Origin of the sequence: Haloquadratum walsbyi J07HQW2, assembly GCF_000415985.1 — an archaeon.
GTDB classification, from domain to species: Archaea; Halobacteriota; Halobacteria; order Halobacteriales; family Haloferacaceae; genus Haloquadratum; species Haloquadratum walsbyi_B.
Genome location: NZ_KE356561.1, coordinates 2,266,417 through 2,311,824, shown reverse-complemented (window position 1 = coordinate 2,311,824; position 45,408 = coordinate 2,266,417). Strand labels below are relative to the sequence as shown.

Sequence of the window (45,408 nt, the reverse complement as noted above, 5' to 3'; positions counted from 1 at the left end):
GTTGGAGGAGCGAGCAGCGCTTGATAAGTACGGAGACCGGGACGATCTCTGGCTCACGAAGCAAGGAAGCACGTACAGTTCGAAGTCATGTAACTACCTGCTGAGTCGTCTCGTTGACGAGGGAAATCTCCCCATTCCGGAACATAAAAACATCACGTGGTATTCGATTCGCCACGGGGTAGCAACCTACTGGGCGAATCACATTGGTCCACATCACGCCAAGGAACAGCTTCGTCACAAGAGCGTTACCACGACGATGAAATATCTTCACTCCGACGCTGAAACTCGTAACGACGCCGCTGAGCAGATTTGGTGACGACTACCGACGACCAGCATCTGTTTCGTACAGCACAAGATTGGCTTCGATGTCGCCCTCCACATACTGGTGAATCAATCTTTCGAGTTCGTCGACAGTGGTTGTACGATCCTCTGTAATCGCTTGGAGATACTTGGGAGCCAGTTCTTCACCGAACCGTTTGTTTGTGAGCTGCTCGCCACGCCAGTGCGTCGGCTGGATTGCGAGTCCATGACCCTCCAATACCTCCTCCAGTGACGGCCATTTGATACCCTGCTCATCCGCCTTCTGCTTCCGCGGAACAAACAGGTCGATGTGGTTGTCCTCGCAATGAAGCTCAATCTGTTGATTGGAATCAAGTATAGCGAGACGTCCGGAGAGGTAATCGAGATCGAACTCCCGACCATTGAACGTCACGAGCGCGGTCGGATCAAATTCATTGATTCGTTCAAAGGCGCGTCGGATCAGCGTTTCCTCATCGCACATTGCCCCGCCGAGCGTGAGAATGTCAACAGACTGTTCACCAGCAACAGTGTCTTTCAGGCCGATTCCGATCGCTACTGTCTGACCGTTTGTCGGATCGATGGAATTGCACTCAATGTCGATGCTGGCGTATCGAGTGGCAATCTCATCCGGATTGAGTGAGTGGTGAAAAACGAAATCATCCATATATCTAAATCACTGAATTGGATGTTTAATTTGTTGGCTTTCTTACGATACGTACTGGGGCTGGTATGTAACCTCCCACTCGCAGTTACCAAACTATCAATCGTATCTAAAATCTTGTGCTATATCTGCGTTAGAGGCTCAATAGACGCCCGTGGTGGCACTCCATCTTTCTGTGTAAGGCTACGATTCATGGAAATAAGTCCCCCTCACCAAGCCGCTATCAGCGGTTACAACATCGCTTAATGACTACTATCCTATAAGAAATAATCCGCAGTCGACGAGCGGCGGCACCGTCCTACGAACAGCGGAAACACACAATCAATGCAACCAACCAACCACAGTGAAATCTCTCTCGCGTACACGATGGGCCTCATCGCAGGCGAGGGGTCATTCTTCGTCATCTTCAACCGCGATGATCGGTATCGATATGACGTCTACTACGGACCAAAAATGGCGATATCGATGGGCAAGAATGAGCAAGAACTACTTGAGAATCAGTGTCAACTCTACGGATTAGGAACGGTCAATACGACGATGAAAGGCTATCAGTGGGTAATCTCAAGCCGAGCCGAGTGTCATGAGCTGATCGAACTGATCGACCAGTATCTTGAGCAAAACCCCTCCACTGAGTTTCTCAATTCGGCGAAGCAAAATGCGTATGAGAACTGGCGATCCGCGCTGGAACTGCTCCAACCCGGTCGACAACTCACCGCAGATGAGGTGATCGAACTGGCTGAGCTCCGAGACGATATCAACTACATCAGCGCGACCAACTCAATCGCGACCGATGAAATTGAAGAGATAGTCCAGTCGGCTAGTAAACTATAGAATGTCAGATGATAAGGAGGAATATCCCTGTTACACGCCTATATTCACGTGAGGCTCACTTAGAGCCTCGCTAACGTGGGGAGGTTAGGCATCCACTTGGGTAGCGACAGCATCCCTTCTGGAGAAACGGCATCCAGAGGCCGGGTTATCAGCCCTGGTCGGAACCGTTTCTGCGATTAGTCACTCAACAGTACTGAGAGCATAGTACACTTGATTTCTCATAGAGACTGATCGGAGTGCCACGCACAAGCGTCAGTAGAGCAAGAAGGTCGTGTTCCGGATTCGCGCCGGGTCTGTTATAATTTCTCGCCTATCCACTGCGAATAAAAGTAATTACCTATAATAATACGGCGTGGACACAGCTCTGTAATCCGGCAACCCGAGTTCAGACCCTCCCGTACGCGGGTACGCAGTGCCAAGCGAGTACGTACGGATGTCATATCGGCCCCCCCCCTTCCAGTCGACCGCCCCAAAATGGGTATTATTCCGAGTGGTAATTGTCCTTGACCTACTGTTGCGGGCTCACCTCTGAAAGAAAGGGAGGAGGCTAAACACCTCGGAGTGGAATTGGATCGTGAGTTAATCTCTCGATCGTTTGAACCGATAGACGCTATCTCAGTGTTCTTAGCCGACAAGCCGTCGGTCGATGCTTACAGTACCTATTACCACTCTCAATCCCGTCTCCCACCGCAGCTCTGGTACTTCCCAGCTTAGTGATATAACTGTGTGACTTTTTCATTCGTCAATTTGACCGGTGCGAATCAATGATTCAACATCCTGTCAGCCGTGGATCTCTCTCTGCGAATCAGCAAACGCTTCATGACCTAATCTCACCAACATCGCGAAAGTGTCCGCAATCTCGTCGCGCATGGTTTCATCAAGACCGTCGGCACTCTCGATCTCCCACTTGCGGGTGACGACACGGTATGTTTGATTCCCAGTGACCTCAAGCCCCTGCTCGGAAAAATCCGCATGCATCTCTTGAACTTCTGAGACCGCGTCTACAGTATCGTCTTGAGCGTCAATTGCAATCACTATGGTTCCGTCATCTGGTTTTGGAGCGAGTCGATATCTGATTGATGTCGGATGATGCGTGTTCTGACTGACGAGTCGAGGCTCGCGCATATCAATCCCCTCTGGGAACAGGTCACTGATTGACGCCGCTTTCGTTACAGATTGGAATTTTGGGTGTGACCTCTCGAGAATGTTGTTGACCAGCCTTGGATACGTAGGGTTTGGTCGATTCCTCGGGCGGACCCTGCTTGTTGGATAATCAACGACAGTGGAACTCGTCAGCATCGTTTTGGAGTCATCATCACCTGATAGATGGAATGTCTGTATCTCCCTACACTGGAAATTGAGTCCTTGCTCAAGAAGATACCTCACGTTTCGCTCTGTTCGTCGAGTGATTTCCTCTGCGACGACGACCATCCGCTGTGTACTGTTAAACTGGTGTTTTTCAATTGAATCCCCAAACACCGTCTCAAAGTCCGTCTGGAGAGTGCCATCATGAGCGGAGTCCTTGCTAATGTCATATTTTCCACGCTCTATCCGGTCACAATACTCCTGATAGACCTCATTGAGATTGTCATACCCGAACGATTCAAATGACCGAGCATAATTCTGCGGCTGTGAGAGAATTGTCTCTTCGCTCGCCGACCCGGACCCAGAACTCCCGACTTTTAGCTCAATAACGATGATATTCCCCCATCGATCAAGCCCAACGAGATCGGCGTATTGTCCATCCAATTGGACTTGTCGACCAATGAGAAATACCCGCTCGTTCATCAGGAGTTCTGGATGGGTTTGTAGTTGGTCTTCAAATGTTTCCTCAGATTTGAACCCGGTCTGCTCATATGGAACAATTTTTGTGCCAGTTTCTGTTTCAGCAGCCGTGTAGAGTTGCATAGGTCCCTCGTCGAGTACCTCATATACTTAGATATCGGTGTGGTATTTTGACCGATTAGAATATCTTTTATATACTACACGGTAAATCGGTTAAATTTTGCTATTGAATGTCTCTATTGGGGACAACGAAAGAATCGATTCTGCGAGAACTCGATAACGGTGATGTTCCTGATATCCATTTTCGCAGACATGATTTGAAGAAGATAGAGGAATAAACTGACGTGGTTTAGTTAAACAAGTTCCGTGCTCTTCCGTAGATTGGTGCGCCGAGCCAGTCCCGTTGTTCCGCGAGTTCGTCAAGTTTATTCACTGCTTGTTGTTGTTCAAGCACGTTTCTTTTGACGAGTGCTTTCAGGATGATTGGTGAGATAGCTGCTTTTGCGTCTGCTAAGTTCTGGAGCTCGGGTAGTGCCCGGAGATCGTCGGTGATCAGGAACTCTGCTTCTGTTTCTTTGGTCAGAAGTGCGCAGCCGCCTTCTCCTTGATCTATACGGGAAGAAGTGAACTCTTTCTGGACATGATGGGCCTTGATCTGATCGATGTTGTCGAGCACTGTTTGGGCGGCTTCTCCGTGCCGGTCGTCGTATTCGCTGGTTTCCTCCAGTTCTTCGACTACTGTATCCGTGGTGTGGACGTCAAACTCTGTTAGGAAGGTGTCGAGGAGATCGGTTGAGGCTATAGAAATAAGGGCGCTTGTATCCGCTACGATCATTCTCTCAAGCCTTTATAATCCTGCGAGGTCGTCGGCTAGATCTTCACCTTGGTCCAGAATGGTTTTGGAGGCACGTACTGATTCAGCGTCCTGCCGTCCGATGAACTCTTTGAGTACTTCGAATCTGATTTGATCGTTGAGGTAGAGTTCTACGACTGCTTCCTTGAATTTCTCGTCGCCCTCGATGTCGTCTAAGTATTCTTGGAGTGCCTCTTTGACGATCTCAGTCCGGTTTTTTTTGCTGACCTCGGCTGCTACGTCCGCTTTCTGGATCAACTCTTCCGGGAGACGGAAGTTGACTCTGGTACTGCCCATTCACAAGTCACCTCTTGTATGTACATTGTGACCACAGATTGATAAATTTAGGGTAGATCAGCCATACAGTCTCAGGTATACGAAATGGCACGTAGAGACTGTTGCACTAACCCGTCAGATTTCTCTTCTGAGTGAATATCTACGGAGATTTCTCCTACTGTATCTAAACCAGGCTTGTGCTGGTTTTCCAAACCTTTTGCTAATATAGGTTTGTCATCATATATACAGGTCAATTTTCATATCTGTCTTATCATAGTATCACTATGATGACTTTTTATAGCTTCGTTGACAATTAAACTGCCAGATGATCAGAAAAGCGAGGTTGAGGCTGTAGTTGAGAGAAAGAACTACAACAGCGTCTCCGAGTACGTCCGTGAAGCATTGCGGGACAAGGTAGGAGAGGACTTGGTACTACGACCTGAAGTCGCAGAGAAGCTTCAGAAACGTGTCAAAGAGTACGAAGAAGCAAAGGAAGACCGATACACGCTTCAGGAGTTAGACAAGGAACTCGGGTTGTCGGATGAAGCTTGAGATCCGAGAAGGAGCCTGTTGAAGATCTGAAAAGCTGGAAGAACAGTCCAGAAACAGGTTAGATGTAGGATCGCAGAACTCAGAAACGGTCCCCTCGGACAAAACACGTCATTCATTAACAAGCAAGGCTTGGAAATCTTCCGACTGAAACTGAAAACCGGCGAATTAGACCACAGAGTGTTCTTCGACCCTGACGGCGACAAAGTCGTACTCCTTGGCGTAGAGCACCGAGATCAAGCATACACACCTGAATCAATCAAGAAGATCAAGTCCCGGAGATGATGCCACAAGTCAGTCTCCTACAGTTTAGAGAGTTCCTCGGCTAACCGCTTAGCCTGATTCATGTAGTTCTCACCTTTGAATTGTCAGAGACATCGTTTTTAAATATATGAGCAGCACTATCCAAGAAAACAACGAACAAGAACTCCAAAACTTCTGCCTCTACCGCGACAACGACGGACACTGCACCGAACTCAGGCAACCCTGCGTATTATTGCCGGAGGAGTCCTCTTAGCCAGTATATTTCCTCTCAAACCAACTCTTCTGCTGGGGAATAACAAAGAACTGAACGCACACATCAAGACGGCGATGACCATAGACATCGAAACAGAGACCGACTGAGCCGAACTCACTCTATTTGGAAATGCTCTCAGGAAGAACTCCAACGCAATGACTTGCACTTCTGAGACGACATCTACTCAGCTATATCTCTGGCTCTTGTTGAAACCATCTTCACCGTCTCGGGAGACAACTCTCTTTAGTTGTTCAAATCCCTTGGAACACGGAATATCAAAGTCAGGCTCAGTATGCACTTGCCTCATGTTGTCGAAAATCTCGTGGAACAGTCGCTCATTATACGGACTGGAGCTGAGCACAAGCACATTCGTATGATCATTCTCAATTCACTCCATGTCGAGATCCTCGGCTTCAGCCCTTAGATAGGCACATTCCGATGGGTAATCCGGCTGATCCTGTACAGTTTCAATGCCATCTGTCCCGAGTCGCTTATTTCTCTCATCAAACGAGGCTAAGCAATCCAGCGTAGTTCCGGATCAGTCAAGACCTGACAAGAAGTCCACATAGCCTTCGACCTCGAACTCGTCTGAGGCTTCCCATGTCACAGAGCAAGAATTGGCGGAGGTGTCAACCCAGAACGCTGTCTCCCCGTCCTCTGGCAGCACATACCGATTGATTGTTTCACCTTCCAGATGCTCGACCGTATCGGGCTCTATTTTTGTTGACATGGAATTCTCTCAGCCTACTTGCCTACCGATCGCGGTACGCAACTCTCCGTTTTTGCCAGGCACAAGCTCTTAAGCTTGATTCTCCCGGTGTGGGTACCTTTCGTCCGTTCGCAAAGATCGAGAAACAGCGTTCCTCAACGCTCAATATCATACAGACACACGATACCAAATCGTCATGTCATTAGATTAAATATCTTATGCGCCCTCCCGGCACACCGGGACAGGGGTCATTCTATCTGAGATGTAAATGGCGGAGTGTCCAGACCTGGTAGAACGCAGCGGACACCCCTCAGACAGCGAGGTTCTGAACAGGTTCAACCTCCTAAATTTCTGTCAGCCTCGCAGCTCTTCGAGCCCATCCAGAGTCCCTTGATCTTCGAGCTCTGAGAGCCGCTCCAGAGCTATTCTGTTCTGGATCAATACCTATGTCTCGAAGTTCCGAATTGCTCGGAGACTCGCTTTCTCCGTAGTATCCTTTGAGTGCTTTATCGAGGTTTTCCTTGACTCGTGACATCTGTCTCTTCATCGCTTGCCACCCGCCACTCGTCGTCGTAATTGAGCGTGATGGTTATCCCAACTGGGGGATCTTGATTGGTGTCAGACTCTGTGCTCATATGCTCTGATGACATGACTGGGAGAATAAGAATTTGGTTGTCAAACTTCTCTGTGGAGTTGGGAAACCAACTCAGCTGAAAGCTCTCAATCTGGCTTGAATGGGTTTATTGCGGTCGTGAGTCGGGTCACATCATCAGACACGTCGAAGTCGTCGTCAAACGAATAGATGTATCCGATGTCTTCACTATGCATGTACGCAGTGAGGATCGAATCGACCCATTCCGACCCTGATAACGCCTCATAGGTTCTGAACAACTGTTCGCCGTATAGGTGAACGGTTTTCGAGACGTAGACAAGTTCGAACCCGCGACTCGATTGCAGACGATCAAGAGTTTCGAATGCAGCCGCTTTGCTAATGCGTTTCTGGAGTGGATGGAGAATTTCGGGGACAACGTAGTTTATCAGTCGCGCACGGGGCAGCTCCCCGGTATCGATCGCGTTGAATATCGCCGTAGCGTCGTCGTGACGTTTCGCATTCGCATTTCGCGCGGCGAGAACAATATTTGAATCAATACAGACTACCTGCATCACTCGCTCCAAGCACTCTCAGCTGCAGTGTCGCTCTCCCACGCCGGCCCGTCGAACGGTTCGACGTCCTCAAACGCACCGTATTCTTCGTGGACGATCTCAAGCGAAAGTTCTCCATCTGAGATAATCCACCGAACGGTATCTCCCGGCTCAAGCGTGTCATCAAGTGCGTGTCGAATCGGTGCTGGGATCGTCGTTCCATAACTGTCGTTGATCGTGGATTCCGCCTCCACGCGTGGGTCTGAGTCACTTGACATACGTAGTTGTTTCACTCCGAGTGGAATAAATTGGGCGGCTAATTGGCGATTCGAACTGCCACTCTTAGTTGTGGAAGACTTGTTTGATCATATTTGAGGTGACGATATAAGATATCTAGCTATTTCTCCTTGATCCCGGCACGAATCGCCAGCCCAACTAAGTAGTTATGTGGGCGCAGTGAGCCCGATGAACAACGATGGACCACAGGGGTATGAGCGAGAGTTCACTACAGTCATCAACTGCCGTTCTCAAATTCGAATCGGCTTATCGACCGAGAAGGGCGAATTGACGAGTTCACGAGTGACTGTCAGCGTTGAAATACCGCCTCGATATGTCCGGCTGGTCGGTGAGATGGCGAGAGAGCGGAACCAGTCGTTCGAAGAATACGATGACTGGGATAATAAGTCGAGCACCTGGGGTGTGAACCCCGAGGATCGACATGTGATTGGACTTATGGGTTGAGATGGCGTTTGCCATCTGTGCTGATCCGAAACTAAATACCGAGATCGTTGGATGGACAGATGATGGTGTTGATTTTGACGTCTCGATCGAGGGAGCTGAACGGACGGTTGAAATAAAGACAAGTCAGAAGAAGCCGAATTTTTACCGGTGAAAGAAGGACGCGTTAATTCTGATTACTACGTTCCCGCGCAATTAGAGGGTGCTAAGCTGACGCTCTTTGGCGCGGCAACGAAAGAGACGATTCTCGATAGGGATCGAATGAAGTCGAAGTACGGTCACTACAACTATCTGGTGCCTGTTTCTATACTGGAGCCGTTCCCCGCCAGCGACTCGATTGTGAGCATGTAACAAAGGTAGCCGGTTTGAATCTGTGCGATGTTTTCTGGACCGTACTCCTGTGACTCCCGATGTTGTACCCGCTGGTTATTTGTATACCTATGTAGTCATCCCGGGATGAGAAGGAATGCGTCAAGTCGATAACCAGCAGTGGTGGGCGTGAAGCGGTCAATTTAAAAAAGACCTTGGTAAGGACGAGAGCGCGGGTTCAGATCCCGCCTCAGGCTCTTTTCGCTCTCTCTGTCCTATGGCCACTGAGCTCTCTGTGCCTACAAAAAACCCATTCAAACGACGAGTACCTGAGATCCTGAGAGGCACTTAGGGGTTGATCGAGACGTGATCGGTTTCGTCAGGTGGATTCAAATAAAAGTCGGGTTCGGCGTGGATCCCTATCCGTGAAAACTGGGTGTGGATGTGTGTCTTTGCCGCGGAGATAGCTTCATCGCGCTGTTCGAAGCCTTGGACCGTTGGTCTATCAAATGCGACGCGAATCTCCCCATCGTCTGTGTCTAGTTGCTGACCGCCAGAGTCTACTTGGTAGAACGTATCACAAATCCATGTGTACGGGGCTTCGGATCTGGGCGCCCCCATATACGATGGCGCAGTCTCACCCGGTTCATAAAGCGTCCCCGTCGTTCCCGTCCCGCCTGCCAGCCCAGTGATAAGAAGCATACAATCGGTTGCCACCCTAGCAGAATAAACTCGTCTTATTCATTCGAGATATAAAAGATACATATAGCCTACTTTGGTTGGACTCTGTCTGTGTATTACCCCTGGATTCAACCTGCTTCTGAAAGAACGAACATCTTTGATCATCTCAAGACTATCGACTCAGAAATTGTTACGTCCGAGTCTGTCGAGTCCGACTTTAGATCTATCAGTTAGCGCCTAGAGACTCATCTCGAAGTGTACGATCTGAATATAGTTGATGACTATCGTGATCATAAAGCCAATTACTTACTTAATACCCAATCTGAGGGTCACAAAAGCCGCCATAGAAGACACTGAGTCTGTGAATAGATCGTTCCCAGTGATTTCAGGTATACTATGGTTTGCTGTACACACGGAATTATAATACCACTATTTGATAGGTCAGTATGGCGCACCAGTCTCAAACCCAAGCGAATCGGAGAAAGTTCCTTTCGGCGTGTGGAATTGTTGGAATAGGGTTAGCGGGGTGTACACAGAGTCATGAAGAGTCACGTAATCGCAAAGAATTCACTAAAGAGTACCACAGTTGACTCATAGCGAACGTGAGGCTTTCTCTTCGGAAAGTGTAGCTGAGTGGGGACCCGTAGATTCGAAATAAGCAAGATAAGTGTCGTGTCTCAAACTGAGTAAACAGCAGTTGTCAACATAATTTCTATATTCGAAATAGGTACGGCATCAAGAGCTGTCACGGGTGAACTCCAGTTAAGGAAAGAAGATGGAAGTTGGCGGGCATGTTCAGGGAAGAGACTCTCAAGAGATGAGGAGATCGTGGAAGAAATTGAGGAATTACGATACGGGATAGACCGCCGGCAAGATGAGATTGAAGATAGGGAGGCTGAAATTGAGCAATTGCGGACTAGGATAAGCGGTTATCGTAGGCAAATTGACTCATTCAAAAGTCGACTCAGCAGAACTCAAACAGAGTGTCAGTCACAAATCCAGGAACTTGAAGATGAAAAGTATAGAGTCGAAGATAGTGATACTAAGACGGGTATAGAAAAGAGGATATCTGAAATAGAGACTGAGCTACAACAAGAGGAGAGCAGGACTTCTCTACAGGTAGCCGATGAAGGGGACAGAATATCTCGGCTCGAATCAGAGATAACACGGCACGAAGAAGAGATTACTCAGCTAAAAGATGGAATAACTCAGCGAGAGGAAGATGGAGAAATTAACACCACAACCGAATGGGATCTAGTAAATCTGAATAATTATCGGACTCGCTGCGTTCGGCTACCAGACGCCAAACTATCGTCGTCCCACGATTCATTAGAGCATATTTTGATAGTGATTAATTATGGATAGTATTTAAACATCATCGCTACAGTGGCGGTAACTCTACCACGATGGTAGGACGACAGATTACACGTCGATTAGTTCCGACGCCATGCTTATCGACAACTGATGATGAGTTATGACATACAGTGCCGATCGAGCCCAAAGAATATCAGGAATCAAATGATGACGAGGAGTTCGATTGGACACTTCAAGAGTGGTCAAACACGCACAGGGTCCTCGCATTGCTCTCCAAGCGTTCAGAGCAGGGGGTTACTCATAAAAAGGTCCACAAAGTAGCGAGTGTGACCTATAGGTTGGTCGGCAAGACGCCTCAGCGACTCAAAGAGCGACAACTGGTCCATAACGCTGAGCCTTACTGGGCTATAGATGATGAGGACCGTGTCGGCACGTATCTGGATTGGTATCGTCGATCAATACAGTCGCGGAGCGAGAGGGAACCGAGGATCATAATAAGTGACGTGCCATTGCTGATAGCTCAGAGTAGAGTTTCTTATACAGTCATATACTCGGGAGTTATATGATTTGGAATCCAGCACCTTTCAGAACGGTAGTCGACCGTATATCGTCCTGAGCGAGCACCAGCATCCCCCTCTACGGTGAGGAGTACATGATAGTGGGCATCAAGACGACCGAGCGTACCAACGCAATCGAACTGATGCCAGACGCGTGGGCAGAGGGCGGCGCACCAGAGCGAAGTTGGGCGTCACCGTGGCATATCTTAACGGTCAAAAACGCCACGATCACTGATAGGTTTGGATATGTCACCACCTGGTGCTACTGACCGATTGCACAAGATATTATCCGACTGATCGATGTAACCATATCGTAACTACCGTCGTTCGAGGACGGTGAGACCAGCAGTATCATAGATCTGTTTCGGTTTCCGAGAGGGACGAACGACGAGCGCCGAGGAAGTTGGTAAGTGACTCGCCACGAGCGATGAGTGAACACTCGAAAGTGACTATATGATGAGCACTACTGCCAAGTGACATACGTGAGGACGGCAATGGCAATTGTCTCCAATAATTGAAGAATCATCATGAACTGGACGGCAAGTCTCGGCATTACGGGTGCAGTGAAATAAAAATAAACTGCAACGATATTTTCTGCAAGTAGTAGTGTGGCAAAAATAATAGAGCCAAGCGTTAGGGGAGCACGAATCTCACGGTATGTCCGCGCCCACATGATAATAAGACCGACAAGAAATGCAGTGTTTACAGCCGCAGCGACGCGTGCTGTGTCAAGCATGAGACTCATCGGATCTGTGTTCCCCCATGTGTAATTACGGTGGGAGAGTAGTTATGATGGGTATCATTCTTCCACTTGTGAGATGATCGTCTCCACGGTATCCCAATTGGATCGCGCTCGGTCACTCGGTAAGTAGACTGTCCCGTAGCTCTTTTCACCACTAGTGATAATGTCATTCTGCTCCAGCACATCGAGATGGTGACGAACAGTATTATATGCCAGTCCGAGATCATCCGCCAGTTGGTTGGCGTTCCGGGGGCGGTCATCCAGTGTGCGCAGGATTCGCGCCCGGTTGGGTCCTCCACGCGTGCCAGCGAGGGCTTGCCAGAGGACTGTTTCCATGCGGATTTGGCTTTTCTGTGGTTAAATAAGAGTCCACCGATACACTGATTTTCACAGTATTTCCTGGTGTTACTCGCTTGATGCATCCTGAGGAAGAGCAGTCATAACCTCTTTTTGTCTAGGATAATTGCCATTTTGGTTGTTGTTCGCAAGCCGATTCTTCATCGTAAAATATATGAACGAACCGGATTCAAAGAGCTTTCGCCTAAGCTGGTTGAGAGACCTCAATAGATACATTTTCGGCAGAATTACAAGAGAATTGAGTCTAAATCACGAAAGTCGTTAATTATGAAACGCACATAGCCATTTGCAGATGAATTCAGACGATTCTGATATGACTCGACGGCGTATACTGCTTGGTCTCGGTACTGGAGCTGCGGTCGGACTTGCCGGCTGTAGCGGTAATGGTGGAGGCGGCGATACCGCCACAGCGACCGAGGAGCCAACGGATACGTCAACAGAGGAACCAACAGAAACACCAACTGAAGAGCCAACAGAAACGTCGACTGAGGAACCAACTGAGGAGCCTGCAGAGAATGCCAATGTCCGCGTGGCACACATGTCACCGGATGCACCAAACGTTGATGTGTATGTTGACGGCTCAGTGGCTCTTGAAGATGTAGCTTTCAACGTAGTGAGCGACTACTTAGAAGTCCCTGCTGGCGAACGTGAACTTGAAATTACTGCCGCTGGTGACCCTGATAGCTCAGTCTTTTCTGGGGCAGTCACACTCGAGGCAGAGACGAATTATACAATCGCCGCAATTGGAGAAGTCGGCGATATGGCTGAGAAATCGTTTGAACCACTTATTCTTGAAGATAATAATGCAAGCCCTGGGAGCGACACTGCTCGTGTCCGAGCAGTGCATGTGTCCCCTGATGCGCCGGCTGTTGACATCACTGTCGCGTCTAGTGGTGATGCACTCTTTGATGGCGTTTCCTACAGTGAGTCTGGCAGCGCTGAAGTTCCGGCGGGTGACTATACGCTCGAGGTTCGTGGCGATACAGAGAGCAATGATGGTGACATAGTTGGAGAGTTCGATGTGAGTCTGGCTGGTGGACAGGTGTACACAGCTTTCGCTGCAGGGTATCTCGAATCCGGTGGGATGGGAGCTCCTGAATTCGATCTCATCGTCTCACAGGATACCAGTGGGATGAATTAAATAACATCGACAAACGGTTAGATAGTGCGTCTATCGCCGAACGTTTACTTATCGTTTGGGACTGTAGGCGATTAGATTCTTAGAGTAATGTTTCAAATGGCGGTGTACCCTATTTTTGTGTATAGAGTGTTCATATATTCGCTTTAGTGAGACCTATGTTATTGCAGAGAGCTGTCGAAGGCATCATATCGTTACCTGGACATGGGTTATCCTCCAAGATAGTCACCCGACTACGTTTCAGAGTCAGCTACTGTGACATTGCTGTTATCACGCAATAAAATATGAGCTAATATATGCCCGACAGCGACAAGGGAACGCTCTTTACCAGAGAGGGTGATGTACTTACTCTCGGTATACTCTCAAAACAGCTGTGAACGCTCCTAGGCAGTTTCCATGGAAGCATCGACTTGTCGAAGCGTATGAGCTACATTTTCGGATTGTTGTTACTCAAATTCCAATAACGACCATACGACAGGATGAGTGAGTCTGAGTCTGAGTCTGAGTCTGAGTCTGGTATCTGTATCTGTATCTGGGTCTTCAACTCCTCAGCTGTTGATCGGTCTTGGAGTTATAGGGTGGATTACTACTCTTCTGATGGCGACAGAAATACCACTTGGCGTCTGGAGTGGGCTCTTCATCGAATCCTGGGTCGTTGGTGCCAGTGGTGATTGCTTGGGACGCCAGACAGTTACGCGCCCAAATTGGGTGGTCTCGCTTTCTGTGGCTATGCCTTCTAGGGGCGGTAGTGTGGATCCTGGCTGTGGTGCCGGCAACAGTGTATCTGTTGAAACGTCGATCAGCGTTGCAATCCCTTTCCCCTCTTCCGACCCTCCAAAGGATAAAATCGACTCTCAACTGGGTCTGACAATACCGAGACAAGCTGTTGGACCGTTAGTAGTCATCGCCGGGAATCTCACGCCGCTGGTCGTGGTTGCGTTTGAATGAAGCGTCGTCCTACTGCTCGTTATTTAGCTTTGTGAGGCGTTTCTTACCGCACTCATCACCGCAGGAAAGCGCTATTCGCGGAACTTGTCTCGCCCACAGAGAATATATCCACACATGGGTATCCCAGGTTACCACTCGCCAGTCTACAGCGGAAGCTGGTAGTCTAGCCATTCATGCTAGGTTACCCCCGCCCTCGATTTATCCTCGGAATATTCCCTATTCGGCGGTGATCGTCTCTCTATGGCTAGTAATCGGGCTGCCGGTCGGTCTATTGGCATGGGCGGTGTTAGATTCCACACCGTTTCCAGTATAACGCCACAAGAGAGATCCACCTGGCTAAAGAGTGGTCTAACATCATCAAAACAGTGTATATTCACATCGTTTGATATGTGCCGTATGGTAGACAAAACGTGGTTGTTGTCGCAGTTGTGGATATTGAGGAGTATAATCAGATAGTCTGGGTAACTTTCGTCGTTGATTTTATTAGAAACAGTGAGGTGGGGTGTACGATTCGATTGACCAATCTTCACTGCATGGCTGTATGAATAGAGTAGTAAGGATATCATATACGCCAAAGATTTCGGATATCCTACCCACCGTGGTGGCGTATACTGAACCGAGTTTTAGTTGCGTCCTATACTCCGAGTGAATAATATTATTGATCACCACACCATCATTTCCGGAAAAGCACCATTCTATTTTTTACTGACGAAAAACGACTAATCGGCTAAATCGATCGGTCACCTGTACCCCGAGTTCATATTCTCGTCGTCTTTCCTTGCCAATGATAGTAGCAGCAACTATCGTTGATTTCCATTGATCCTGAGTGCACCTGACATCAAGTTATTATCTACGCATCAGTTAAAATTAATTTCAAGATCGTCTGTCTCCGGGTCTAAGCTTCCTATCCACGCCCTAATCATCCCTATTGGGATTAAATATATCAATAACACAAGTCGTGAGCTAATATCGATATTTAGAGCTATTGCGGTCCCCGCTAATACGACAGTGATAGGGGCAATCACATAGAGCAATATCAAGATCAATTCAGTGACTGGCGCGAATGCAAATGTCAGTGCGTCCGCCGGCGATTTCTCTTGATACGATTGATTGGCTATAAAGTGCTGCCAAACACGCATCAGCTGAAAAATAATGATACTGACAACTGCACAAATAACTGATAAGGGAATTCCCGGGTCCAGATCGTAGTTGGAAAGCACAGGTGTCACAACTGCTGCGACGCACATCGTGAAGATACTCTTTTGCCCGATAAATGTGATATTCCGCCAGTACACCGGCGGGAGTAGAGAAATTGGCTGCAGTGCAGTGGGCTCCGTATTCCACGCCTCTCCATCGAGATCATCCACTGGCTGCGGTGCAAACAACGCGGCAGAACAAAATAAGAGATAGACCACTCCTATTTCAATGAGGTACATGACGGCAATATCGGCGAGATTCCACTCGAACACAATCACTCCGATGATGAGTGCAAGGTTCAGGACAACCCCCATAACGAACTCGCGAGAAAACTTGCTGAGTGTTTCGGGAACCGTCTCAACAGCCCAACTGAGGCTGGGTCTTCTCATTTATGCATGCATTTGCCCGACAGCTACTTATTCGCTTCATGATTGGTAATTGCGCTCAACTGATAGTGATATTTAGAAATTAAAAGTAAACAAGAATGTGCCCGCCGATCCTGTTGGCGACTTCACGGAGTAATTCCGTGACCTGTGGGTAATGACAGGACCAACACACCATTCGCTCACGGGTTATACGATGGATTATATAAGAGTCTCTTCGCATACCGTTAGCTAGTGGACGTTCGTCTCCAAGGGCACGATGTCTCCAACGTCTTGCTCTTTTGCACTGTCACTGTCGCAGAATACAACTCAAAAATGTGGTGTCTAATGTGACATGCCTGCTCGCTGTTATTCGATCATCTGCCAAACGTTCAGATGCTGTGTCTATACATCTGACTTAGCTTGATTGTGCACGTAAAATATCTGATCACAGTCTCAACTAACGGTAAGCGTTCCAGTCGGTGAGAGATTGTACGTCAGAGAGAGTCGTGACTGTATATTACATATCTGTGATATGTAACGCACGCCGCAGGGCATTCCCGAGATTATCCAAGCCTGACTCATCCAAAGTTCTCTCGGATAACTCCGAGAGTACCCTACGATACATATTATTACAATATCCATATAATATTGATACGGATCTGTCTTTTTTTCCGGCATTTACGCAGGGGATCTACCAGTAACCAATAACTTCTGACCGGGGAGTACGGATCATCAATAGCTTACAGGGAGGAATGGCTTTATTATATTTTGTATATATAAACTATCGCAAGATATTCTTACGCGAAGTAGGGATCTCCGTGAATATAGTTTATGATCATTGGATTGTTTGTATGTTCATAAATAACTAGTAGTAATTGTACGAGAGAATAAATCATAATACACCCTGTGATTCTCATTAATTAGTGTAAATTGGTCATGCCGAGGTCCGGTAAGCAGTCAGTAAAACAGCTAAATGTCATAATAAAACAGGTGAAGAGGACTTCTCACCACATGCTCCCCTGATATCTAAGTTGAATATAATTGGCTATCTTTGGTGGGATCCACATTGCTTCGAATATCTCTTCGAAAACAGCACGGACGGTATGTTCCTCAAATGACCGGAGCGCACGCGTCTGCGCATCGACTGCTACACCATTGTGGTTAGCCAACGTGAACAGTGTAAGCGTACCCATCAACCTCATGTATCACAGTCGCACGAGAAAGCGCGAACTCAACGCTCCCAAGTCGGTCGTCGCCGGCATGATACACACGCTCGTATAAACCTGACCCAGGCGTGGACGTTGCATTGATCGCCGTTGCGCGGGTCGGAACGCGACCGGTTCGTTGATCGTGACACTCGGTGCACTCGCACCGAGTTCAGCGGGGTCGCCCGTTCGGACCGTTGTTTTGAGTTCTGCAACGTAAGCCGCAGCGGTTGTCTCGTCGATTTCAAAGAGTAGGGTGAAGCAGTCAGCGAACCACTCATCGGGAAGTCGTCAATGCTAGCGTCGCCAGGGATGTCCGAAAAGAACGTCACAACGGTGATCTCCTCTTTATTATAGAATGTTGCCCATACTCGCGTTGTTGCCGAGTGATCGGATAAATCTGAACAGTTTATACTCCGAACCGAGTTCAGTGTCAAGAGTGTCGGTCCCTGCTGTGTGGAATCCACTCGACCAAACACGCGAGAATATATAGCCAGCAGTATCAGCCCCCTCCAGCGCATCCTCGCACGACAGATCCGACACGGTCACTCCGTCCGGAGTATATGATGCCACGTCGGTCCCGATCAACACCCCAGCAAAGATTGCGTGCCCGGCAGCGATCATGATGACGGTCCCAGCGATGGCAACCGGGATAGATCGCCATTTGTTCATATTGATAACATGTTTCATAAAAAATAATTATGCCGTCAGCGGTGGATGGACACCGAAGCGTCGTACTCGGTGAGTGTAGTTCCTTATTAGATCGAGTATAGAAGTGACTATCAGAAGCCACAATACGAGTTACTTCGAGATTATGATGATCGTTAGGGTCTCAATACCAAACTTTGCCACCGAAGGGTTCAGAGAAGATTTCAAAGCTCTCTGAGCGTCATACTTACATTAATTACACATCTTACAGAACACAAGTATCTCGACAAATTCTCACCGTTGAAATGCTCTGTGGACTGATAATCGGACAGCTCTGCCGCTCAATCGTCTTTCGCAGCACGCGATAATTTGATATATCTAAACCGATAGCAAATACGGTTGTCGGTATTGGTCCGCGGTCGAACAGGAGGTGATGCGTGATGTATCAGTCGTCAGCAGTTTGAGGCGGTTTACTCGGACCAGGTGATTCCTTCGGCGTAATTGGTGAGCCCTCAATTAATCCTTGTTTTGCGAGAGCCATACTACCCATTACTTCAATGATCAGACGGTTGGCAAGTCCACTGGTAACTCCACCGTTATATGAGTTGGTGTCGCTGGTGTCGTAAGCTGGTGAGACTTCGACAACATCAAACCCGAAGTCTTCGGGGTCAAGTGCTTTGACAACCTCACGGATCATATAAATTGCTTCTCGAGGAAGGAGTCCTCCAGGTTCTGGCTCGCCAGTGCCGGGCGCGTACGCAGGATCCATAACATCAACATCAAATGAGACCCAGACAGCGTCGGTGCCATCAGTCGCTCGTTGGACAGCATCTGTAACAATCTCGTCAAGATCCATGTTCCCTACCTGCATCGAAGTGTACCATTTCATGTCCGCTTTACGCATCCCCTCATAAGTATCAGGACCAGGCCAGAAACCACGAGGACCAATCAGCGTGTAGTTTTCACCATCCATTATCCCCTCGTCGTAGACTCGCTTTACCCACGCACCATGGTCGTAGTCGAACCCGGTTAGACCATTTTCGCCAGTGTCCGCGTGGCAGTCGAAGTGAACGAGACCGATATCGTCATAACCGTTAGCCTCTGCCCAGCCCTTAATATCAGGATGTGAGATAGAGTGGTCGCCACCGATGACGATTGGCGTCGCCTGCTCGCTTACCTCAGCGACTGCATCCTCAATATTTAGCTGGCTCTGGCGTGTCTCACCTGGTGAGACGGCTGCATCACCGGTATCTGCAACACTGAATGTATCGAACGGATCAACACCGGTCTCAATGTTGAAGTGCTCATACGGTGGGGACGGGACCGTCGATGCTGCCCGCACCGCACGGGGACCGTAACGAGTTCCGGGTCGGATGGTGGTCGCTGTATCTAAAGGCGCACCGATAATACCGATGTCAACGTCTTCGGCAGCCAATTGATCTCGGTCCACTTGTGGGAGTTTGAGAAATGTCGGGATGCCACTGAAGATTGGTTCATTTGATTCTTTATGTTGCTCGCCGTAGATGTCCTCTCCAGATCTTTTGTCTGTCATAATTTAATTAATTGCGCACTAACAGAGAGTAATCATTTCGATTAGTGCGTAATAATTTGAAGTTTCAGGTAATACTAAAACGTTTCTTGCATGAAATGCCAGTTCATCGGTTGAGTAGATGCCCGTTCCAACAATTTATTCATGTTAATATATTTTAAGGATTGCTCTGAGTTACTACATCTGGGCTTTCACGAAATGCAAGATGTGTCGCCACATCGAGCGTATCCTCTGTGTGTCGCGCGCTTCGCTCAAAGAGTATATGACACCGATGAAGAGCGAGTAACGGGTCAGGACGGTCATCTTCTAACTGCTCGATTGCTGCTTCCGAGCACTCGCGGAATGTGTGAAGCCGTTCGTGTGCTGATATAACGCGACTGTACTCTGGGTCGACGACAGCTTCCCTGACAGACTCAGCAGCAGCCCCAAGGGCGTCGTGTACTGACTCAACACCGTTAGCGACCCTAGTAGGTAGCGGTTCGACCAGATCCTCAGCCGCGATCACAGCTATCCTGTCGGCAATACCAGCCATTAGTGCGATGTCTTGAGCTGCTGATCGATACCCAATTAGCGGGAATCCCGATCCGACACCAACCATCTGGTTCAATTGTGGATTCCGGTACGTAGTGAACACGAGTCGGAGGAATAGCGAAAATAGCTTTTCAATTTGGAGGCTTCGGTCTCGTACCTGCTGGGCGGCGTCAGAATCAGCTGCCAGCAGCGCTTCGACGGCGCTTGATCTAATCGTTGCCTCTGTCCGCCCAAGCCGACCAAACAGAGTTGGTAAATCAAAATCACCCGGGTCGACAGAACATCGGATGGTGATGTGAGTGGCTGACTCTTCGACGATACCAAGCCCCATAAGCCGGCGCTGGGCGTCAAGGACAGCATCGTATTGCGCCGATGAAAGCGTGTCACCAGCTTCAATCCGAATAAATCCACGCCCAAGAATATACTGGGTGACGACCGCCCGTGAAAGTGCATCTGCACTCATCGTCTCGGCGGCGATTGTCGTCTTGGTCTCAGTTAGTGCTGGCTCTTCCGGGGTAACGAGCAATGAGCTACTGTTTTCATCTCGCTGAAGGATAAGTTGATCACCTTTTGTGATATCGTGATGATGAGCCCACTCGGCAGGCACGGTCACCGCAAGTGTTGAAGATCCCAGCTGCTGGGCTTTCCGACGGGTTTGTGGATATTCCCCTTTCATCGAGTACGACCTGAAAATTGCGTATCTAAATGCATATAGATAAAAAATATACGTACCTTTTACTGTATAAGCTTCTTGATGTTCGCTACAGCAGGATTCTACGAAAAAACCAAACGTTTTCGTATTAATCTTCGTCTTCACCGCCAGCGACGATTGTGCGCCGGCCGTCGGTATCAAGATTTCGAACCCCATAGCTGTCTTTCGTCATGTAAGCGACAGCCACGAAAACGACGAAACTCACACCGGCTGCGATGAATGTTGGTAGTCCATCGAATGACGATGTGAAAATATCGTTTTCAATGTATAACAACGTGTTTTGATACGCATACGTCGTCGGCACCAAAACAAATAAAATAACTCGAGCAAGCGAACCGCTAACCATCGAGGCTAATGCCGCCGGCGTAGTCGCCATCTCCGACCAGTAAAGACCCAACACTAGTGGAACAAACGCTCCTGCTAACATGATATCAAACGCTAACACGAGCAGCATCCCCGTCGCTGAAACACGGATTGCGAGGAATATTCCCAGTAATGTGATTGGTACAGTCATCAGCCGGGTGACGGTAAGAAGTTTGTCACTTTTCGTTTCAAGTAGACCCCCGCTAGCCGATCCACCATCAGTGACAGTGGGTGTGCTCTCATCAACGCGGATGTTTCCGATATTTCGTGCGATAACCGCCGATGTGCCGAGGATTGCACCATCGCTCGTTGAAAATGAGGCTGCAAGGATCCCTGCGATAACAAGTGCAGCTAGCCACGGTGGTACTGCGTTCTGCAATAGTGAGTACAAAACAGCCTGGTTCCCAACATCTACCCCGAGAGAGGTGAGAATTGGGTTGGCAGACAGTGCGACAATCGAGAACGGCACCCCGATAATCAGGGTCCCAGCCGCACCAATGAAGCATGCCTTGCGCGCAGTCTCCGGGCTATCAGCCGCGAATACACGTTCCATGAAGTCAATGGCAACAATATCTCCTAATCCAAGGGCGACAATAGTTGCCAGATTAATATACGCACCCTGACTTGGATCGGTCAATTGACCAATGTTCGTTGGACCCATTCCTGACGGGATGGTGAATCCATATTGTGTGCCAATAAATACAATTAAACCGACTGAGCCAATCAGTGCTACAGCAGCCTGTAATAAGTCAGTGTATGCAACTGAGAACAATCCTCCAGCAACAGTGTATGTCACCACCAAGACGGCGATAATCCCAACACCGAGTTCAAAGCTCGTGCCGACGAAAATCTCAAACAGGAACCCACCAGCGACGAGGTTTCCAGCCAAAAGGAAAGCATAAGCAAACGACATAATAAGACTGGCGAGAACCTCTGCCGTGCGTCCGTATTTTCGTCGATAAAAGTCCGGCAATGTGGTTAGATTCATACGATTCATTGGTTTCGCGAAAAACAGACCGGTCAAGAACAAACACGTCGCAAGCCCAAGTGGGAGAGCCGCACCAGCCCAAAATCCGAAAGAAGCAACAAGATCAGTATTCCCTAATGTAGCATTTGAGTCTAACGACTGCGCCATTAGTGTTGCCGCCGCAAGCGGGAGTATCAGTCCCCGACCGGCGACTATGTAATTCATGCTGTCGCCTTTTACTCTTCGTGCAACGTAGAACCCGACCATCAGCATCGTTACGATGATGCCGATTATCCCGTAAAGAATGATACTCATCTGGATTCTCCATGATTCAACTCACTGGTACTTAGTGCGCATTTGTCTGCTCCTTCTACTGAACGGCGACCTTTTGTATTCATGTAGTCGACAAAAGTGTAGATTCAACCATTGATTAAAAGTTTCATCCTATGTTTGTATATTTACTCTAGTGGTATGAGTGTGTACATACACTAAACCCATCTATACCAGTACATATATACAATTAATACACTTTGATGATTTGTAAGATAGAGCAGACATTACAGCGGTCTCACCACGAGATATTATATCTTCGAGTGAGTGAGAAAGTGCAGAGAGGAGATAGAAATTCAAACTCAAAAAAATACCGTTCATTTCAAACACGTTGATCAGATCAAGTTTGGTTGTCTCTTAGGATGTCAGAAGCCACTCTCATCAGCGCTCACCCTGAGAGCGCTTTTTTGTCAGACGCGGCGTGGCTGTTGTGTATGAAAAACACGATTATTCTCTCACGAGTCCACCAGCACGCTCATAAAATAGCCTGTCACCCATAACCTGACACTAGGTCTCAAAGACGAGCCAACTGTGAACCTGATTCATCTGCTTCGACCCGAAGCTCATGCCAGTTGATCACTCCGCGTCTGAACCCGCGGTAACTGAGTGCGTTCGATCGTGGGGCGAAAATGACAACTGCAAATCGCTCTGGAATTGAGCGCTTGTCAACGCTGCTAAGCCCGGCAACAGATTTGGCTGTAGTATGTGAGTGATAGAAGACACGCGGCGGAGGCGGAGCCCGGTCATCAACGACAGTCTTGAAGAATCGTTTCGGTTTCGCAGCCTCATTCTCGAATGGAACGTGGCTGGTTGCGCGAAGATGGCTACCCTGTCGATCGCAGTCAAGAAACCCACCGGCTTCTTCAGGATGATTAGTTGCGATGTGATTTTCAACCGCATCACGGAGTATCGGTGAGATGCGAATTGCCTGTGCTGACCACAGAATCATATCTGTATTTATATTTGGTATGATACAGGTGTTTTGACTTGATATGCCTGCTGATATACCCCATATCAAGATCATCGGTTATGGATAGAGCAATGAGACCTCTATCAAGGCTCCATTACTAAGCCTGAGAGTAATTGAACTACTGGGTAAGATTCAACGAAGACCTCTCGATCAGAGAAGTTGCAAGTATAATTCATTATAAAAACTGAAAATTTCGAAAACCACCAATCGCTAGGTTAGTAACTGTTTGGCGCGAGAGGACTAAAAACTGAGATTCATCTGGCGGCTCAAGAAAGTAACTCTCTTTTCGAAACTACATCCCATAATACGCGGTGAGTGCATTCAGCTGTGCACATACTATTAACAAAAAATAGGTGGACTGACAGATATGAGTAGTGAGTCTGACGGTAGAACCATGCCCACGCACGTGCTTCTACCGGTTGCGAACGAAGATGACGCATTAAAAACGGCGAGAGCTCTTGAACCGTACAAGCCAAATCATGTGACGACAATTCATGTTGTCGAGAAAAGCGGTGGCGCGCCGGATAAGACATCAGTCGAACAAGCTGAAGAATCATGTGCCGCCATCCAGTCAGTGTTTCCGGACGCCGAAGACCACACCGTCTATGGGCAGGATGTCGCAGCGGAGATATCCAAAGTGGCTGATGAGGTCGGCGCAAGTGCCATTGCCTATCGATCCCGCGGCGGGAGTCGTCTCATGCAGTTTCTTTCCGCTGATGTCTCGACAAAACTGGTTACCAAGGCTGATCGTCCAATCATCGCTCTCCCCCGTGGCGAGAAGACATGAGTGAGGACCTCGCGAAAAACCTTGGATTACTGGCGGCTCTAACTATCGATATCGGGACGATGATCGGTGCGGGTATTTTCGTCCTTCCGGGAGAGGCGATCCTCAAAGCCGGTTCAATGGCGTCAGTCACGTTCATCCTCGGCGGTGTTATTGCTATGTTTACCGCGCTGTCGGTAAGCGAACTTGGGACAGCGATGCCCCGCTTGGGTGGGGCGTACTACTACGTCAATCACGCGCTTGGTCCCGTGTTCGGCTCTGTCGCGGGGTGGGCTAACTGGTTCGGTCTAGCTTTCGCCAGCGCGTTCTATATGATCGGGTTTGGACGCTATATTGCCCGGATCTTCGGTCTTAGTGGTAGTGTCGGTGTTGCGCCGGTGTCAATAACTATCGTGCAACTCATTGCACTTGCTGGTGGAGCCTTCTTTATCCTCATCAACTACGTTGATGCAAAGGAAACCGGTTGACTCCAGAATGTAATCGTCACCCTGCTGGTCGTTATCCTTGCAGTGTTCACGTTCCTCGGGACGCCCTACAGAGCGATTGGCATCACTGGTGGGCTCATTCTCTTATTCATTATCATCGGTGATCTGACGCTACTTTCGGGTGCTGCATCGGGTATACATCTCATCATCTATGGATTGTTGAATCTCGCACTCATCGTGATGCGATATGTGAACCCCAAAGAATACAAACCCGCGTTCACCGTGCCGCTGTATCCACTGGTACCAATCCTTGGTATCGTTTTTTCATTTGCATTGTTGGTGTTTATCGCCGGAGATGCCTTGCTGCTCTCGTTTGGTATTGCTACCGCAGCGATTGTCTGGTATGTATTGTATGCCCGCTCTCGGACCGAGAAACGGGGAATTCTATCAAAATATATCACCTCACATTCCGAAGTAATGCCTGATGCAGCCGTCAATGCGGTTACCAGTGTTCAACCAGATGGTGGACAGTACCGCGTGATGGTGCCGTTAGCTAATCCTGAAAATGAAAAAGATCTCATTATACTCGCCAGCGCTATCGCCAAACAGCGCAACGGAACAGTGGTCGCTACGCACATTGCCACTGTTCCTGACCAAACGGCGCTTTCGGCTGCTGCCGATCGATCCGATAAGATGGACGAGACCTCAAAGCGACTACTCGACAACGCTCGTAAGGACGCTAAAATGTTTAGCGCCGGTATGAAGACACATGCGATCCTGTTACATAAATCCTATGAGGCTATCTTTGATGCTGCTCGCACACACGGCTGGTCTTGTCGTGATGGGGGTGGGACCCGGATTCACACGGCTCACCGGGATGGACTGAATCGATCATAGACGAACAGATCGAAACGATTCCCTGTGATTTCTTGATCTTCCGTGACCGCGGGTTCGACCCCTCCGCATCTTCATTCCCACAGCCGGTGGTCCGGATTCTGAGCTATCAGCTCATATTGCGAAGTTACTCCAGTCTGAATACGACTCTGAGGTGACACTACTCAATAAAGATGGGCGGTGTGCTAGTCGTCTCAAGAAGTCGGTCTTCTCCAAGTTATTGAGATCCCGTGGCTCTATGATCTCTGGTCCTTCCGTATCCAAGCCAGGTAGTTGACATATGGCACAGAGCGATTCGGGTTCAGATAGATGGACAACAACAGTGACAACAATAGACACCGAACAACCGAATTTCCCTGAATACCGTGGGTTTGTAATGACACTTCGGGGTCGGATTGATGGCGACGTTCGATTCGACGAATACACCAAAATTCTCTATTCGACTGATGACAGTATCTATCAAGCCCGACTAGCCGGGGAAGGTTCAAGATCATCATGATGTTGAACTCACTGAATACGACCTCAGGTTTGCTCCTGATCCAGCCTCATCAAATCGTTCGACGGTCGTCGGCGATATCAGGAACAACTCTACTGATGCACACTCGGGTCGATATGGGATCACTGACGCATATACTGGGGGATTGGAAACTCATCCTCGCTGACGGTGATGTGCACCTGGCGCGCCCTGTCGTTTATAACTCAATGCCACCACATCTAATCAAGAAGCTCACTGAAGCACTTGTCTAAAAGAGTTAAATAAGCACATATTCTCCATTGTACTGTTCAGATCAAATTGACTGTATTGAGAAAAACACTCAATATACTCTCAGTAAAAACCACTACGGGGATACACAAGATCGCATAGGCAGTCCAAATCCAAAATTATAATCGACCCCAGTGATGCTCAGGATTAAACTTGAAATGCCCCTTGCAGGGGTTTCATCAACAATGTTTGCTATCAGCGATGAGGTTGCGAACGTTGAACTCAACAATGCACTGCCCGTGGCGGATAATGATGTTATACTTTCTTTGACGGTGCAGTGCGATTCAGACGTTTCTGAGGAGACTTTCTCGAGCCAGTTGTCAAATTTCAAAATTATCGATATGGCGCAAACAGAAACCGAGTCTCACACCTACCATCTCAGTGTGCTGACTGAGAGTTCGGAGGCGCCAGTCCTCATGTCATTAACGACAAACGAGACAATTCCTCACAGAATCGTCGGCAAACGTTCACACATAGAATTGATCGCATCAATGTATGACTGGAGTCATCTTAAAACAGTTGCTGGAGCTATCGAAGAGAATTTCGGTGAGATTAAGTTAATTGGAACAACACAAACGGGCAAAATTGGATTTCCCCTCGGCGGAAACAAGATCAGACAAACTATGTCTGGGAAGTTATCAAAAAAACAATTAATTGTTCTAGAAACCGCCTATCAGATGGGGTATTTTAAAGTTCCACAAAGGGTAAATGCAAAAGAAATCGCAGAAGAACTCGGTATCAGCCGATCGACCCTAAGTGAGCGTCTGCGTAGGGCTGAACACAGCTTCTGTACATTACTTTTCGGATCATAATCATGACAACTATCTTTATTATTAATTCAACCAAGTCTCAACAGTTCATCAATGAGGTTTTTGAGTCGGTTGTTGCCGCGGATGAGGATGTCCATCTACTACAATTACCGTCTGTTCCACATCTTGATCCCCCTATAGAAGAGATAATCACTGAGATTGATCGCGATGTCAGATATACGGTAGACACACTTCCAGAGGAGGATACCGCTGCAAACCTGACCGAGTTTGCGATAGAAGTCGACGCTGATCGAATCTGTATTGGCATCCTCGATCGGACGAGCGCCGGTAAAGTCCACGTTGATGAATTGATGCAGTCGTTATTACTCCATCAACAACTCTCGGGGCATCTTATTTTCGGTGAACAGATCATGACCCTAGAAGGGTTAGAGTATGAGATACATCCGTCTAATGCTTGAGTTAATTCGTTATTTCGATCATACTGCGATTGACAAGACATTAGTCGACATTTTTCAAGTACCATATCTTCGCCTAGTCACTGCTTTGATCATTGCAAGGGAAAAATAGTCAGTGGGTATCAGTCCTTATATCCAAGAATAAATGATATCATTTTGATGATATATAGTCATTATTTAAAGAAGAACATATATCATCGAGATTTTTTCGATTTAGGAGTAATCACTAATCATTTAACAGGGTAATTCGTCACAATGGCAACCTCAGGTAATGATTCTTCAGAGCACAAAGCAGAAACATTGTCAATTGACGCTGGAGGAACATTGACCGATACGTTTCTGATGGATGAGAATGGCAAATTTACAGTTGGGAAGGCAAAGACTACTCCTGAGGATGAATCCCGAGGATTCATCAAATCATCTAAAGATGCACTCGGTTCATGGGAGCTCGATGTGGACGATGCTTTTCCAAATCTTGTCTCAACGGTGTATTCAGGAACGGCAATGCTCAATCGGCTGGTTGAGCGCGAAAGTGAAGTCGATGTTGGTATTCTCACCACCGCTGGGATGGAAGACACGCTCAGAATGGGGCGTGGGCGGCAGTCATATACTGGGTTTTCATACTCAGATCGTCTGCACGTGAATACGCACAAGCACCCAGAACCGCTTATTCCACGGAAACGAATCAGAGGTGTTCGAGAGCGGATCGATGTCAAAGGGAATGAATTGATCCCTCTCGATCAGTATGAAAACGACATCAGAGAGGGTGTTGCCGACCTTCTTGACCAGGGCGTCGACGAAATCGCGGTTATGTTTCTTCACTCATATCAAGAGGATAGACATGAGCAACGAGCGAAAGAAGTCGCCGAAGAGGTCATTGAGGAACATGATGCGGATACGACAGTCATGTTGTCGAGTGAGTACTATCCTACCCTGAAGGAACTTCCACGACTGAATACGCTTGTTGCGGAGGCATTTGCTGCAGAGCCCTCACGGCAACAACTGACGAGAGTACAGCAGTCAGTTGATGACCATGGTGGTGAGGTCGGCGTCCGAGTCATGGCGAGTCACGGTGGAACAATCGATATATACGCGAATGAGCTTGCACGGACACTGATCTCCGGCCCGATTGGTGGCATGATTGGGGCGAACTACTTCGGGAGGGAACTCGGCTATGATAATCTCGTCTGTACCGATATTGGTGGAACCAGCTTCGATATGGGGATCATCATTGACAATGACTGGAAAATCGATTATAGTCCAGAGATGGCTCGACTTCTGTTGTCATTACCAATGGTCAACATGGACAGTGTCGGGTCAGGAACCGGCAGTTACGTTCGAGTAAACCCAACATTCGATAAGATCGAACTCGGTCCAGAGAGTGCTGGAGACAAAGTCGGCGTCTGTGCGACTGAGACCGATGTTGAGACGGTAACTGTGACCGACTGTCACGTTGCATTAGGTTGGATTGACCCAGAGAATTTCCTTGGTGGCGACATGCCAATCAGTCGTGAGGTGGCTGAAGAAGCTATCAAAGAACAAGTCGCAGATAAATTAGATATGGGTGTATACGAGGCGGCAGAGGGGGTTATCAAGATCCTCGAAAACAAATTACAGAACGATCTTGAAGCTGTCGTGACTGGTGAGGGGTACGCCCCATCGAACTTCAAGTGTCTCTCTTATGGTGGAGGTGGACCGGTCCACACAGCCGGATATACACAGAATCTGAATTTCGATGAGGTACTCATCCCAGAGTGGGCTGCTGGGTTCTCTGCGTTTGGCTGTGGTGCAGCCGATTATGAATATCGATACGATCAGACCACGAGCATCGATATTGATGCTGATCTATCCATGGATACTGCAGCCACTACTGCCGGAGCAGAGTTGACGCAAGTCTGGAAGGATCTCGAGGCGAAGGTCAAAAATGAGTTCGACAAAAGTGACATTGGAATGGATGAAGTTGAGTTCCAATACAACATCCTCGGGCAGTATCAAGGGCAGCTCAACAGCATCGATATTCGGTCACCTGTTTCTCGCGTTGATAGCCCCGAGAAATTAGCCGAATTGATAGATACATTCGAAGAGGGTTACCGACGGCAGTACTCCGAAGAAGCACGGTCCCCAGAGCTCGGACATACGATCACACAGGCATCTGTCCGCGGTGTTCGTGATGTCGTCAAACCAGAGATTCCGACAGAAGAAGTAATGGGCGCTGAGCCACCTGCTGACGCAATCAAGGGGTCACGCGAGGCATACTGGGACGGTGAGTGGGACAAAACAGATGTGTATGATCTTCATGCCCTCAACCCAGGTAACGAACTCAGTGGTCCTGCAGTTCTTGAAGGTGAGGCAACGACATATGTGGTTCCGCCGAATTACAAGACATCCCTAGATAAGCACCGCGTTCACCACCTCATGCCTGAGGAGTAATCGGCAGTCTCATATTGCAGATATTTCGTGTAGATATGCATCTATCACACTAGAGGGTCATGAGGCAAAAATCCACCCAGAGTGAGGTAGGTGCACTACACCAGCCTTCATCTGGCTGTAAACAGATGAAAATATCAGACGACATATGAGTTCAGAAGAACACGCATCAGACGGATCAGCAGAAGAACAGCACGGTCAAAGCGAAGAGAGCTTTCCACTCATGCAGGAGGAACAGCGAAAAGTCCGAACAAAGCTGCAAAACGGTGAAGGTATCGCCTGGGGCGGACAGAGCCTTCGCGGACAGTTCGAAGATATTGAGGAGAAAACCGATGAGACAGATCACTACGCAGGGTTCGAAAAGCTCTCGCTGAAGGATGAAAATCCAATCGAGTACGAGCAGATGTTCGCACAGTTGCGTGGCGAACTCGTCAACGCACGGGAAACCTCAAAGGAGGTCGCTGCAACCCCGATTGTTGAACAGGAGGGCGAACTCTGTTATGGATTGTTCACACCGGAAGGAGACTCGATTGCAATATCGACAGGAATCATCGTGCATATCCACACGATGAGTGAGGCAATCAAATATATGATCAATCATGATTACGAGGAAAGTCCTGGGATTGAGCCCGGCGATATTTTCGTCAATAATGATACGCATGTGGGCAACGTCCACCCCTGTGATATTGCGACCCTCATTCCAATTTTCCATGATGGCGAGCTAATTGCCTGGGCTGGTGGTGTCAATCATGTTATCGATACAGGAGCGGTTGGTCCTGGAAGTATGAATGTATCTCAGGCTTCTCGATTCGGTGATGGGGCTCACTACACTGCTCGAAAAATTGGAGAAGATTTCGAAATATACAATTCTTGGAAAAATGACTTCCCAGACAAAACCAGAACGCCGGATTTCCTGAAACTTGATGAGCGGACGCGGATGACTGGTTGTTTGATGATTCGCAACGCAGTGAATGATCTTATCGACGACTATGGGATTGAGAAATTCAAACAGCTCTCTCGTGAGGCGATTGAGGACGGTCGTCGGGGCTTCCGAAGTCGGATCCAGAAGACGATGTTACCGGGTACCTATCGTGGTGCATCGTTTGTCGACGCACTTTATGAGGGACAAGATAACCTCTCACGACCGTATGCGAGTGAGAATCATCTTATGCACGCTCCCTCTGAGTTGCATGTTCGTGAGGATGGCTCCTTCCAGGTGTCTTTCGAGGGAGCTAATAAGTGGGGTTGGCATCCATATAACTGTACGCCTGCTGCTATCCAGGGTGGTATTTGGGTAATGCTCACTCAGACGGTGATTCCGAATAAGTTAGTCAATGACGGTGCGTACTACAGTTGTGATTTCCACCTCCCAGAAGGGTCGTGGGCAAATACACAGAACACGGAGACTGCACACGCGTACGCGTGGCATTTCCTCGTATCTGCGTGGGCGCCACTCTGGCAACACCTCTCACGTGGATACTTCTCCCGTGGATTCCGCGAGGAGATCAACTCCGGAAACGCGAATACCTCAAACTGGCTTCAGGGCGGTGGCATTGATCAGTTTGGCAAGCTTCATGCGGTGAATTCCTTCGAAGCTGCCTGTGAGGGCACCGGAGCTCGCTATGTTGAGGACGGTGAACCACACGCTGCAGCGATCTGGAACCCAGAGGGCGACAGCGGTGACGCCGAGGTCTGGGAGATGACCGAACCGCTGCCGTTCCTTGGACGAAATGTCAAACCAAATACCGGCGGTGCAGGTCGACGGACAGGTGGCGCAGGCTTCGAGTCAATGCGGACAGTCAAAGACGTGAGTAGATGGCTGCTTTATGAAATGGGTAATGGGTACATGTCGAGCGATAGTGGTCTCTTTGGTGGATATCCAGCCGCCTCAGGCTACATCCTCAACGCCAAAGACACCGATCTGAAAGAACGATTTGAGAGTGGAGAGGATTACCCACAGTCTGACCTAGACCCAGAAAGCGGTGACTTTGAGTCTAAGGTCGAGGCTGATGTTACCCGTCGTCCTGAGGGTATTAGCACACCAAAGGAATTCGATGAGTATGATATGTACCTGAATTACCTTCGCGGGGGTTCAGGGCTAGGTGATCCACTAGAACGAGAACCAGAGAAGGTCGTTGAGGATATTCACGACGGGTACGTCCTACCTCGACACGCTGAGGACGCATATGCCGTCGTTGTCGATCAAGTTGACACTGAAGCTAAACACAACTCTGCTGTGCAGGGTGAGTGGGAACTCGATCAAGAAGCGACTGAAAAGCTCCGCGCAAAGCGGATGAAGCAACGTGCAGAAAAAGCCAAGCCGGTTTCCGAATGGTTAGAAAACGAGCGCGTGCGTATTCAAGAAGAGGATCTGATTGAGGACGTCAAGAAAACATATGAGAGTAGCATGCGGATGAGTAAGCAGTTCACCGACTTCTACCGCAATTTCTGGGATCTATCAGATGACTTCCGCTTCTCACTAAGCGAGGATGCTGCGAAGTCGCTTGAAAATCGGTTCAAGACTGGTATGAAGAAGAAATGGAATAATCCAACTAAAAGTCACGAAACGTGGCTTGGAGTCGGTCGAGATGATGAACCAGAGGTACCATACACATGGAACAGCGAACGGTCGATTCAGGATCTTTCGGGTCCAAGTTTATCCTTCGACCAAGCACCAAGAGCACAAGCAACGGATGATGACTAATCCAGAGGTGAATACAAATGCCAGAAAGCTATCCCCGTGAGATAATCGAAGACTTAGTCGACGATAATCTCGAATGGAGCGATTTGCACGATATGATGAGTGATTTCAAGGACGCGGATCGGTTTCAAACGGTTCGTGATGTGCTTCAAGATCGGGTCGATTGGGACGACCCGATTGTCATTCCATATGCAGATCATCTATACGTCGTTGCTAAACCAGGAGATCAGTGGATAATCAAATGCGACTGTGGTCATGAGTTCTGCGAACACGACAAGAACTGGAAGCATGATGCCTTGATTAACGTTCGAGATACAGAGAAAGAGTATCTCGAAATCTATCCTGAAGACATGCATCCACACCCAGACTACATGGAGCTTCGAGAGTATTTCTGCCCTGGCTGCAAGACGCTGCTTGAAGTAAACAACGTCATGCCCGGATATCCTATCATCCACGAGTTCGAACCAGATATTGAAACATTCTACACAGACTGGATTGACGAGCCAATCCCATCGCCGGATTCACAGCCAGCGTAAGCTCTCGATACAGACGTCTTTCATTTTCGCGATCAGTCCTCGGTATGATATGGTATCTTGACAGTAGTTTTGTCTTGTCGCTAACTACACATGCTGGCATTATTTACTAGCGCACTCACTTTTTAAGATGGCGAAGAGTATCGATGGAGTGATTAAGACCTCATTTATGTTCAACAGACCTGCACCCGAGAGTTCAGTTAGATGCTGTAGAGTCTGTATGACACAGATACTGAGACGGAATAGCGCACACTCTCATCAGAATAGTGTGTGACTGCTCAGATTCAAGAATGGATGAAGCATCGGCAGTACCCAAGATATCACTTATCAAATCTGGCACATCTGTTGCACCTAATAAATTCAGACTCATCCGGATATTGAAATAAAAGACGCGGCAATAATGAGCAGGTGGTACTTAATGTCGTCAGTACGGGACTATATAGAGCGCAATCGTAAGAAATGGAATGAGGAGAAGCAACATTGCAACAGCGTATCCGAACATCTCGCGAGCTCTGATACCGGTTATAGCAAGCAATGGGAGTGCCCAAAATGGGTTCAACAAGTTTGTGTGGGCATCGCCAACGGCATACGCAATTGTTGCCTTCCCTGCTGGGACACCAAGATCGCTCGCTGCTTGAAGCACTGACGGTCCGACAACAATCCACTCACCGCCACCAGAGGGAACAAAGAGATTAATAATACTACCTGTGAGCCACGCAATAATCGGAAACGTCGCAGGACTTGCAACAGCAACGAGTTGATTCGCGAGCAACTCCGCAAGTCCCGATCCACTCATGATCCCTTGAATTCCCGCAAAAAACGGAAATAAAAGAATGATTCCAGCCGCAGAGGACGCAGCCTCACTGAACTTCTCACGGTATGCCGAGGGATTGGTGTAAATCAGTAGACCAGCAAAAAGGAATCCCCAGTTCACGACATTAAGTGAGAGGGCATCCAGCCCCTGCTGGGCAAATTGGAAAACGAATAGCCCGACACCGCTGAGCGCGATAATGATGCCAAGAATCCGGCTGTTGTCGATCAACTCAGCAGGGACAGGGTCTGCTGTGGCGCCAGCACTGGCGCTGACGGTGGCGCCTGATCCGTCTGTGGCAACCTCATCTGTTTCCTCATTGTTTAGAGTCGTCGGGTCAACAAACTCTTCGATTCCCTGTGCTCTCTCTGAGCCAGGTGCAAGTAGATAGAGCATCGTCGCGGCGAAGGCAACCGAGAGCACAAACAGGATAATTGCATAGCTGCTGAAGACTGTTGCCGACGTCGGGACAACTCCGTTGACAATCCCCATTTCAATAAACGCGTTTCCTTCTGTTGCAATCTGGAGTGGTGCAGAGGCTGAAAGTCCCCAGTGCCAGGTTAGTCCAAGACCCAGGTAACCAGCTGTTGCGAGTAGCGGGTAGTGGACGTCGATCCCTTTCTCGTGAGCCGTCACACCCATCTCACGTGCAAAAATACCACCAAGAATCAGACTGAATCCCCAATGAATCCAGCCAAGCACCATTGCTACCACGCCAACAAGAACTGCCGCCTGTTTACCGCTTGATGGAATCTCGGTTAACCGCGTGATCACATCATTGACTCGCGGGTGATACGCAATAGCGAATCCAGTCATGAGAATTAATGCCATCTGCATCGCAAAAGTAAGGAATGCCCAGAACCCGTCATACCAACTTTGAATCAGCTGCGCAGGACCGGAACTGGTGAAGGCTAGTCCGGAAAGGAAGACCAGATATGTGAGGATGACCGCGAATAAAAATGGGCTTGGCATCCATCGTTCCACCTTATCAGAAAACCAATACCCGACCCGCTCAATGATTGTGCCGTTTGTTGCTGACATGCACTAATATAATAACATGAAAGATATTGATAGTATTAATATTTTATTACGACTACGATATGGATACATCCGAAGAGAACCGTTGGTGTCGGTTTATAGGGGATACAGAGTTCTCGTTAATCACAGATATCAGTCTAATTGAGGCGTTAAACGTCTGATTAGTGATTGGTGATTGAGGGAAGATCACGAGCAGGTGGCAGAGACAGTGTTTCAATTAAACCTAAGACAACCGCTGTTGAATGGGTATTACCTAATGGTATCATAGACAATTCAAGATTGACATCCTCCCGCGCCTGCAGACGACGGAATCCCGACCGCGTTTGGGATATTATGACTTGGAGTCTACCACTTGTTCCTGCAGTTGGAATCCGCTGGACAACTCACAGAGGTAGACGTCGGGCTGTGCTAACCAGCCGGGGGTCCTATCCCCCAAACTGGGTGCGGACTCGGAGTTACTTTCACTATTGCTGATGTCGAGACGGATATTCTCCGCCCCCGCCCCATTGTCAGCGTTGAACGCCGCATCACACGCAACATGTCTTGCTCGTGTCGCGTTCTGACACTTCTCCGAGTTGAATCCCCTCGACCTTCTCCTTGTATTCGAGAATCGAGGTGAAGCGATCGAACGCCCATGCATGCAAATCAAGGTTGCCGTGTGTGCCCCAATTCTTCGACTCACCGTTGACCGTTCTCGTCCTCAGAGACACTCTCCAACCCACCGACCTGAATGCGCCCAACACCCCTCTCAAGACACCGTTGAACAATATACTTCGAGAGGATGTGGAAGAAGTGGAGTGAACTGGGTGCGGCGCTCCGACCACTTGGTGTGAAGACAAGTGGATTTTTGTCCGCCCGAGTGATTGCATTTGATGGTTTCCTTCAGGAAATAGTAGCCGTCCCTGTCCTGTTTCAGACGATTCCCGGGGTACAGATCGGCATCCTCCGTGCTGTACGTGACGGCCGCGAAGTGACAAATGCCGAGGTCAACACCCACACCGTTTTTTCGCCTTGTCGCAGACGGCTCTGACTTGTTGCAAGTTCTCAACTCTGACATTGGGGCGTGTCTCGTACTCGAGAAGAATGAATTCCCACGCTTTCGAGTGTTCGTTTTGATTGCGACCTTGTGAGAGGCGAACTTGATCGTCGGTCACATTCACCAGTGTACGTATTGAAGATGAGACGGTCTGGTATCTCATACAGGGAGACGGCTCGGTGTGCGATATAATAAATACGGCGGCAGCCGCGCATAAGTCAGTCAAAACAACGACAGCAGTATCGAGTGATGAACAGAAGGGGCATGTCAAATCGACGTCAAGACGGCTGATATACATCGTTCTCTCAAGACTGAGGAAGTCGTAGTGGTCACCGTCTCCGCTAATGCACGTTCGACGGAATTCTTGCTACATCTACATCTAACCGACCGATACCAGTGTTGCAGACATTATCGATATCTTCCGAACGCAGTCTCCGGCGATGCATCTACAATCAAGAGAAACGATTGAGCGTGAGTCAATCGACGCACAGGTGTTCAGTGAATTAGATGAATACCAACGACAGGCAATAGAGACTGCAACACGAATGGAATTTTTCTCTCGTCCTCAAGATGCACCGGCTGGAGATGTTGCAGACGCCCTTGATGTCGGTCGAACAACGTTCAGTCGCCGTCTGAAGAACGCACAAACAACAGTGTTCAATCGGATGCCTGATCAACAAAGTGATACCGGCTCTGTGGATGATTGAATAATAGTTGACTCACCATTGCCCTTTCTGAGTGAATGACGCTCAGTTGATTCTAGCAATCATATAGTAATTATACAATATTCTGACTCTACTGTCATTATCTCAGCAATCCGACATCGTACATATGCTGTTTGGCTGCTTTTGCTGAATGAAACTCATTACCGCATGCATCACAGGCAATCGTCGACTCTGCGTTCGTTTCCTCAGTCGTTTCGATCATCACATCTAGTTACATATGATGATCCATATTTGTATTTTCTCGCTTGTGTGTTACTCATACACAAACAGTATGGACATAGTTTAGACAGATTCGAGCTGTTCTGTCGCTGAGCGAATCAGTCCGTCAATAATTTCGGGTGTTGTCGGATGATATGCTCGATCTGGGAGTTCCCGAACATCGAGTCCTAACTCAACGGCGATTTGCATTGTCTTTGCCATCGGGTCAGCATGGTAATGCAGTCCCTGCCATCCAAGTACCGTGCCGTCAACATCAACAACTAACCGGGCAAGCCCATCCGGCACATTCTTCGACTTGAACACTCCATCGCTCGCTGTCTCCCGACTCACGGAAATAAATTCATGATCACTTGCTTCCGCGGACTCAACTGAGTGACCTACCCGGGCATATGGTAGAACCCCAAGTCCGCTGAATACAACATGATGATGCACATTTTGATACGATGTGAGGTCATCGCCGGTTGCATGTGCACGAATGTTATTCGCAGCAGTGACACCCTGTTCTTTGGCAACGTGGAGGATTGGCTCTCGTCCGTTTGCATCACCAGCAACGAAAATCCGGTCATTCCCCCGGGCTTGCATTGTCGCCGGAACCCATCCGGGCTCAGGATTCACCGATGTATTCTCAAGCCCAAGATTATCAACTGCAGGTCGCCGTCCGGTAAATCCGAATAGCTGATCTGCTTCGATTGTCTCTTCACGTCCTTCCCGTCGGACCGACATCCTTACGCCACCGTCTGCTGTCGATTCAACACGACGTTCGTCCGTTTCAGTAAGCACGGTTATGTCGAATGCATCGCGATAATACGATAATAATGCATCACCAAACGCTGGGTCAGCCTCATCAAGCGGTCGAGAATCATGCTCAATGACGGTGATATCCATCTCTCCTGCCTCTGCAAGATACGGAACCATCTCCATGCCGACGTATCCGAAGCCCATGACAATTCCCGAGTCTCCAAATGAGGTCGCATCAAGGACATCCGCGCTTGTCATCATTGAAACATCCTCAATACCAGGAAGCGACGGCTCATTCACTGAAGAGCCGGTTGCGATGACAACATAATCTGGCTCAATGGTAGTGTCACCGACTGAGAGTGTTCGGTCATTGAGGAACTGTGCTGTTTCAGTGTAAAATTGGACGTTCTCCTTCTCAGCAAGTTCCTCGACGCCTGCTCGTCGATGTGCTGCGAAATTTAATACACGTTTATTTTTTGTCTCAACAACTGAATCGAGATCAACATCCGGCAGTGGTCCATCTAAACGGTCGTCGTGTCGAGCCGCAAATCGATGTTCAGCAGCTGAAAGCACCTCTTTTGATGGCATACACCCGCGAAGAATACAGAGTCCTCCTCCGGGGTCGCCGTCATCAATCATCGTAACCTCAACCTCTGGCATCTCGGCAAGTTGCTGCGCGGCAGCAATACCAGCACTGCCGTATGCACCGATGACGGCAACGTGTGTTGACATAGTTTTATTATGACACCCATCTGATTAACGGTTCGGTGGCGTTGTCCAATGTTCACACAGCCGTGTGTTTATTTATGTTCGATTCTTCCTTGGAGACTTCACAAAGCTGTATGTATTGCAAGTTATTTTTAATCAAGATACAATATGATACCGCTCACTAACAGAGCAATTAGACTATACCAGATATCGGAACTGAGATAGATACCTCCCGACGGAAGCGGCGCCCAGGTGAGTGGATACAGATACGGCGGTGTCATTGCATCTGTCCGGATAACAAGAAAATCAAGAAACACATGCACCATCGTACCGAGACTGAGAGCGTCAAAGATGGCACGTCTCTCATCAGTGCGGAAGAATAAAATCACAGCAAGAATGAAAACGATTACTGAGTCAACTGTTTGAAGTGCATATCAAGACGCTCTGATGCCGAATAAAATAATCTCTGGTCCTGCGGGTAACAATCCCTTGGCAGCATCCGGAATGACTGCTTCAAGCATCGTAATTCCAACATAACGACGGTTAAAAGAACAAATCCGCCATACTGCGAGCGTGCTCAGAATATACATCACGAGGACATGTGTCAGTAAGTCGCTCATTGATTACGCGGGACGATTGCCCAATCTCTGGCATCTACCTTCCAGTGGCGAATGAAGACAAATAATCAAAGTACCACACCGCCTGCAGAAGCGACGATCATATACAATCGATTGAATTGAGGACTCACGATGATACGTTCAACTTCGAGTTGTTGCTCTTTGAGCGTGCCATATACCTGAATTCAATCACCAGAACGCACTGTCAGGTCGTTCGTTTGAATATACAGTGTTTGTCCGTGCGTGACACTGATTGTATCTTTTTGAACCGTATCCACACGAGCCCAGAAGTTCACCTGATCGCCAACGTGAGATTCATAATTATTCCGTATATCCTCTTTTGTTGGATACGGCGATTGCTATTCGACGTGTTGGGCGTAATTGATCATCATCCCTCCGTTAATAAATAAAAGTAAACAGAACACGATAGCTCGAAACCAGAGAGTGAAGTTCATATACGAGTGAATGACACCGAAATATTGTCAAAACTTCTGATTATCTACAGATTATGAAGCGAGTGTCTCGGAAATGCTCAAGATCATGTGATAAGACGTATAGTTCTTATTTCAAGCAGTAATTTCCTGAACTTGGTCGGGTGGAACACACCGGTTGATAGTATCCTAACAGTGGTTGATAATATAACCAATGTCTATATCTGAAACCACAGTAATTTGATTTGGAACGCTGGTTTGTGCGTCCGGTTTCGAATACCGAAAGTCATATTTCAGTGTCGATCAGTCGTTGATGATGGCACTGGATTATCTTGATTATCCGTGTTGAGGGCGTCAATACGATTTTCAACAGCTTTTGAGATGATCTTCTCAGGTGGAAGCCCGTCATTGGCTGCTTCTGTATATGAACGAGAGAGTTCTGACACATACTCGACTACGGCTTGCGTGACTGTCTCATCAACCGCAGAAGCACCGACCGCGACGGCAAGTGCAAAGATATCAGCTTCAAGATTCCCATCATGTGCAGCACTCTCAGCACTCTCTGTCCGATTGAGCGTTTGATCCCGACCAAAGGCGCGGACAACGTCTACAGCCCGTCCTGCGGCATCAGTCTGAGCAAGCAACGCGAATCCACGTGAGACAAATACGTCTGCGGCAAGGACCTTGAGATCAGCGTCAATGTCGCCAGATTCGGCTGTGGTATCTTTATTTGTATTTACACTCGCATTCTTATGTTTGTCTCCATCGGTTGTCGTTGATGTGACCCATGGTTCTGTGTCAGCGAGTGATCGAGTAAGACGTAGCCCTTCATATATCAACTGCACAGCTGCTGCACGGTCAATTAGCGGCAATCGGTGTACGCTTTCGCCCGCGTTTGTACGCTGATACTGGTTGACATGACGATTGTCGGGATCCTCATCTGCTGTTTCAGCGTTCAGATTACCATTCGGTTCGATATCGATATCGATATCGCCGTTTGTATTTGGGTTATGAGAATGCATTTCACCGTCATCAGACGCTGTTTCAGGAACACGTCCATGCTCGCGAGTCCCTCCAGATGTACTTCCAGCTCCATCGCTGATTGGTGATCGGTCTCGATTAGTTACATCCTCAGGGTTACCACTATCATCAGGACTACCAAGTGCCCGAGCGCTCGCAAGTGCAAGCACGGCGGGTGTCATCGCCGTATCTGTGAGGCGAGTGTGAAGCGCCGTGCGGAGAGGACCAGGTTCAATATCCATAACTGCCTCTCTGGCGGCGTCACGGACCCGCACGGCATCGTCCATTGAGTACGGGTAGCTGGGGCAAGGGCAAAGACCTTTGGAAAATCACCGTCATACGGCGACCGAATGTATTTATAATCAGTTTGAATCATCGATTCTGTGTATTGTAATCACTTCGTTGATGAACTACAAACGGGCGTGAGATGACTCCTCTGTACCCTGATATATGAGATTATCTGACGGAAATTTTATGCTTATCACAATCAGTACACATGTTATATATCATAGCCGTAGTCAAATAACTAATTCAGAACGACGGAATCTCCAATCTAATGACTTCGTTTCAGGGCTAAAGCGGTGTGGGCTTTGATTTTGAAGCTCTATGACCACCGAAGGCGTACTCGCCTCGCATCTATACAGCACTGACCGTCGTCGTTTTTATTCACCACAAGCAAACAATACAGTATGGATGATCGAGTTCACCAGCATGCATCACTGCTCATTGACTGGAGTGCACGCATTGATGCTGGTGATAACGTCGTTATCAACGTAGCTGAGGGTGCACACGATCTGGCAGTTGCTGTTGCTGACGTGCTCGGTGAGCGAGGCGCAAACCTCGTGACGACATACAATTCAGCAGAAATCTCACGGGCATACTCCCGGGCACATGACACAGACTTCGAGTCAGCACCAGCACATGAGCACGCATTATACGACAACGCTGATAGTGTTTTGATCCTTGCTGGCGACCGCAATACGACCGCAACAGCCGATGTGAGTGGTGAAACCAAACAAGCAGCTGCACAAGCAAATGCACAGGTGCGAGAAGCACGGATGTCGACCGATTGGGTCTCAACAGTGCATCCAACACGGGCACTTGCTCAGCAAGCAGGAATGGCATATGAACAGTATCAAAACTTTGTCTATGACGCAATCCTCCGTGACTGGGAGACATTAGCTGATGAAATGGACCGTCTCAAGCAATATCTCGATGCTGGGAGCGAACTGCGCATCGTGAGTGATGATTCAAATACCGATATCACAATGTCAATAGAGAACCGAACAGCGGTGAATTCAGCAGCGTCCGTTGCATACGACTCACATAATCTACCATCTGGTGAGGTATTTACCGCACCTGTCGAGACGGCTGTCTCAGGAACCGTACAGTTTGATGTGCCGATGACGATCCAAGATACACGGATTCGCGACGCAGTGTTAACTTTCGAAGATGGGACTGTTATTGATTATGATGCCACAGCAGGAGTTGACACGCTCGGTAATATTCTGAACACCGATCCTGGCGCCCGACGACTAGGTGAAGTCGGGATTGGAATGAATCGTGGAATCGATCAGATAACGAATAAGATATTATTTGATGAGAAGATGGGCGACACCGTCCATCTCGCGGTTGGGCGTGCATATGACGCCTGTCTCCCTGCAGATGAGTCTGGAAATGACTCAGCCGTTCACGTTGATTTGATTGCCGACATTGGATCCGGTGCACAACTTGAGATTGATGATGAAATTATCCAGCGGAACGGACAATTCCGATGGGAATCCGGCTTTGAATATGCATAGGTGTTATAACACAGATCATAATGTTGAAATCTGGAATCCATGAAGAGTGAGACAAGAAGTCAAATTGAAAACCTGAAAATTGAAACTAAAAACTAAAAATAAAGCTGAGAGTACACGGACACACCACACGCACAGATCAGTCCAGGAATTGAACATCGGTAAATTCGAATCGTGCACCGTCTTGCTCACTTTCAGCAGTGGTGATATTAATCTCCCATCCATGAGCGTCAGTAATCTGCTTGACAATTCGTAAACCAAATCCGGTTCCCTCTCCGGTTGTTGAGTATCCTGCCTCAAAGACTTTCTCGCGGGCAGATTCGGTGATTCCAGGACCAGTATCTGCCACGTAGAAGCCATCGTTCATGACACCAACTAAAATGCGCACGTCCTTGCCGCCATGTTCAACGCCATTTCGATAGAGATTTTCTAATAGTTGTTTGAGCCGAGTTCGATCGGCTTTGAGCGTCTGTGGATCTGAGTGTCGATCCTCGATGGTGAGTGTCGCCGCCGCTGTCTCTACCGTCTCCCAACATTCCTCAGCCATATTATCAAGTCTAACGGGTTCGATGTCGTCCACTCGGTCGCCCTCTCGTGACAATCTCAATAGGTCATTAATGAGTCCCTGGCACCGCTCGATTGCATTTTGTGCTTTCACAATGTGATTATCCTCAGTGCTATCCTCGCCGTTGTGAATATCCCGAGTCACTGCCAATTCGAGATGACCTTCAGCCACGCTGAGTGGATTCCGCAAGTCATGAGAGAGAATGCTCGCGAACTCCTCTAACTGTTCGTTCTTTTGTTGCATTTTCTGCCTATTCTTACTTTCCTCGGTGATATTTTGCGTGACTGCCATGATTTGAGTGTTCTCCTCACCCTCAAGTTGAATTGGCACCGTCTGAGTCTGGTATCGTTCGCCTCCATACTCCTGTTCAAATGTGTTGGCAACACCCGTTAGCGCTTCTTCAAGATACTGACAGAGTTCATCAGCAATATCCCGTGAGAATATATCATGCGGTGTCTTACCCTGAACATCATCAGGTGAAAGTCCGACTCTGGATAGCTCTGTTCCGCGGGCACGGACATACTCAAGATCACGATTGAACAGATACACCGCGCCGTCGGGGAAATTCTCCATCAGCGTCTCGTAGTGATGTTTGAGTTCTCGAATATTCTGTTCGCGCTGTTTTTCTGCTGTAGTATCACGAGTTGTGAGAAGTACGAGGTCTTCATTGGGTTGCGTTTGAACGTCAAGTGACGTGAGTCTAAGCTCACAGACACCTGTTGGTTTGGGGAGTTTAGGATTGACTTCGATGCTGCCTTGATCAGTCGTATTAGCGACGAGAGAATCAATCTCCGTTTGAACTCGTTCAATTTCGTTTGTAGAAAGAATCTCCATCTCAGTGAGAGATGAGAGCTGACGACCACGCCAGTCCTGCCCAGAAATCTCCTCAATATATTGAACCCGATGGTTGACAAACTGGAATTCGTAATTAGAATTAAGAATATAAACGCCTTGTTCAAGATTTTCTATAGTAGTCTGATACCAATTGATATCGGCTTCGATTTCTTTACGATCAGTCAGGTCCTGACCAACCCCGATTAACCCAGTTACATTTTCATCAGTGTCGGTCAGCCTTGCACTGGTAAATTCATATGGAAGACACTCGTCATCAGCAGTAAGTAGATCAGCCTCGATAATGACTGGTTGCCCTGATAGAGTTGTTTCTATTGCATCGGCGATTGCCTGACGATCCTCACTAGAGAAAAACTCGGGAGCTTGCATGTTGTCCAGTTCCGAGTCGGAATAACCCGTGACCTCGGGAACGCGGTCGTTCCATCGTCGAAGGCTGCCGTCCGTTCCGAGCACATAGATCAGGTCATCTAACGCATTGAGTGACTGCTCGATAAACCGTTGTTGCGTCCTGAGTTCCTGTTCACGTTCGCGACGGTCAGTAACATCATGGATAGCACCTCTAAGTGTGGTGACAGCGGTCTCATAATGAGTCTTATTTTTATCGTCGTGGAGGTTGGCACCATCGTTATTATTTTCAACTGGTGTGAGCGTCACATCCACTATGCGCTCAGTGCCGTCTAGCGATTGAAGCCGCCAACCCCTACGTGTTTGCTCGCCTGTTTCGATCGTTCGGTTGATAGTTTGCCGTACCTCTGATTGGTCATCTGGATGGTAGAGTTCGATTGTTTCTTCCAGTGAGATGGGTTCGTCATTGGGTACCCCCACAAGTCCCCGGTAACCATCGGTCATCAACACATCATCGGTGTCAACGTTGATCTCAAATCCACCAGTCCCCCCGGCAAACTCCGTTAATCGCATCAATTCATCTGTTCTGTCAGCTCGCTGTTTCATTCGTTGCGTCCGGACAGCGTTCCTAATCCGATTACATAACAACCCGTACTGTTCAGTGCCGGGTCGTTTCTGGAGGTAATCGGTAACTCCTGCAGAGATAGCGTCGCTTGCGACCTCCTCACTTCCCTTCCCAGTAAATAGAATAAACGGAATCTCAGGGTAATCCTCTCGAATAGTTTTCAAAAAATCGATTCCATCCATTCCGGGCATATCATAATCAGAGACAATACAGTCAGGTGGTCGGAGTCGGTCGGGATTGTCTACAGTCTCTAATCCCTCTGTAGCGCTTGTTGCTGTCTCAACAGAGATTCGGTCGTCTTTGCGTTCGAGAAACGTCCCTGTTAACTCCGTGATTGAGGGATCGTCATCAACGTGGAGAACCTGAATCTGTGTTTCAGAGCCAGGTTGCATGCCAGACGACTGCATGTGTATGATCATTCGTCAATTACTCAAAAAATTGTTGTCGTAGAATCAGGTTGGTGACTTCTTTTTTTGACGGGCAGTAGATCATAGACATTGCGGGGGCATCGTCCGAACGGATATAATATTCAACATATTCGAGTGGAGTCCCCTTCCTCAAGGAGAGAGCGAATCGGTTTCCCCGATGAGCGAAGTAGGGTGGGGTAGTTGACTGGTGTCGATTACCGCCCATCGGTGACAGGGTGATCTCCACTGTAGGTTTCTGTGTCTCCGATATGATACGATCAAAGGTGATCTGTTGTTCTATAGCATAATGATATGTCAGTGATCTACGCCTGAGAAACATCAAAATTATTAGATAAGCTAGGTCAGTAATGTGAGCCCAATCGATGAGTATGCACCCTCTTTCGATTATGAGGGCTCCTGGTTTTTTGTCTGGTTCTGCGTCCACTCTTCTAATCCAACGGCAGCAGCGCCAAAT

42 protein-coding genes and 4 pseudogenes are annotated in these 45,408 nt (G+C 48.3%); 20 read left to right on the top strand and 26 right to left on the bottom strand.

What is annotated here, in order from left to right; all coding sequences use genetic code 11:
- Positions 1-316: pseudogene (locus J07HQW2_RS18585) on the top strand (site-specific integrase); the annotation flags it as partial.
- Positions 317-319: 3 nt separating this feature from the next.
- Here the strand turns inward: J07HQW2_RS18585 and J07HQW2_RS10815 are convergent.
- Positions 320-964, bottom strand: a complete 645-nt coding sequence (locus J07HQW2_RS10815; RefSeq protein ID WP_021055552.1) for a 3'-5' exonuclease — start codon at positions 962-964, stop codon at positions 320-322.
- Between the two features lie 321 nt (positions 965-1,285).
- Here J07HQW2_RS10815 and J07HQW2_RS10810 point away from each other — a divergent pair, with 321 nt between their 5' ends.
- Positions 1,286-1,792: an LAGLIDADG family homing endonuclease gene (locus J07HQW2_RS10810; RefSeq protein WP_021055551.1), complete on the top strand. Its 507-nt coding sequence runs from the start codon at positions 1,286-1,288 to the stop codon at positions 1,790-1,792.
- Positions 1,793-2,572: 780 nt separating this feature from the next.
- On the opposite strand, the gene J07HQW2_RS10805 is transcribed toward J07HQW2_RS10810, so the two are convergent.
- The 3 genes from J07HQW2_RS10805 to J07HQW2_RS10795 form a co-directional block, all read right to left on the bottom strand.
- Positions 2,573-3,700: a PDDEXK family nuclease gene (locus J07HQW2_RS10805; RefSeq protein ID WP_021055550.1), complete on the bottom strand. Its 1,128-nt coding sequence runs from the start codon at positions 3,698-3,700 to the stop codon at positions 2,573-2,575.
- A 226-nt stretch (positions 3,701-3,926) separates the two neighbouring features.
- A complete protein-coding gene (locus J07HQW2_RS10800) occupies positions 3,927-4,412 on the bottom strand; it encodes a PIN domain-containing protein (RefSeq protein ID WP_021055549.1) in 486 nt (161 codons plus the stop codon).
- Between the two features lie 12 nt (positions 4,413-4,424).
- A complete protein-coding gene (locus tag J07HQW2_RS10795; protein WP_021055548.1) occupies positions 4,425-4,727 on the bottom strand; it encodes a ribbon-helix-helix domain-containing protein in 303 nt (100 codons plus the stop codon).
- A 285-nt stretch (positions 4,728-5,012) separates the two neighbouring features.
- Between J07HQW2_RS10795 and J07HQW2_RS10790 the strand changes: the two genes are divergently transcribed.
- Positions 5,013-5,258, top strand: a complete 246-nt coding sequence (locus J07HQW2_RS10790; protein ID WP_021055547.1) for a ribbon-helix-helix domain-containing protein — start codon at positions 5,013-5,015, stop codon at positions 5,256-5,258.
- Between the two features lie 1,052 nt (positions 5,259-6,310).
- Here J07HQW2_RS10790 and J07HQW2_RS10785 read toward each other — a convergent pair.
- The 4 genes from J07HQW2_RS10785 to J07HQW2_RS10775 form a co-directional block, all read right to left on the bottom strand.
- Entirely contained in the window at positions 6,311-6,502 is a 192-nt protein-coding gene (locus tag J07HQW2_RS10785) for a hypothetical protein (protein WP_021055546.1), read from the bottom strand.
- 485 nt (positions 6,503-6,987) lie between these two features.
- Positions 6,988-7,116 (bottom strand): hypothetical protein, encoded by a 129-nt coding sequence (locus J07HQW2_RS18580; RefSeq protein ID WP_303704091.1) that lies wholly within the window; start codon positions 7,114-7,116, stop codon positions 6,988-6,990.
- Between the two features lie 85 nt (positions 7,117-7,201).
- Positions 7,202-7,645 (bottom strand): type II toxin-antitoxin system VapC family toxin, encoded by a 444-nt coding sequence (locus J07HQW2_RS10780; RefSeq protein WP_021055543.1) that lies wholly within the window; start codon positions 7,643-7,645, stop codon positions 7,202-7,204.
- Positions 7,645-7,902 (bottom strand): AbrB/MazE/SpoVT family DNA-binding domain-containing protein, encoded by a 258-nt coding sequence (locus J07HQW2_RS10775; protein WP_021055542.1) that lies wholly within the window; start codon positions 7,900-7,902, stop codon positions 7,645-7,647. The genes J07HQW2_RS10780 and J07HQW2_RS10775 overlap by 1 nt, the downstream gene beginning before the upstream one ends.
- Positions 7,903-8,089: 187 nt before the next feature.
- Between J07HQW2_RS10775 and J07HQW2_RS10770 the strand changes: the two genes are divergently transcribed.
- Genes J07HQW2_RS10770 through J07HQW2_RS10765 form a run of 3 tightly spaced genes read left to right on the top strand, consistent with a single transcriptional unit; the run spans position 8,090 to position 8,713 of the window.
- Complete coding sequence (locus tag J07HQW2_RS10770; protein WP_021055541.1) at positions 8,090-8,365, top strand: hypothetical protein; 276 nt, start codon at positions 8,090-8,092, stop codon at positions 8,363-8,365.
- On the top strand, positions 8,349-8,516 hold the full coding sequence (locus J07HQW2_RS18575) for a hypothetical protein (protein WP_303704089.1): 168 nt from the start codon (positions 8,349-8,351) through the stop codon (positions 8,514-8,516). The genes J07HQW2_RS10770 and J07HQW2_RS18575 overlap by 17 nt, the downstream gene beginning before the upstream one ends.
- Positions 8,513-8,713 (top strand): hypothetical protein, encoded by a 201-nt coding sequence (locus tag J07HQW2_RS10765; protein WP_048075252.1) that lies wholly within the window; start codon positions 8,513-8,515, stop codon positions 8,711-8,713. The genes J07HQW2_RS18575 and J07HQW2_RS10765 overlap by 4 nt, the downstream gene beginning before the upstream one ends.
- A gap of 306 nt (positions 8,714-9,019) precedes the next feature.
- Here J07HQW2_RS10765 and J07HQW2_RS10760 read toward each other — a convergent pair whose 3' ends face one another.
- A complete protein-coding gene (locus J07HQW2_RS10760; RefSeq protein WP_021055539.1) occupies positions 9,020-9,373 on the bottom strand; it encodes a DUF7113 family protein in 354 nt (117 codons plus the stop codon).
- 807 nt (positions 9,374-10,180) lie between these two features.
- Between J07HQW2_RS10760 and J07HQW2_RS10755 the strand changes: the two genes are divergently transcribed.
- The gene (locus J07HQW2_RS10755; protein WP_021055537.1) at positions 10,181-10,717 is read left to right on the top strand and encodes a hypothetical protein; all 537 of its coding nucleotides are present in this window, start codon (positions 10,181-10,183) and stop codon (positions 10,715-10,717) included.
- A 607-nt stretch (positions 10,718-11,324) separates the two neighbouring features.
- Positions 11,325-11,492: a hypothetical protein gene (locus J07HQW2_RS18570; protein WP_303704087.1), complete on the top strand. Its 168-nt coding sequence runs from the start codon at positions 11,325-11,327 to the stop codon at positions 11,490-11,492.
- A 194-nt stretch (positions 11,493-11,686) separates the two neighbouring features.
- Here J07HQW2_RS18570 and J07HQW2_RS10745 read toward each other — a convergent pair whose 3' ends face one another.
- Positions 11,687-11,959 carry a DUF8036 family membrane protein gene (locus J07HQW2_RS10745; RefSeq protein ID WP_303704086.1) on the bottom strand — a complete coding sequence of 91 codons (273 nt, stop codon included), beginning with the start codon at positions 11,957-11,959 and terminating at the stop codon, positions 11,687-11,689.
- A 63-nt stretch (positions 11,960-12,022) separates the two neighbouring features.
- Positions 12,023-12,301 (bottom strand): ArsR/SmtB family transcription factor, encoded by a 279-nt coding sequence (locus tag J07HQW2_RS10740; RefSeq protein WP_021055534.1) that lies wholly within the window; start codon positions 12,299-12,301, stop codon positions 12,023-12,025.
- A 313-nt stretch (positions 12,302-12,614) separates the two neighbouring features.
- Between J07HQW2_RS10740 and J07HQW2_RS10735 the strand changes: the two are divergent.
- Positions 12,615-13,454: pseudogene (locus J07HQW2_RS10735) on the top strand (DUF4397 domain-containing protein); the annotation flags it as partial.
- Positions 13,455-14,057: 603 nt separating this feature from the next.
- On the top strand, positions 14,058-14,408 hold the full coding sequence (locus J07HQW2_RS10730; RefSeq protein ID WP_048075250.1) for a hypothetical protein: 351 nt from the start codon (positions 14,058-14,060) through the stop codon (positions 14,406-14,408).
- A gap of 857 nt (positions 14,409-15,265) precedes the next feature.
- On the opposite strand, the gene J07HQW2_RS10725 is transcribed toward J07HQW2_RS10730, so the two are convergent.
- From J07HQW2_RS10725 to J07HQW2_RS10700, 7 genes are all read right to left on the bottom strand, one after another.
- Positions 15,266-15,919, bottom strand: coding sequence for a DUF6498-containing protein (locus J07HQW2_RS10725; RefSeq protein ID WP_303704084.1), 654 nt, complete (start codon positions 15,917-15,919; stop codon positions 15,266-15,268).
- Between the two features lie 1,055 nt (positions 15,920-16,974).
- On the bottom strand, positions 16,975-17,163 hold the full coding sequence (locus J07HQW2_RS18565; RefSeq protein ID WP_021055530.1) for a hypothetical protein: 189 nt from the start codon (positions 17,161-17,163) through the stop codon (positions 16,975-16,977).
- 363 nt (positions 17,164-17,526) lie between these two features.
- Positions 17,527-17,847: a hypothetical protein gene (locus tag J07HQW2_RS18560; protein ID WP_303704083.1), complete on the bottom strand. Its 321-nt coding sequence runs from the start codon at positions 17,845-17,847 to the stop codon at positions 17,527-17,529.
- A 421-nt stretch (positions 17,848-18,268) separates the two neighbouring features.
- A complete protein-coding gene (locus tag J07HQW2_RS10715; protein WP_021055528.1) occupies positions 18,269-19,375 on the bottom strand; it encodes an agmatinase family protein in 1,107 nt (368 codons plus the stop codon).
- A gap of 154 nt (positions 19,376-19,529) precedes the next feature.
- Entirely contained in the window at positions 19,530-20,579 is a 1,050-nt protein-coding gene (locus J07HQW2_RS10710) for an AbrB/MazE/SpoVT family DNA-binding domain-containing protein (protein ID WP_021055527.1), read from the bottom strand.
- A gap of 124 nt (positions 20,580-20,703) precedes the next feature.
- Positions 20,704-22,260, bottom strand: coding sequence for a high affinity choline transporter 1 (locus J07HQW2_RS10705; protein WP_021055526.1), 1,557 nt, complete (start codon positions 22,258-22,260; stop codon positions 20,704-20,706).
- A gap of 529 nt (positions 22,261-22,789) precedes the next feature.
- A complete protein-coding gene (locus J07HQW2_RS10700) occupies positions 22,790-23,224 on the bottom strand; it encodes an MPN domain-containing protein (protein ID WP_021055525.1) in 435 nt (144 codons plus the stop codon).
- A gap of 388 nt (positions 23,225-23,612) precedes the next feature.
- Between J07HQW2_RS10700 and J07HQW2_RS10695 the strand changes: the two genes are divergently transcribed.
- The 8 genes and pseudogenes from J07HQW2_RS10695 (at position 23,613) to J07HQW2_RS10655 (ending at position 33,000) form a co-directional block, all read left to right on the top strand.
- A complete protein-coding gene (locus J07HQW2_RS10695) occupies positions 23,613-24,032 on the top strand; it encodes a universal stress protein (RefSeq protein WP_021055524.1) in 420 nt (139 codons plus the stop codon).
- Positions 24,029-25,517, top strand: a pseudogene (locus tag J07HQW2_RS10690) (amino acid permease); the annotation flags it as partial. The gene J07HQW2_RS10695 and the pseudogene J07HQW2_RS10690, both read left to right, overlap by 4 nt.
- A 111-nt stretch (positions 25,518-25,628) precedes the next feature.
- Positions 25,629-25,847 (top strand): hypothetical protein, encoded by a 219-nt coding sequence (locus J07HQW2_RS20040; RefSeq protein ID WP_021055521.1) that lies wholly within the window; start codon positions 25,629-25,631, stop codon positions 25,845-25,847.
- Positions 25,848-26,269: 422 nt separating this feature from the next.
- Positions 26,270-26,923, top strand: coding sequence for a helix-turn-helix domain-containing protein (locus tag J07HQW2_RS10675; protein WP_303704082.1), 654 nt, complete (start codon positions 26,270-26,272; stop codon positions 26,921-26,923).
- A 2-nt stretch (positions 26,924-26,925) separates the two neighbouring features.
- Positions 26,926-27,339 (top strand): hypothetical protein, encoded by a 414-nt coding sequence (locus J07HQW2_RS10670; protein ID WP_021055518.1) that lies wholly within the window; start codon positions 26,926-26,928, stop codon positions 27,337-27,339.
- Between the two features lie 252 nt (positions 27,340-27,591).
- Positions 27,592-29,766 (top strand): hydantoinase/oxoprolinase family protein, encoded by a 2,175-nt coding sequence (locus tag J07HQW2_RS10665; RefSeq protein ID WP_021055516.1) that lies wholly within the window; start codon positions 27,592-27,594, stop codon positions 29,764-29,766.
- A gap of 145 nt (positions 29,767-29,911) precedes the next feature.
- Positions 29,912-32,467 (top strand): hydantoinase B/oxoprolinase family protein, encoded by a 2,556-nt coding sequence (locus J07HQW2_RS10660; RefSeq protein ID WP_021055515.1) that lies wholly within the window; start codon positions 29,912-29,914, stop codon positions 32,465-32,467.
- Between the two features lie 17 nt (positions 32,468-32,484).
- Positions 32,485-33,000, top strand: a complete 516-nt coding sequence (locus J07HQW2_RS10655) for an acetone carboxylase subunit gamma (RefSeq protein WP_021055514.1) — start codon at positions 32,485-32,487, stop codon at positions 32,998-33,000.
- A 421-nt stretch (positions 33,001-33,421) separates the two neighbouring features.
- Here the strand turns inward: J07HQW2_RS10655 and J07HQW2_RS10650 are convergent, their stop codons facing one another.
- Positions 33,422-34,849: a short-chain fatty acid transporter gene (locus tag J07HQW2_RS10650; RefSeq protein ID WP_021055512.1), complete on the bottom strand. Its 1,428-nt coding sequence runs from the start codon at positions 34,847-34,849 to the stop codon at positions 33,422-33,424.
- Positions 34,850-35,177: 328 nt separating this feature from the next.
- Positions 35,178-35,994 (bottom strand): annotated as a pseudogene (locus J07HQW2_RS10645) (transposase); the annotation flags it as partial.
- A 328-nt stretch (positions 35,995-36,322) separates the two neighbouring features.
- Here J07HQW2_RS10645 and J07HQW2_RS10640 point away from each other — a divergent pair.
- Positions 36,323-36,589 carry a helix-turn-helix domain-containing protein gene (locus J07HQW2_RS10640; RefSeq protein WP_021055510.1) on the top strand — a complete coding sequence of 89 codons (267 nt, stop codon included), beginning with the start codon at positions 36,323-36,325 and terminating at the stop codon, positions 36,587-36,589.
- A gap of 97 nt (positions 36,590-36,686) precedes the next feature.
- Here J07HQW2_RS10640 and J07HQW2_RS18550 read toward each other — a convergent pair whose 3' ends face one another.
- The 5 genes from J07HQW2_RS18550 to J07HQW2_RS10620 all read right to left on the bottom strand — a co-directional run bounded on the left by J07HQW2_RS18550 (position 36,687) and on the right by J07HQW2_RS10620 (position 40,627).
- Positions 36,687-36,809, bottom strand: coding sequence for a hypothetical protein (locus tag J07HQW2_RS18550; RefSeq protein WP_021055509.1), 123 nt, complete (start codon positions 36,807-36,809; stop codon positions 36,687-36,689).
- A gap of 80 nt (positions 36,810-36,889) precedes the next feature.
- Positions 36,890-38,296, bottom strand: coding sequence for a dihydrolipoyl dehydrogenase family protein (locus J07HQW2_RS10635; protein ID WP_021055508.1), 1,407 nt, complete (start codon positions 38,294-38,296; stop codon positions 36,890-36,892).
- Between the two features lie 128 nt (positions 38,297-38,424).
- Entirely contained in the window at positions 38,425-38,661 is a 237-nt protein-coding gene (locus tag J07HQW2_RS18545) for a hypothetical protein (RefSeq protein ID WP_021055507.1), read from the bottom strand.
- A gap of 45 nt (positions 38,662-38,706) precedes the next feature.
- Positions 38,707-38,892: a hypothetical protein gene (locus J07HQW2_RS18540; protein ID WP_021055506.1), complete on the bottom strand. Its 186-nt coding sequence runs from the start codon at positions 38,890-38,892 to the stop codon at positions 38,707-38,709.
- A 721-nt stretch (positions 38,893-39,613) separates the two neighbouring features.
- A complete protein-coding gene (locus J07HQW2_RS10620; RefSeq protein WP_021055505.1) occupies positions 39,614-40,627 on the bottom strand; it encodes a DUF7114 family protein in 1,014 nt (337 codons plus the stop codon).
- 402 nt (positions 40,628-41,029) lie between these two features.
- On the opposite strand from J07HQW2_RS10620, the gene J07HQW2_RS10615 reads away from it, so the two are divergent.
- The gene (locus tag J07HQW2_RS10615; RefSeq protein ID WP_021055504.1) at positions 41,030-42,142 is read left to right on the top strand and encodes an aminopeptidase; all 1,113 of its coding nucleotides are present in this window, start codon (positions 41,030-41,032) and stop codon (positions 42,140-42,142) included.
- A 136-nt stretch (positions 42,143-42,278) separates the two neighbouring features.
- On the opposite strand, the gene J07HQW2_RS10610 is transcribed toward J07HQW2_RS10615, so the two are convergent.
- Positions 42,279-44,933, bottom strand: a complete 2,655-nt coding sequence (locus J07HQW2_RS10610; RefSeq protein ID WP_021055503.1) for a hybrid sensor histidine kinase/response regulator — start codon at positions 44,931-44,933, stop codon at positions 42,279-42,281.
- Positions 44,934-45,408 lie beyond the last annotated feature (475 nt).

What these genes read in the sequence shown, in the direction of transcription:
- J07HQW2_RS10815 (WP_021055552.1), bottom strand. Translation starts at nt 964, where the DNA reads ATGGATGATTTCGTTTTTCACCACTCACTCAATCCGGATGAGATTGCC.
- J07HQW2_RS10810 (WP_021055551.1), top strand. Translation starts at nt 1,286, where the DNA reads ATGCAACCAACCAACCACAGTGAAATCTCTCTCGCGTACACGATGGGC.
- J07HQW2_RS10805 (WP_021055550.1), bottom strand. Translation starts at nt 3,700, where the DNA reads ATGCAACTCTACACGGCTGCTGAAACAGAAACTGGCACAAAAATTGTT.
- J07HQW2_RS10800 (WP_021055549.1), bottom strand. Translation starts at nt 4,412, where the DNA reads ATGATCGTAGCGGATACAAGCGCCCTTATTTCTATAGCCTCAACCGAT.
- J07HQW2_RS10795 (WP_021055548.1), bottom strand. Translation starts at nt 4,727, where the DNA reads ATGGGCAGTACCAGAGTCAACTTCCGTCTCCCGGAAGAGTTGATCCAG.
- J07HQW2_RS10785 (WP_021055546.1), bottom strand. Translation starts at nt 6,502, where the DNA reads ATGTCAACAAAAATAGAGCCCGATACGGTCGAGCATCTGGAAGGTGAA.
- J07HQW2_RS18580 (WP_303704091.1), bottom strand. Translation starts at nt 7,116, where the DNA reads ATGAGCACAGAGTCTGACACCAATCAAGATCCCCCAGTTGGGATAACC.
- J07HQW2_RS10780 (WP_021055543.1), bottom strand. Translation starts at nt 7,645, where the DNA reads ATGCAGGTAGTCTGTATTGATTCAAATATTGTTCTCGCCGCGCGAAAT.
- J07HQW2_RS10775 (WP_021055542.1), bottom strand. Translation starts at nt 7,902, where the DNA reads ATGTCAAGTGACTCAGACCCACGCGTGGAGGCGGAATCCACGATCAAC.
- J07HQW2_RS10770 (WP_021055541.1), top strand. Translation starts at nt 8,090, where the DNA reads ATGAACAACGATGGACCACAGGGGTATGAGCGAGAGTTCACTACAGTC.
- J07HQW2_RS10760 (WP_021055539.1), bottom strand. Translation starts at nt 9,373, where the DNA reads ATGCTTCTTATCACTGGGCTGGCAGGCGGGACGGGAACGACGGGGACG.
- J07HQW2_RS10745 (WP_303704086.1), bottom strand. Translation starts at nt 11,959, where the DNA reads ATGCTTGACACAGCACGCGTCGCTGCGGCTGTAAACACTGCATTTCTT.
- J07HQW2_RS10740 (WP_021055534.1), bottom strand. Translation starts at nt 12,301, where the DNA reads ATGGAAACAGTCCTCTGGCAAGCCCTCGCTGGCACGCGTGGAGGACCC.
- J07HQW2_RS10730 (WP_048075250.1), top strand. Translation starts at nt 14,058, where the DNA reads ATGGCGACAGAAATACCACTTGGCGTCTGGAGTGGGCTCTTCATCGAA.
- J07HQW2_RS10725 (WP_303704084.1), bottom strand. Translation starts at nt 15,919, where the DNA reads ATGGGGGTTGTCCTGAACCTTGCACTCATCATCGGAGTGATTGTGTTC.
- J07HQW2_RS18565 (WP_021055530.1), bottom strand. Translation starts at nt 17,163, where the DNA reads ATGGGTACGCTTACACTGTTCACGTTGGCTAACCACAATGGTGTAGCA.
- J07HQW2_RS18560 (WP_303704083.1), bottom strand. Translation starts at nt 17,847, where the DNA reads ATGAACAAATGGCGATCTATCCCGGTTGCCATCGCTGGGACCGTCATC.
- J07HQW2_RS10715 (WP_021055528.1), bottom strand. Translation starts at nt 19,375, where the DNA reads ATGACAGACAAAAGATCTGGAGAGGACATCTACGGCGAGCAACATAAA.
- J07HQW2_RS10710 (WP_021055527.1), bottom strand. Translation starts at nt 20,579, where the DNA reads ATGAAAGGGGAATATCCACAAACCCGTCGGAAAGCCCAGCAGCTGGGA.
- J07HQW2_RS10705 (WP_021055526.1), bottom strand. Translation starts at nt 22,260, where the DNA reads ATGAGTATCATTCTTTACGGGATAATCGGCATCATCGTAACGATGCTG.
- J07HQW2_RS10700 (WP_021055525.1), bottom strand. Translation starts at nt 23,224, where the DNA reads ATGATTCTGTGGTCAGCACAGGCAATTCGCATCTCACCGATACTCCGT.
- J07HQW2_RS10695 (WP_021055524.1), top strand. Translation starts at nt 23,613, where the DNA reads ATGAGTAGTGAGTCTGACGGTAGAACCATGCCCACGCACGTGCTTCTA.
- J07HQW2_RS20040 (WP_021055521.1), top strand. Translation starts at nt 25,629, where the DNA reads ATGGCACAGAGCGATTCGGGTTCAGATAGATGGACAACAACAGTGACA.
- J07HQW2_RS10675 (WP_303704082.1), top strand. Translation starts at nt 26,270, where the DNA reads ATGCCCCTTGCAGGGGTTTCATCAACAATGTTTGCTATCAGCGATGAG.
- J07HQW2_RS10670 (WP_021055518.1), top strand. Translation starts at nt 26,926, where the DNA reads ATGACAACTATCTTTATTATTAATTCAACCAAGTCTCAACAGTTCATC.
- J07HQW2_RS10665 (WP_021055516.1), top strand. Translation starts at nt 27,592, where the DNA reads ATGGCAACCTCAGGTAATGATTCTTCAGAGCACAAAGCAGAAACATTG.
- J07HQW2_RS10660 (WP_021055515.1), top strand. Translation starts at nt 29,912, where the DNA reads ATGAGTTCAGAAGAACACGCATCAGACGGATCAGCAGAAGAACAGCAC.
- J07HQW2_RS10655 (WP_021055514.1), top strand. Translation starts at nt 32,485, where the DNA reads ATGCCAGAAAGCTATCCCCGTGAGATAATCGAAGACTTAGTCGACGAT.
- J07HQW2_RS10650 (WP_021055512.1), bottom strand. Translation starts at nt 34,849, where the DNA reads ATGTCAGCAACAAACGGCACAATCATTGAGCGGGTCGGGTATTGGTTT.
- J07HQW2_RS10640 (WP_021055510.1), top strand. Translation starts at nt 36,323, where the DNA reads ATGCATCTACAATCAAGAGAAACGATTGAGCGTGAGTCAATCGACGCA.
- J07HQW2_RS18550 (WP_021055509.1), bottom strand. Translation starts at nt 36,809, where the DNA reads ATGATCGAAACGACTGAGGAAACGAACGCAGAGTCGACGATTGCCTGT.
- J07HQW2_RS10635 (WP_021055508.1), bottom strand. Translation starts at nt 38,296, where the DNA reads ATGTCAACACACGTTGCCGTCATCGGTGCATACGGCAGTGCTGGTATT.
- J07HQW2_RS18540 (WP_021055506.1), bottom strand. Translation starts at nt 38,892, where the DNA reads ATGAGCGACTTACTGACACATGTCCTCGTGATGTATATTCTGAGCACG.
- J07HQW2_RS10620 (WP_021055505.1), bottom strand. Translation starts at nt 40,627, where the DNA reads ATGGACGATGCCGTGCGGGTCCGTGACGCCGCCAGAGAGGCAGTTATG.
- J07HQW2_RS10615 (WP_021055504.1), top strand. Translation starts at nt 41,030, where the DNA reads ATGGATGATCGAGTTCACCAGCATGCATCACTGCTCATTGACTGGAGT.
- J07HQW2_RS10610 (WP_021055503.1), bottom strand. Translation starts at nt 44,933, where the DNA reads ATGCAGTCGTCTGGCATGCAACCTGGCTCTGAAACACAGATTCAGGTT.